At 65.9% G+C, this 46,095-nt stretch carries 45 protein-coding genes and 1 tRNA gene (1 of these 46 only partly in view); 18 read left to right on the top strand and 28 right to left on the bottom strand.

Annotation, left to right across the window (positions count from 1 at the left end):
• Nucleotides 1-107: 107 nt before the first annotated feature.
• From QM470_RS13135 to cysS, 6 genes are all read right to left on the bottom strand, one after another.
• A tRNA-Ser gene (locus QM470_RS13135) sits at nt 108-200 on the bottom strand.
• Between the two features lie 54 nt (nt 201-254).
• Entirely contained in the window at nt 255-1,520 is a 1,266-nt protein-coding gene (locus tag QM470_RS13130) for an aspartate kinase (protein ID WP_066538935.1), read from the bottom strand.
• 102 nt (nt 1,521-1,622) lie between these two features.
• Nucleotides 1,623-2,570: a tRNA lysidine(34) synthetase TilS gene (tilS, locus tag QM470_RS13125; protein WP_283339567.1), complete on the bottom strand. Its 948-nt coding sequence runs from the start codon at nt 2,568-2,570 to the stop codon at nt 1,623-1,625.
• A 173-nt stretch (nt 2,571-2,743) separates the two neighbouring features.
• Nucleotides 2,744-3,715, bottom strand: a complete 972-nt coding sequence (locus tag QM470_RS13120) for an acetyl-CoA carboxylase carboxyltransferase subunit alpha (RefSeq protein ID WP_066538942.1) — start codon at nt 3,713-3,715, stop codon at nt 2,744-2,746.
• A 46-nt stretch (nt 3,716-3,761) separates the two neighbouring features.
• A complete protein-coding gene (locus tag QM470_RS13115) occupies nt 3,762-4,421 on the bottom strand; it encodes a DNA-3-methyladenine glycosylase family protein (RefSeq protein ID WP_066538943.1) in 660 nt (219 codons plus the stop codon).
• Nucleotides 4,422-4,439: 18 nt separating this feature from the next.
• The gene (gene cysS, locus QM470_RS13110; protein ID WP_283339566.1) at nt 4,440-5,819 is read right to left on the bottom strand and encodes a cysteine--tRNA ligase; all 1,380 of its coding nucleotides are present in this window, start codon (nt 5,817-5,819) and stop codon (nt 4,440-4,442) included.
• A 201-nt stretch (nt 5,820-6,020) separates the two neighbouring features.
• On the opposite strand from cysS, the gene QM470_RS13105 reads away from it, so the two are divergent.
• The 5 genes from QM470_RS13105 (at nt 6,021) to QM470_RS13085 (ending at nt 9,633) form a co-directional block, all read left to right on the top strand.
• A complete protein-coding gene (locus QM470_RS13105) occupies nt 6,021-6,545 on the top strand; it encodes a tetratricopeptide repeat protein (RefSeq protein ID WP_306304386.1) in 525 nt (174 codons plus the stop codon).
• A gap of 140 nt (nt 6,546-6,685) precedes the next feature.
• The gene (locus tag QM470_RS13100; protein WP_283339565.1) at nt 6,686-7,270 is read left to right on the top strand and encodes a peptidylprolyl isomerase; all 585 of its coding nucleotides are present in this window, start codon (nt 6,686-6,688) and stop codon (nt 7,268-7,270) included.
• 51 nt (nt 7,271-7,321) lie between these two features.
• The gene (locus QM470_RS13095) at nt 7,322-7,849 is read left to right on the top strand and encodes a peptidylprolyl isomerase (protein WP_280011866.1); all 528 of its coding nucleotides are present in this window, start codon (nt 7,322-7,324) and stop codon (nt 7,847-7,849) included.
• Between the two features lie 138 nt (nt 7,850-7,987).
• The gene (locus QM470_RS13090) at nt 7,988-8,788 is read left to right on the top strand and encodes a UDP-2,3-diacylglucosamine diphosphatase (protein ID WP_502846841.1); all 801 of its coding nucleotides are present in this window, start codon (nt 7,988-7,990) and stop codon (nt 8,786-8,788) included.
• An 8-nt stretch (nt 8,789-8,796) separates the two neighbouring features.
• On the top strand, nt 8,797-9,633 hold the full coding sequence (locus tag QM470_RS13085) for a M90 family metallopeptidase (RefSeq protein WP_283339564.1): 837 nt from the start codon (nt 8,797-8,799) through the stop codon (nt 9,631-9,633).
• A 43-nt stretch (nt 9,634-9,676) separates the two neighbouring features.
• On the opposite strand, the gene QM470_RS13080 is transcribed toward QM470_RS13085, so the two are convergent.
• The 3 genes from QM470_RS13080 to QM470_RS13070 form a co-directional block, all read right to left on the bottom strand.
• Entirely contained in the window at nt 9,677-10,624 is a 948-nt protein-coding gene (locus tag QM470_RS13080; RefSeq protein WP_283339563.1) for a LysR family transcriptional regulator, read from the bottom strand.
• A gap of 23 nt (nt 10,625-10,647) precedes the next feature.
• Nucleotides 10,648-11,622, bottom strand: a complete 975-nt coding sequence (locus QM470_RS13075; RefSeq protein ID WP_283339562.1) for a quinone oxidoreductase family protein — start codon at nt 11,620-11,622, stop codon at nt 10,648-10,650.
• Between the two features lie 317 nt (nt 11,623-11,939).
• The gene (locus tag QM470_RS13070; RefSeq protein ID WP_283339561.1) at nt 11,940-12,932 is read right to left on the bottom strand and encodes a helix-turn-helix domain-containing protein; all 993 of its coding nucleotides are present in this window, start codon (nt 12,930-12,932) and stop codon (nt 11,940-11,942) included.
• 91 nt (nt 12,933-13,023) lie between these two features.
• Here QM470_RS13070 and QM470_RS13065 point away from each other — a divergent pair, with 91 nt between their 5' ends.
• A complete protein-coding gene (locus tag QM470_RS13065; protein WP_283339560.1) occupies nt 13,024-13,887 on the top strand; it encodes an MBL fold metallo-hydrolase in 864 nt (287 codons plus the stop codon).
• Nucleotides 13,888-13,922: 35 nt separating this feature from the next.
• On the opposite strand, the gene QM470_RS13060 is transcribed toward QM470_RS13065, so the two are convergent.
• The 8 genes from QM470_RS13060 to QM470_RS13025 all read right to left on the bottom strand — a co-directional run bounded on the left by QM470_RS13060 (nt 13,923) and on the right by QM470_RS13025 (nt 18,796).
• Nucleotides 13,923-14,597, bottom strand: a complete 675-nt coding sequence (locus tag QM470_RS13060) for an alpha/beta hydrolase (protein ID WP_283339559.1) — start codon at nt 14,595-14,597, stop codon at nt 13,923-13,925.
• A gap of 29 nt (nt 14,598-14,626) precedes the next feature.
• Entirely contained in the window at nt 14,627-15,505 is an 879-nt protein-coding gene (locus QM470_RS13055) for a DODA-type extradiol aromatic ring-opening family dioxygenase (protein WP_283339558.1), read from the bottom strand.
• 191 nt (nt 15,506-15,696) lie between these two features.
• Complete coding sequence (locus tag QM470_RS13050; protein ID WP_283339557.1) at nt 15,697-16,122, bottom strand: hypothetical protein; 426 nt, start codon at nt 16,120-16,122, stop codon at nt 15,697-15,699.
• Between the two features lie 158 nt (nt 16,123-16,280).
• A complete protein-coding gene (gene arfB, locus QM470_RS13045; RefSeq protein WP_218334295.1) occupies nt 16,281-16,685 on the bottom strand; it encodes an alternative ribosome rescue aminoacyl-tRNA hydrolase ArfB in 405 nt (134 codons plus the stop codon).
• Nucleotides 16,686-16,698: 13 nt separating this feature from the next.
• On the bottom strand, nt 16,699-17,655 hold the full coding sequence (locus QM470_RS13040; protein WP_227657863.1) for an alpha/beta fold hydrolase: 957 nt from the start codon (nt 17,653-17,655) through the stop codon (nt 16,699-16,701).
• 36 nt (nt 17,656-17,691) lie between these two features.
• Nucleotides 17,692-18,150 carry a type II 3-dehydroquinate dehydratase gene (gene aroQ, locus QM470_RS13035; protein ID WP_283339556.1) on the bottom strand — a complete coding sequence of 153 codons (459 nt, stop codon included), beginning with the start codon at nt 18,148-18,150 and terminating at the stop codon, nt 17,692-17,694.
• 63 nt (nt 18,151-18,213) lie between these two features.
• The gene (locus QM470_RS13030) at nt 18,214-18,378 is read right to left on the bottom strand and encodes a hypothetical protein (protein WP_283339555.1); all 165 of its coding nucleotides are present in this window, start codon (nt 18,376-18,378) and stop codon (nt 18,214-18,216) included.
• A gap of 76 nt (nt 18,379-18,454) precedes the next feature.
• The gene (locus QM470_RS13025) at nt 18,455-18,796 is read right to left on the bottom strand and encodes a hypothetical protein (protein WP_066538967.1); all 342 of its coding nucleotides are present in this window, start codon (nt 18,794-18,796) and stop codon (nt 18,455-18,457) included.
• A gap of 239 nt (nt 18,797-19,035) precedes the next feature.
• On the opposite strand from QM470_RS13025, the gene QM470_RS13020 reads away from it, so the two are divergent.
• Nucleotides 19,036-20,850 carry a glutamine--tRNA ligase/YqeY domain fusion protein gene (locus QM470_RS13020; protein ID WP_283339554.1) on the top strand — a complete coding sequence of 605 codons (1,815 nt, stop codon included), beginning with the start codon at nt 19,036-19,038 and terminating at the stop codon, nt 20,848-20,850.
• Nucleotides 20,851-21,042: 192 nt separating this feature from the next.
• Here the strand turns inward: QM470_RS13020 and QM470_RS13015 are convergent, their stop codons facing one another.
• Both QM470_RS13015 and QM470_RS13010 read right to left on the bottom strand, forming a co-directional pair.
• Complete coding sequence (locus QM470_RS13015) at nt 21,043-21,414, bottom strand: oxidoreductase (protein WP_192334389.1); 372 nt, start codon at nt 21,412-21,414, stop codon at nt 21,043-21,045.
• Between the two features lie 236 nt (nt 21,415-21,650).
• Entirely contained in the window at nt 21,651-22,820 is a 1,170-nt protein-coding gene (locus QM470_RS13010) for an acyltransferase family protein (RefSeq protein WP_283339553.1), read from the bottom strand.
• A 260-nt stretch (nt 22,821-23,080) separates the two neighbouring features.
• Between QM470_RS13010 and QM470_RS13005 the strand changes: the two genes are divergently transcribed.
• Nucleotides 23,081-23,962, top strand: a complete 882-nt coding sequence (locus QM470_RS13005; protein WP_502846840.1) for a peptidoglycan DD-metalloendopeptidase family protein — start codon at nt 23,081-23,083, stop codon at nt 23,960-23,962.
• 250 nt (nt 23,963-24,212) lie between these two features.
• On the opposite strand, the gene QM470_RS13000 is transcribed toward QM470_RS13005, so the two are convergent.
• Nucleotides 24,213-24,764, bottom strand: coding sequence for a DUF2242 domain-containing protein (locus QM470_RS13000; protein WP_283339552.1), 552 nt, complete (start codon nt 24,762-24,764; stop codon nt 24,213-24,215).
• Between the two features lie 434 nt (nt 24,765-25,198).
• Between QM470_RS13000 and QM470_RS12995 the strand changes: the two genes are divergently transcribed.
• Nucleotides 25,199-26,077 carry an META and DUF4377 domain-containing protein gene (locus QM470_RS12995; RefSeq protein WP_283339551.1) on the top strand — a complete coding sequence of 293 codons (879 nt, stop codon included), beginning with the start codon at nt 25,199-25,201 and terminating at the stop codon, nt 26,075-26,077.
• Between the two features lie 387 nt (nt 26,078-26,464).
• Here the strand turns inward: QM470_RS12995 and QM470_RS12990 are convergent, their stop codons facing one another.
• Both QM470_RS12990 and rarD read right to left on the bottom strand, forming a co-directional pair.
• Nucleotides 26,465-26,803, bottom strand: a complete 339-nt coding sequence (locus QM470_RS12990; protein ID WP_066538981.1) for a MoaF-related domain-containing protein — start codon at nt 26,801-26,803, stop codon at nt 26,465-26,467.
• Between the two features lie 498 nt (nt 26,804-27,301).
• Nucleotides 27,302-28,192, bottom strand: coding sequence for an EamA family transporter RarD (gene rarD, locus QM470_RS12985; RefSeq protein ID WP_283339550.1), 891 nt, complete (start codon nt 28,190-28,192; stop codon nt 27,302-27,304).
• A gap of 82 nt (nt 28,193-28,274) precedes the next feature.
• On the opposite strand from rarD, the gene QM470_RS12980 reads away from it, so the two are divergent.
• The 6 genes from QM470_RS12980 to QM470_RS12955 all read left to right on the top strand — a co-directional run bounded on the left by QM470_RS12980 (nt 28,275) and on the right by QM470_RS12955 (nt 34,203).
• On the top strand, nt 28,275-29,588 hold the full coding sequence (locus tag QM470_RS12980) for an MFS transporter (RefSeq protein WP_280011840.1): 1,314 nt from the start codon (nt 28,275-28,277) through the stop codon (nt 29,586-29,588).
• Between the two features lie 383 nt (nt 29,589-29,971).
• The gene (locus QM470_RS12975) at nt 29,972-31,513 is read left to right on the top strand and encodes a flavin monoamine oxidase family protein (RefSeq protein WP_283339548.1); all 1,542 of its coding nucleotides are present in this window, start codon (nt 29,972-29,974) and stop codon (nt 31,511-31,513) included.
• Between the two features lie 29 nt (nt 31,514-31,542).
• Nucleotides 31,543-32,013, top strand: a complete 471-nt coding sequence (locus QM470_RS12970) for a c-type cytochrome (protein ID WP_280011838.1) — start codon at nt 31,543-31,545, stop codon at nt 32,011-32,013.
• A 98-nt stretch (nt 32,014-32,111) separates the two neighbouring features.
• Complete coding sequence (locus QM470_RS12965; RefSeq protein ID WP_280025516.1) at nt 32,112-32,648, top strand: RidA family protein; 537 nt, start codon at nt 32,112-32,114, stop codon at nt 32,646-32,648.
• A 117-nt stretch (nt 32,649-32,765) separates the two neighbouring features.
• Nucleotides 32,766-33,230, top strand: coding sequence for an azurin (gene azu, locus QM470_RS12960; RefSeq protein WP_283339547.1), 465 nt, complete (start codon nt 32,766-32,768; stop codon nt 33,228-33,230).
• Nucleotides 33,231-33,471: 241 nt separating this feature from the next.
• The gene (locus QM470_RS12955; protein WP_283339580.1) at nt 33,472-34,203 is read left to right on the top strand and encodes a pseudouridine synthase; all 732 of its coding nucleotides are present in this window, start codon (nt 33,472-33,474) and stop codon (nt 34,201-34,203) included.
• Nucleotides 34,204-34,257: 54 nt separating this feature from the next.
• Here QM470_RS12955 and QM470_RS12950 read toward each other — a convergent pair whose 3' ends face one another.
• From QM470_RS12950 to QM470_RS12940, 3 genes are all read right to left on the bottom strand, one after another.
• Complete coding sequence (locus QM470_RS12950) at nt 34,258-35,958, bottom strand: acyl-CoA dehydrogenase family protein (RefSeq protein WP_283339546.1); 1,701 nt, start codon at nt 35,956-35,958, stop codon at nt 34,258-34,260.
• A gap of 67 nt (nt 35,959-36,025) precedes the next feature.
• Nucleotides 36,026-36,682 carry a TetR/AcrR family transcriptional regulator gene (locus tag QM470_RS12945; protein ID WP_283339545.1) on the bottom strand — a complete coding sequence of 219 codons (657 nt, stop codon included), beginning with the start codon at nt 36,680-36,682 and terminating at the stop codon, nt 36,026-36,028.
• Nucleotides 36,683-36,969: 287 nt separating this feature from the next.
• On the bottom strand, nt 36,970-37,971 hold the full coding sequence (locus QM470_RS12940) for a DHH family phosphoesterase (protein WP_066538993.1): 1,002 nt from the start codon (nt 37,969-37,971) through the stop codon (nt 36,970-36,972).
• Nucleotides 37,972-38,666: 695 nt separating this feature from the next.
• Between QM470_RS12940 and QM470_RS12935 the strand changes: the two genes are divergently transcribed.
• Nucleotides 38,667-39,860 carry a M20 aminoacylase family protein gene (locus QM470_RS12935; RefSeq protein ID WP_283339544.1) on the top strand — a complete coding sequence of 398 codons (1,194 nt, stop codon included), beginning with the start codon at nt 38,667-38,669 and terminating at the stop codon, nt 39,858-39,860.
• 49 nt (nt 39,861-39,909) lie between these two features.
• Nucleotides 39,910-40,851 (top strand): Bug family tripartite tricarboxylate transporter substrate binding protein, encoded by a 942-nt coding sequence (locus tag QM470_RS12930; RefSeq protein ID WP_218334283.1) that lies wholly within the window; start codon nt 39,910-39,912, stop codon nt 40,849-40,851.
• A 101-nt stretch (nt 40,852-40,952) separates the two neighbouring features.
• Here QM470_RS12930 and QM470_RS12925 read toward each other — a convergent pair whose 3' ends face one another.
• Both QM470_RS12925 and ylqF read right to left on the bottom strand, forming a co-directional pair.
• A complete protein-coding gene (locus QM470_RS12925) occupies nt 40,953-43,274 on the bottom strand; it encodes a putative bifunctional diguanylate cyclase/phosphodiesterase (protein ID WP_283339543.1) in 2,322 nt (773 codons plus the stop codon).
• 107 nt (nt 43,275-43,381) lie between these two features.
• The gene (gene ylqF / locus QM470_RS12920; protein WP_283339542.1) at nt 43,382-44,320 is read right to left on the bottom strand and encodes a ribosome biogenesis GTPase YlqF; all 939 of its coding nucleotides are present in this window, start codon (nt 44,318-44,320) and stop codon (nt 43,382-43,384) included.
• A gap of 83 nt (nt 44,321-44,403) precedes the next feature.
• Between ylqF and QM470_RS12915 the strand changes: the two genes are divergently transcribed.
• The gene (locus tag QM470_RS12915; protein ID WP_066539002.1) at nt 44,404-44,634 is read left to right on the top strand and encodes a hypothetical protein; all 231 of its coding nucleotides are present in this window, start codon (nt 44,404-44,406) and stop codon (nt 44,632-44,634) included.
• A 131-nt stretch (nt 44,635-44,765) separates the two neighbouring features.
• Here QM470_RS12915 and QM470_RS12910 read toward each other — a convergent pair whose 3' ends face one another.
• Nucleotides 44,766-46,095: the 3' portion of a methyl-accepting chemotaxis protein gene (locus QM470_RS12910; protein ID WP_279999084.1), read on the bottom strand. It continues 323 nt past the right edge of the window; the window shows 1,330 of its 1,653 coding nt (coding positions 324-1,653); its start codon lies beyond the right edge, outside the window; the stop codon is at nt 44,766-44,768.

The following is a 46,095-nucleotide window of genomic DNA, read 5'->3' as shown; positions in this document are numbered from 1 at the left end:
CAGTGTAGCACAACTTTTGTTGTGCAGATCAAAGTTTTTAACTTTTTGCAAACATCCAGAAGATGCTTGCAAAAAGAAAAAAGCCAGAAGGCTTTTTTCTTTGATCTTGGCGGAAACGGAGGGATTCGAACCCTCGATGAGGCTCTACACCCCATACTCCCTTAGCAGGGGAGCACCTTCGGCCACTCGGTCACGTTTCCGCAATAACGCTATTGTAAGCAGCTTTTTGGGCCGCTTTGACGAAGTTGCGAAAATTATTCGCTTTTGTCCAGACCGAAGGCCGTGTGCAGGGCGCGCACGGCCAGCTCCAGGTACTTCTCGTCGATGACGACCGAGGTCTTGATCTCGGAGGTGGAGATCATCTGGATGTTCACGTTCTCCTTGCTCAGCGCACGGAACATGGTGGATGCCACACCCACATGGCTGCGCATGCCGATACCGACAATGCTGACCTTGGCGATGTTGGGGTTGCCCACCACTTCGGCAGCGCCCAGGGCAGGCACCACTTTTTCACGCAGCAGGTCCATGGCACGCTGGTAGTCGCCCTGGCTGACGGTGAAGGAGAAGTCGGTCTTACCTTCCTTGGAGATGTTCTGGATGATCACATCCACTTCGATGTTGGCATCTGCCACAGGACCCAGGATGGCAGCCGCCACGCCGGGGGTGTCGGGCACGCCGAGCACGGAGATCTTGGCTTCGCCGCGGTTGAAAGCGATGCCGGATACGACGGCCTTTTCCATTTTTTCGTCTTCCTCAAAAGTAATCAGCGTGCCGGACTTGGCCTCTTCTTCCAGATCGATGTCCCAGGGCGTGAAGCTCGAGAGCACGCGCATGGGCACCTTGTACTTGCCGGCAAACTCCACCGAACGGATCTGCAGCACCTTGGAGCCCAGGCTGGCCATTTCCAACATCTCTTCAAAGCTCACCGTGGTCAGGCGCTTGGCAGCAGCCACCACACGGGGGTCGGTGGTGTAGACACCATCCACATCGGTATAGATCAGGCATTCGGCAGCCTTCATGGCAGCCGCCACGGCCACAGCCGAGGTATCCGAGCCGCCACGACCCAAGGTGGTGATGTTGCCGTCGGGATCGATCCCCTGGAAGCCGGTGACGATCACGACACGGCCGGCTTCCAGATCGGCGCGCACGCGGGCGTCGTCGATGGATTCGATGCGGGCCTTGGTGAAGCTGCTGTCGGTGCGCACGGGCACTTGCCAGCCGGCGTAGCTGACCGACTCCATGCCTTCCGCCTGCAGCGCAATGGCCAGCAGTGCCGAGGAGGCCTGCTCACCAGTTGCCGCCAGCATGTCCAGCTCACGGTAGTACGAAGTCTTGGGGCTGTTGGGCGCCAGCTCGCTGGCCAGACCCAGCAAACGGTTGGTTTCGCCACTCATGGCGCTGGGAACCACCACCATTTGGTGGCCGGCCCGAGCCCACTTGGCCACGCGCTTGGCGACGTTGCGGATGCGCTCGGGAGAGCCCATCGAGGTGCCGCCGTATTTATGAACGATCAGTGCCATTGGATAACAGGGGTGACGAAACTGCAGGGTACGGCGCTGAATGAACGGTGTGCTGTTTTGGCGCGCCGCCGGATTTCGTACTTCAGATAAGTGGACCAAAACTCAGGGATTGTACCAACCGAGCCGCGCGCCTTCTCTCACCACAAACCCGCATCCCACCTTGATATGGATGCGGTGGCCTCGCGTAGTGCAATGGCGGATCTGCCGCAGCAGCTCCTGGAGCTGCGCCGCCGACGGCGTGGCGCCGTGAAACTGCAGCAGCCACTGGCGCAGCACGTGGGCCTGGCGCTCGGGCGGCAACGCCTGCACCGCCTTGATCTGTGGTGGAACCCCCACAGTCTGCAGATCGGCCTGCGCCTGGGCCGCCAGCACCTGCTGGGCCTGGGCCGCGTGCTGGCTGCTGCGTGCAAAAGTGTCGCGAAACTGGGGAAACACCTGCTCCAGCACCGGCAGCAGCTGCTGGCGGATGCGGTTGCGGGTGTAGCGCAGATCGGTGTTGCTGGGATCTTCCACCCAGCCCTCGCCCCGGTCGGCCAGCCACTGGCGGACATCAGCCCCGGCCACCTGCAGCAGCGGCCGGTGCCAGTCCAGCCCGGCCCGCTGCCAGTGCCGGGGCATGGCCGCCAGGCCCGGCAGGCCGGCGCCACGGGACAAGGCCAGCAGCAGCGTCTCCACCTGGTCATCCGCATGCTGGGCCAGGGCGATGCTGGCCATGGGCCGATCGAAGGCGTGCAGCGCATGCTCGGTCAGCGCGGCATAGCGGTGGCGGCGGGCCGCATCTTCGGGACTGTCCCCCGGCGCAGGGCGCGCATCCACCTGCACCACCGCCAGCGGCACCTGCAGGCGTTCACAGGTGGCGCGGCAATGTGCGGCAAAACCATCGGCCGCGGCCTGCAAGCCATGGTGCACATGGATGGCATAGACCTGCCCGGGCCAGCGCTGCGCACAGGCCTGCAGCAGCGCAGAGGAATCCGCCCCGCCACTGTAGGCCACGGCCAGAGGCAGCGCGGGAGCAAAAGCCGCCATGGCAAAGTCGACCGACTGCGTCATGCGCCGCCTCCCTCGCCAGGCACCCGTACCACCGGGTTATGGCAGCCCTGGCCCACCCGTTCATCGGGCCAGGGGCTCGGCGCCGCTTTTTCTGCGCAAGAAAAATGGCCCCGCAGGGCCATGGTCAAGGCGGTGTGCACAGCGTGCCCGTCCGTCATTGCCGTGCCAGCGGTTTAGCTGGCCTTGGTGTCGGTGAAGCGACCATAGCTTTGCAGGCGCTCGTAGCGGCGGTCCTGCAGCTCCTTGGGCTTCAGGTCCGACAGCTGGCGCCAGGCATCGGCCAGGGCACGCTTGAGGAACGATGCCATCTGCTTGGGGTCACGGTGACCGCCACCCACCGGTTCGTTCACGATCTTGTCCACCAGGCCCAGGGCCTTCAGGCGGTGGGCGGTGATGCCCATGGCTTCGGCGGCTTCCGACGCCTTTTCGCCGGTCTTCCACAGAATGGAAGCGCAGCCTTCGGGGCTGATCACGGAGTACACCGAGTACTGCAGCATCAGCACCTGGTCGGCCACGGCAATGGCCAGCGCGCCACCCGAGCCACCTTCACCGATGATGGTGGTGATGATGGGGGTCTGCAGCTGGGCCATCTCGAAGATGTTGCGGCCGATGGCTTCGGACTGGCCGCGCTCTTCCGCATCGATGCCGGGGAAGGCTCCGGGCGTGTCCACAAAGGTGAACACCGGCAGGTGGAACTTCTCGGCCGTCTTCATCAGACGCAGGGCCTTGCGGTAGCCCTCGGGGCGGGTCATGCCGAAGTTGCGCAGCGCGCGCTCCTTGGTGTCACGGCCCTTCTGGTGGCCGATGACCATGCAAGGCTGACCATTGAAGCGTGCCAGACCGCCGATGATGGACTTGTCATCCGAAAAATGGCGGTCGCCGTGCATTTCGACAAAGTCGGTGAAGCACTCGCGCACATAGTCCAGCGTGTAAGGGCGCTCCGGATGGCGCGCGATCTTGGTGATCTGCCAGGGCGACAGATCGCTGTAGATGTCCTTGGTGAGCTGCTGGCTCTTCTTGCTCAGCTGGTCGATTTCTTCCGAAATATCGACAGCGCTTTCGGTCTGCACATAACGCAGCTCTTCGATCTTGGCTTCGAGTTCCGCGATGGGCTGTTCGAAGTCCAGAAAAGTCTTTTTCGCCAAAATTATTCTCCTTGTCCCGGCCACGCCAAGGGGCCTATGGAACGTATCAATAGGTCACAGGCTGCGGGTCGAGCGAGCGCCAAATATACCAAGTTGCCACGCTGCACCAGGGTTTCCAGGCCTCAGCGACTTCACGGACATCGCTGCGGCTGACGGCTTCGCCCGAGAAATAGTTCTCGCTGATGCCCTTGAGCAGGCCGGCGTCGTCCAGCGGCAGCACATTCGGACGCAGCAGGTAGAACATCAGGAACATCTCGGCCGTCCAACGGCCGATGCCACGGATGGCGGTCAGCTCGGCAATGATGGATTCGTCATCCATCTCGCCCCAGGCGTCCACATGCAGACGGTCTTCGGTGAAGTGCACGGCCAGGTCCACCAGATAGTCCACCTTGCGGGCAGACAGACCGGCGACACGCATGTCGTCCACCTTCAGGCGCAGCAACTGGGCGGGCGTGAGCCCTTCGGGCAGCAGCGCCAGCAGTTTTTTCCATTGGGCAGAGGCCGACTTGGCCGCCACCTGCTGGCCCACGATGGAGCGCGCCAGCGTCACGAACGCGTCGCCGTGCGCCATCAGCGCTTCACCGGGGTATTGGGGGATCAGGCGGCGCAGCACCCGGTCTTTCTTGACCAGGTGTTTGCACGCCTCTGCCCAGTAGGCCGCAGCATGCTGCGGCGGCACGGGCAGTTCTTTCGGAGAGGGAGCCATGGGAGTTGTCCTGCGCCCTTACTGGGCGGCCTCCCAGGTGGTGCCCGCTGCGGAGTCCTTGAGCACGATGCCCTGCTCCAGCAGCGCCTTGCGGATGCGGTCGGCCTCGGCCCAGTTCTTGTCGGCCTTGGCGGCAGCGCGCGCGGCGATCTGCGCCTCAACGGCGGCCGCGTCCACCCCTTCGGTGCCGGCCTGCAAGAATTTCTGCGGGTCGTCCTGCAGCAGGCCCAGCACACCGCCCAGCGCCTTCAGCAGACCAGCCACTTCCGACGACTTGCTGCGATTGACCTCGGCGGCCAGCTCGAACAGCACGGCCACCGCTTCGGGCGTGCCGAAGTCCTCGTCCATGGCGGCCTGGAAGCGCGCAGCATGGGCATTGCTCCAGTCGATCTGCACCGGCGCCGCCGCCACCAGACTCAGCGCCGTATACAAGCGCTTGAGGGCGCTGCGGGCATCGTCCAGGTGCACATCGCTGTAGTTCAGCGGACTGCGGTAGTGGCTGCGCACGACGAAGAAACGCACGGTTTCGGCGTCGTATTCCTTGAGCACATCGCGGATGGTGAAGAAATTGCCCAGCGACTTGGACATCTTCTCGTTGTCCACATTGATGAAGCCGTTGTGCATCCAGGTCGAGGCCAGCGGCTTGCCGGTGGCGCCTTCGCTCTGGGCAATCTCGTTCTCATGGTGGGGAAACTGCAGGTCCGCACCGCCACCATGGATGTCAAAACTTTCGCCCAGCAGCGCGCAGCCCATGGCCGAGCATTCGATATGCCAGCCGGGGCGGCCTTCGCCAAACGGGCTGGGCCATTTCACATCGGCCGGCTCTTCGGGCTTGGAGGACTTCCACAGCACAAAGTCCAGCGGATCGTGCTTGCCATCCTGCACGGCCACGCGCTCGCCCGCATTCAGCTCGTCCAGCGACTTGCCGGACAGCTTGCCGTAGCCAGGGAACTTGCGCACGGCGTAGTTCACATCGCCATTGCCGGCCTGGTAGGCCAGGCCTTTTTGCTGCAGCGTACCGATCATGCCCAGCATCTGCGGCACATAGTCGGTGGCGCGGGGTTCGTGGTCGGGGCGGGCAATGCCCAGCGCATCGGCGTCCTGGTGCAGGGCCGCAATCATGCGGTCCGTCAGGTTGCGGATGGTTTCGCCGTTTTCCACCGCACGCTTGATGATCTTGTCATCGATGTCGGTGATGTTGCGCACATAGGTCACGCGGTAACCGCTGGCACGCAGCCAGCGCTGGACCACGTCAAAGGCCACCATGGAGCGCGCATGGCCCAGGTGGCAGAGGTCGTATACGGTCATGCCGCACACATACATGCGGACATGGCCAGGCTCGATCGGCGAAAACGCTTGCAGTGCACGCGACAGCGTGTTGTAGATACGCAAACTCATCGGGAGGTGTGTCTCAATCACAGAGGGAGGGGAGAAAGCGGCAGGACGGTCCGGCCGCACATTCCCAGCAGCGCAAAAGGGGTGCCCTGGCGGCCTTTGCTGCGCACAGCGGCCCGACACCCCTCAGCTACAATGCGTCGCAGTATAAAGCCCCCCGTGCGGGGGTGCCCCCATCTCCTCGAAAGCACCTACTCCATGTTCATGCGCCGCTCTCCCTCCTCTGCCCTGCGCGCCTTGGCCGTGGCCGCCTTGCTGGCGGCAGGCGGCGCGGCCCAGGCTGACGACTACAGCGATGTCGCCAAGCTGGTGCGCGCCGGCAAGACCGCCGACGCCATTGCCAAGGCCGACCAGTACCTGGCCAGCAACCAGCGCGATCCGCAGATGCGCTTTCTGAAGGGCACGGCCCAGGTCGCGGCCGGCCAGACCGAAGAGGCGATCGCCACCTTCACGCTGCTGACCGAGGAATATCCCGAGCTGCCTGAGCCCTATAACAACCTGGCCGTGATCTATGCCGGCCAGAACCGCCTGGACCAGGCCCGCAACGCGCTGGAGATGGCCGTGCGCAACAACCCGAACTATGCGGTGGCGCACGAGAACCTGGGTGATATCTACACCCGCCTGGCGCAGCAGTCCTACACCCGTTCGCTGCAACTGAGCGGCAACAACGCCCCTCTCAAGCTCAAACTGTCCACACTGGGCGGTGTGCTGCAGCCCGCAGCCAAGTGATACCCCTTGGCGGGCGGACAACCGCCCCCAACTGACTGAACACCGCCAGCACCGGTGGCTGGCCGGCGCCCCGTGCGCTGCGCGCCCCTGCTGGCAGACTCCCTGCTTTTTTCGTTTGTTTGCCTTTTCGGAGCATTCCCATGTTTTCCCGTAGAAAAGTCGCTCTCACGCTTGCTGCATCTGTACTGACAGCAGGCATTTTTGCTGCGCCCACCTGGGCGCAGAACGGCCCTCCCCGTGTCAAGCTGGCCACCAGCCTGGGCGATATCGTGCTGGAGCTGAACCCCGGCGCCGCCCCCAAGACGGTGGAGAACTTCCTGCTGTACGTGAACGACAAGCACTACGACGGCACCATCTTTCACCGCGTGATCGACGGCTTCATGATCCAGGGCGGCGGCTTTACCGCCGACATGCAGCAAAAGACCACGCGGGCGCCCATCCCGCTGGAAGCCAAGAACGGCCTGAAGAACGACAAGTACACCATCGCCATGGCCCGTACCGGCAACCCCAACTCGGCCACGGCGCAGTTCTTCATCAACGTCGCCAACAACGACTCGCTCAACGCCCCCAAGCCCGACGGCTACGGCTATGCCGTGTTCGGCAAGGTGGTCGAAGGCACCGAGACCGTGGAGAAAATCCGCACGGTGATTACGGGCACCCGCGGCATGCACCAGAATGTGCCCACCACGCCGGTCACCATCTCCTCGGCCACCGTGCTGCGCTGACCCGCACCGGCATCCCCCCTCACCCCCTTTAGATTCAAGATTGGACACGCCATGAGCAACCCACAAGTCGAACTGCACATCACCATCAACGTGGCCGACACCGCCACCCCCGGCGTGATCACGCTGGAACTGGACGCAGTGAATGCCCCCAAGTCCACGGAAAACTTCCTGAACTACGTGAACCAAGGCTTCTACAACGGCACGATCTTCCATCGCGTGATCAAGAACTTCATGATCCAGGGCGGCGGCTTTGCGGCTGACATGAAGCAAAAGGAAACTGCGGCCCCCATCGAGAACGAAGCCAAGAACGGCCTGAAGAACGACAAGTACACCATCGCCATGGCCCGTACCAGCGATCCGCACAGCGCCACGGCCCAGTTCTTCATCAACACCGTGGACAACAGCTTCCTGAACCATACCGCCCCCACCGGCCAAGGCTGGGGCTATGCCGTGTTTGGCAAGGTGGTCAAGGGCGAAGACGTGATCGACGCCATCAAGAAGGTGCGCACCACCCGCAAGGGCTTCCACGATGACGTGCCTTTTGACGCCGTGGTGATCGACAAGGCCGTGGCCATCTGATCCCCCTGGGCCGCTGCGCGGCGTCCCTCCATGGGAGGAAAGCCCGTGTTGCGGGACAGCCCTTGCGGGCTGCCGCGCACATGGGCTCCGCCAGCTGCACAGGCTGGCGCGCAGCGGCCGGAATCACTGATTCTTCGAGTGAATTCAGATCCCCGTACGACCGTGCCCCCGGTGGCGCAGCTGCAGGCTGCGCCCACCTGGCGCACGGTCGATGTCATTTCGGACCTGCACCTGCAGCCCTCGGAGCCGCAGACCGTGCAGGCCTGGCGCGACTATCTGGCGCACACCCCCGCCGATGCCGTGTTCCTGCTGGGCGACCTGTTTGAAGTCTGGGTGGGCGACGACGCGCTGGATGAGCCGGGCAGCTTTGAGGCCGAATGCGCCGCAGTGCTGCAACAAGCCGCTGCACTGCGGCCGCTGTTCTTCATGGTCGGCAACCGCGACTTTCTGGCCGGCGATCTGCTGATGCAGCGCACCGGCATGACCGCCCTGGCCGACCCCACCGTGCTGGTCTGGGGCGAGCGCCACATCCTGTTCAGCCATGGCGATGCGCTGTGCCTGGACGATGTGGAGTACCAGCAGTTCCGCACCCTCTCACGCTCTGCCGCCTGGCAGCAGCAGGTGCTGGCCCAGCCGCTGGCCGTGCGCCGTGCCATCGGCAAATCCGCCCGCACGGAAAGCGAACAGCGCAAGCAGGCCGGCGCCCCCTACGCCGACGCCGATGCGCAGATGACCGCCACCTGGATGGATGCCGCCCAGGCCCACTGGCTGGTACACGGCCACACCCACCAGCCTGCCGACCATGCGCTGGACGGCCACCGCTGGCGCATTGTCACCAGCGACTGGCACATTGATGCCGACACCCAGCGCAGCGAAGTGCTGCGCCTGACCTCCGCCGGCTGGCAGCGCCTGTCTCCGCAGGCGGCCTGCGCCGGCTGAGGCATTGCATGGACTGGCAGCGCGTTCTCCCCGCCTGGGCCCGCCGCGCGGCCGTGCGCGCGGGTGCGCTGCCTCCCGCACCGGTACCGGTCGCGCTGTGGCAGTCCACCATCGCCACCTACCCCTTTCTGGGACGCCTCACGCTCGCCGAAGACGCCCACCTGCAACAGCTGGTGGCGCATTTCCTGCAGCACAAGGAGTTTTCCGGCGCCCATGGCCTGGTCATCACCGACGCCATGGCCGTGGCCATTGCCGCCCAGGCCTGCGTGCTGCTGCTGTATTTCGGCGAACCCGCTGACGCCCTGCGCTGGTACGACGACTTTGTCGGCATCGTCGTGCACGCGGACGATGTGGTGGCCCGCCGCAAGGTGGTGGACGAAGCGGGGGTGGTACACCACTACCGGGAAGAGCTGATGGGCGAAGCCATGGAAGGCGGCCCCGTCATGCTCAGCTGGGCCGCCGTGCAGCCCGGCCACGCCGCCCACGGCGGCCACACCAATGTGGTGATCCATGAATTCGCCCACAAGCTGGACATGCACGACGGCCACGCCAACGGCTGCCCGCCCTTGCCCAGGGGGTTCATGGGCCACACCAGTGCCAGCGCCGCCCGCCAGGCCTGGAGCGCCGTCTGGGGCGACGCCTACGAGCGCTTTCGCGATCTGGTCATTCGCCATGAACGCTTTGGCCAGCCGGCTCCCTGGCTGGATGCCTACGGGGCCGAAGCCCCGGCCGAGTTCTTTGCCGTGGCCTGTGAAGGCTACTGGGTGGACCGCGAACGCATGGCCGAGGAGCTGCCCACCGTGGTCCATGCGCTGGACGCCTTCTTTGGGCGACTGGCCCGCTGACGCTGACGGCCTGTGCGCAGCCGCAGTTCTGCCTGCGACCGGGTTACGACGCCCCGGCATGGCGCCAGGGCACAGCCGCGAAGCGCTCGCTGATCCACTCCCTGAACGCCGCCAAGGCCGCCGTCTGGTACTGCCCTGACGGGCGGACCAGATAGATGCCGCCGGCCTCGCCCAGCGTCCATTCGGGCAGCACACGCACCAGCGCCCCAGACTGCACGGCAGGCAGCAGATGCCAGTCGCTGCCCGCGACAATGCCTACCCCCTGCAGCGCCGCATGCAGCAACGCCTCGTTGTCATTGCTGCGCATGGAGCCGGTGACGCGCAGCGACTGGCGGGTCGGGGCAGCACCTTGCCGGACGGCCTGCACCAGGGTCCATTCCGGAAAGGACAGCAAGCCGGTATAGCCCAGGCAGTTGTGCCGGACCAGATCCGCCGGACTGGCAGGCGCCGGGCATCGCGCCAGGTAGGCGGCCGATGCGCACAGGATCCGGTACTGGTCGCACAGCCGCGTTGCCACCAGGCCGCTGTCGGGCAGATTGCCAATGCGGATGGCGGCGTCGAAACGCTCGCCCACCACATCCACGATGCGCTCGCTGTATTCCACCTCCAGCACCACCTCCGGGTAGGCCAGGGCAAAACCGGCCACCATGGGGCTGATCCAGCGCCGCCCCATGGTGGCAGGCAGGGCCAGGCGCAGCCGTCCGCGCACCTCGGTGGCTCCTTGCGCCGCTTCCCGTTCGGCATCCCGTATCCAACTGGCCGCCTGGCGCACCTTTTCCACCAATTGCAGACCTTCGCGGGTGAGACTCAGCCTGCGCGTGGTGCGCTCGACCAGGCGCACACCCAGCCTGCGTTCCAGCGCCTGGATCCGCTTAGACAGGACCGACGGATGGCGCTCCAGCACCCGGGCAGCAGCCGCAAACGAGTGCTGCTCCGACAGCGCCAGCAGGGTGGCGAGCTCGTCCGTGTGCTGGCTGTCGGGCATTTCCATGGCGTGCGTTGAGTGTGAATAGGTCAGGGGTTGAGAATGATCGCGCCTTGGGAGCGCCCATGTTCCAGGTCCGCATGCGCCACGGCCGCATCGGCCAGTGCGTAGCTTTTCCAGATCTGCGGCGTGAGTATGCCGCTGGCCACGGCGTCCAGCACATCCCGGGCCCGGCCCTGGTATTCCTCGGCGGACGCCGTGTGCGCCGCCAGGGAAGGCCGCGTCAGGAACAGCGAGCCCTTGGCATTGAGCACACCCACCTCGACGGCAGGCGGCAGCCCCGATGTGGCCCCGAACGACACCATCAGCCCGCGGGGGCGCAGGCAGTCCAGCGAGGCGGCAAACGTGTCCCGCCCAATGGGGTCGTACACCACATCCACCTTGCGCCCCTGCGTGGCCTGCGCCACCTGGGCCGCCAGGGTCTGCGCATCAAAGACAAAGACGGCATGGCAGCCGCTGGCCTCGGCCCGCGCCACGCTGGCCGCCTTGGACACCACACCCAGCACCTGCGCCCCCAGATGGCGGGCCCAGGCGCACAGCAACTGCCCCAGCGCCCCGGCGGCGCCATAGACCAGCACCGTGGAGCCCGGGCGAACCTGGCCGGTGGTCTTCAGCAGGTACTGGGCCGTGATGCCCTTGAACAGCACCGCTGCCGCGGCGTCGTTGCTGAGGGTGTCCGGCAGACGCACCAGCCGGTCCGCCGGAAACAGCCGTACACTGGCATAGGCCCCCAAAGGGCCGGTGGCGTAGGCCACCCTGTCCCCGACCTGCACGCTGGACACCCCAGCCCCCACCGCCGTCACCCGCCCCGCACCTTCCAACCCCAGTCCGGACGGTAGTGGGATGGGCACGGCCCCTTTGCGCTGGCTGACATCCAGCGGATTGACGCCGATGGACGTCTGCTCCAGACAGACTTCTCCCGGGCCGGGCGCTGCAAGCTCCATGCTCTCCAGCTGCATCACGTCAGGGGCTCCGGTGCTGTGCACACGAATGGCAATGGCCATGGCTGTTTCCTTCAATGGAATGAAAAAAGCCATGGTATTCATGCACATACAGCGCCACAATCCATGCAGATGCAGATCACCACTGCACCACATGCATTAATCAAAAGAGCCGCGGCGCCCCGGCTCGGGCACACGGCAGCGGCGCCTGCGGAGGCGACTGCAGTGGCCGTGGCAGATGCCGCCCACCCCCTCCTCTTTGGAGGAGGCTGTATGCCGCAATCTCATTCATAGAGTTGCAGCACATTGCCCACCACCCTGCTGCAGGCTGCTCCTGGGCGCCCGGGGTGTTCCTCTGCCTCCAGCACGCAGCCCTTCACTCAGGCATGGGCGATGCGATAGGCCATGGGCGTCATGCCGGTCACCTGGCGGAAAGCACGGATCAGACTGGCCTCGCTGGCAAAGCCCAGGTCCTCGGCAATCCGCTTCAGCGGTTGCCGGGTTTCACACAGGGCATCGGCCACCTGGCGCAGCTTGATGTGTCGCATCCACTGCGCGGCAGCCAGCCCGGTCTGCGCGTGCACCCGGCGTGCCAGGGTGCGCGGTGACACATGCAGCGTCTGGGCCAATGCCGCCAGACGCAGCTCGGCGGCAGCGGTGCGCTGCACCAGCATCCAGGCGCGTCGCAGGCTGTCGTCGGCCAGCCCCGTCAGCTCCAGGCCCGCGAACCGGGGATGCACCGCCGCCGGCCGGGGCAGCATCAACAGGTTCTGCAGGTCGCGCAGCTCGGCCGGCGCCAGCTGTGCAGCCAGGGCCTGCTGCATCAGCGGCACATAGCCGTGGGCACCGGCCGCCGTCAGCACCGCCCGCCCTTGCACCACGGCCTCGTCAAAGCGCCAGTCCACCCGGGGAAAGTGGGTGTGCAGCGCCTCGCGCAGCCACCAGGTGGCGGTGGCCGCCTCGCCGTGCAAACGCCCGCTGGCCGCCACCGGCACCACGCCGGCGCAATAGCTCCACAGCCGGGTCGCAGCAGGCAACTGCTGCAGGGCGCGCACCAGCGGGGCCAGTTGCTGCAAGGGGCGCTGCAGGTCGCTGGCGGACGACAGCCACAACCCGGGCACCAGCACCACATCGGCGGCCGCCGCGGCCAGCGTCACCGCAGGCTGCAACCCCGGCCCCTGCCAGGTCGGCACCGGCTGCAGGTCCACCCCGGCCCACACCAGCTCGTACAGCGTGCGCTGCGCGCGCAGGTTGGCGGCGCGCACCATGTCGGCCACGGCAAACAGGCCGCCCGGCATGCAGCCGGGGTACAGCAGCAAGGCCAGGCGCGTGGGCCTGGGTGGTGAAACGGACGGAGGCACAGTGCTTGGCATGAATTGCAAATAGATTGACCAATCTTGCCATTTTCAGCCACCTGGTGTCTGGGAACAATGCGGCCATATTCCCACCGCCAAGGCGTCTTCCATGCTCATCACCCACTTGCGCAATGCCACCATCGTTCTGGAGTTCGAAAGCCAGGGCCGCCCCGTCGGCCTGCTGGTCGACCCCATGCTGGCGGCCCGCGCCACCCTGCCCGCGCTGCGTTACCTGCGGCTCACCGGCAAGGCCCGGCAGCGCAATCCCATTGCCGAGCTGCCAGACAACACCGAAGCCGTGCTGGAACGTGTGACCCACGCCCTCATCACCCACTGCCAGCGCGGCCACTTCGACCACCTGGACCGCACCGGCAAGCGCTTTTTGCGCGAACGCCAGATTCCCGTGTTCTGCATGCCGCACGATGCCGCCTACCTGCGCCAGCGCGGTCTGCGGACGGTGGCACTGGAAGGCCCCGGGCGCCAGCCCTGGCCGCTGGGCGGGCAGATCACCCCGGTGCCCTGCGTGCACGGCCGGGGCTGGGTGGGTCGGTTGATGGAGCACGGCCACGGCTACCTGCTGGAGCTGCCGGGCAACCCGTCCGTCTACCTGGCGGGCGACACCGTGCTGACCCCCACCGTGCGTGACTGCCTGCAGCGGCTGCAGCCCGGTGTGGCCGTACTGCCCGCCGGCGGCGCCCGCTTTGACCTGGGTGGCGAGATTCTGATGGATGCCCACGACATGGTGCGGGCCGCAGCCTGCTGGCCCGGCCAGTTGGTGGTCAACCACCTGGAAGCGCTGGACCACTGCCCCACCACCCGTGCCCAGGTGCACGCGCTGGCGGCCGAACACGGACTGGGCGGTCGCCTGTGGGTGCCGGAAGATGGGGAGCCGCGCGTGTACACGGATACATGTGCCATCCCGGCACAGGACGTTGCAGGGCGGCCTGCCCTTGCGTCCGCGCAAGCGGCCTGATCCCCCTTCAGTGCAGACCTGCTGCGGTGCGGCGCTTATGCGGCGGCCGTCAGGCCCTGCAGCCACTGCACGCAGTCGCGCAGCTCGTCGGGGTGGATGGTGTGGGCGCAGGGGTACTCGTGGTAGCTCAGCTGCACCGGCAACGGTTCCAGCCGGGCACGGGTCAGGTGGGCACTGGTCAGCGGAATCACGTTGTCCTGCGTGCCGTGGCTCAGCCACACCTGGCGGCCTGCCAGTTGCGCAGGCGGCACCTGCAGCGGCAGCACCTCGGGCAGCAGGCGGCTGTGCCACACGCAGATGGCGTGCAGCAGCGCGGGCTGGGTCAGCAGCAGGCTCAGGCTCATGATGCCGCCCTGGCTGAAGCCGCCCACCACCACGCGTTCGGGCGCAACGCCCAGTTGTTCGGCGGCCTGCTGCACGGTCTGGGCCACCAGGGCACGGCTGTGCTGCTCCTGGTCGGCCGCAATGGTGCGGCTGCCGTCGGGGTTGACGCTGAACTGGAACCAGGCGAATGCATCCGGTCCCATGGCGTACGGCGCCTGCAGGCTGAGCACGTGGAACTGGGGTGGCACATAGGGCGCCAGGCTGAACAGGTCCTGGGCATTGCTGCCCACGCCGTGCATCAGCACCAGCAGCCAGGCCTGTTCCGGTGCGGCCTGGGCGGGGCGGATATAGCCGTTCAGCGGCAGTTGCAGTGCGGGGGTGTCCATGGGTGGTCCTTGCTGAAAATGTCCGGGCTTCACTGTAATGGCGCAGCGGCCGCGCGCTCACCTGCAGGCACATCCTGCAACGCAAAACTGTCCATGGCCAGCATGCCGTACTGCACTTCGCGGCTCAGGTAGCTGGCCGTGGTGCCCGGCCCGCCGGCGCCCAGCGCGAAGAACAGCGGCAGGAAATGGTCATCCGTCGGGTGAGCGCGCCGCGCCTGCGGGGCCTGTTCCAGCCAGTCCAGCAGCGCGGCAGTATCGCGCGCCGTGATGCGCTCCTCGATCCAGCGGCTGAAAGGCTGCACATAGTCCAACCGGCCGCCGCTTTGCCCGGTGACAAAGTCGCGCAGATTGTGCGTCATGCTGCCCGACCCCACCAGCAGCACCCCGGCATCGCGCAGCGGGCGCAGGGCCTGGCCCAGGGCGTAGACCGCCGCCGCATCCGCATCGGCGGGCAGCGACAGCTGCACCACGGGCACATCGGCCTGCGGGAACAGGTGCATCAACGGCACCCAGGCACCATGGTCCATCGGGCGCTCGGGATTCAGCACCGGCTGCTGGCCGGCGGCCTGCAACAGTTGCGCCACCTGCTGTGCCAGCACGGGTGCGCCCGGGGCCGGGTACTGCAGGCTGTAGAGCACGCGGGGAAAACCGCCAAAGTCGTGCCAGGTCTCGGGCTGCAGCGCAGCCATCACCTCCAGCCCCCGGCTCATCCAGTGCGGCGACATCACCACCACCCCGCGCAGCTGTGGGTACTCCGCGCGCAGCGCGCTGCCCCAGCGCTGCAGGGCCGGACCGGTATCTCCTGGCTCGACGGCAAACATGGGCGAGCCGTGGGAGACAAACAAGGCGGGCAGGCGCTGTACAGGCATGTCAGCGGTGGGGGACAGATTCGGCAAAGAGGTGGTCATGGCAAGGCTTTCCTACAGGGGCCGCCACCACGCACTGCGCAGCCAACGGCCTACCCAGTGAATGTAGGGGCGCAACCACTGTTGCACTAGCCGCCATTACTGCCACATATTGTTCTGAAATTGAATTCAATAGACCGCGGTGTGTCCGGCGCCAGGGTTAGGACCTGTCCGTTGCAAGCCGGGCGGCGGATTCAGGGCAGCTGTGCCACAAACACCGGCAGACAGGGCACCGCATCGTCCGCCATGTCCTTGTCGGAAGCCTGGCCCCACTGCGGGTTGCACCAGTCACCATGGACGATGCGCTCCGCCATTGCCATGGGGGTCGCTTCGTGCCGGAGGGCAATGCGAAACGGCAGGCGGCCATGCGCGGCGGACACCAGGCTGAACCGCAGCTGCCGGGTCTGCGCGTCATGCCAGCAGTAGAACCACATGGGCGCATGCCCCTCCGCCGCCAGTCGCCGCCGCCGCGCTTCCAGCACCTGGATAACAAAGTGGGCGACGTCTTCAGGCCGCAGGTCCGAAGCGGCGTCGTCGTCCGGGGAAAAGCTCCACATATTGGCCAAGGCCTCGTGGTGGATGTCGTCCAGGTCGACGACGATGGCGTCATCCTCGGCCATGGCAAGCCATCTCTTCAAGATCGGTGCGTCAGTCATTGCGCAGTGAAAGCCCATGTGCCCGTGTGCCCGTGTGGGGCGGTGTATGCATGCAGTGGGCAGATAGGCACATATGTTCCCGCTGTGCACGCTTCTGGCGCGCTGCTGCAGCACGCACCGTGTCAGAACTGCAGTTTCTGCCGCCCGGCCTTGGTTTCCCCGGCGCGTTTCTTGCCATCCACGCGGCGCTGCTGGCTGGCGCGGGTCGGCCGGGTGGCCTTGCGGGTCTTGGGGGTGTGGGCGGCTTCGGCCAGCAGCTCACGCAGGCGCTGCAATGCGTCTTGCAGATTGCGTTCCTGCGTGCGGTGGGCCTGGGCCTTGATGACCACCACCCCGTCCAGCGTGAAGCGCTGGTCATGGCCGCAGCGCGCCAGCAGGCGCTCCTTGAGGAGATCGGGCAGCGAGGATGCGGCCACATCGAAGCGCAGGTGCACGGCGCTGGAGACCTTGTTCACATTCTGACCACCCGCCCCCTGGGCGCGGATGGCGGTCCAGGTCACTTCGTCCTCGTGCAGCTGCCAGCGCATGGTTCCAGGCCTCTCAGGCCTCCACCGGCTGCGGGCCCGCCAGAATGGGCAGCAGCAGGGCGTGCACCGCCTCGGGGGCTTCGTACTGCACCCAGTGGCCGGCATCGGGCACGCGGTGCATGCCCTGGAAATTGCGGGCGCTGGTGGCCAGCAGGGTTTCCACCTCGTCCAGCAGCTTGGGGTAGAGCGCGTCGCGCTCGGCATAGATGGCGGTGACCGGGCAGGTCACCTTCAGCAGCGACTTGACCAGAATGTCAGTGCTGGAGATGCGGCGGCGCGGCAAGCGGTCGCGCTGCACATTGGCCACATGCAGGGCCACGGTGTCGCGGGTGATCTTTTTCAGATCGCACAGCATCAGCTCCCCCAGGTTGTAGACATGGGTCTGCAACTGGGCGTAGGGCGACTTCAGATGGCGCCAGCCCTTGAGCTGGAACGGGTGCTTGGCGCTCAGGCCGATGCCGGGGGCGCCCACGATCACCAGTTGCTGCACCACATGCGGATGGGCGGCGGCCAGCATGCCGGCCGTCATGCCGCCGAACGAAAAGCCCACCAACTGCACCGGCTGCAGCGGAAAGCGTTCCTGCAGCATCTGCGCCAGGGTATCGAGCATGCCGTCGGCGTCATGCGCACCGGCCACGGCGTCCGAATCGCCAAAGCCCGGCAAGTCCACCGCCCACACATCGTGACCGGCTTCGGTCAGCGGGATGATGCTGCGCACCCAGTGCGTCCAGCTGCCGCTGCCGCCATGGAACAGCACCACCGGCGGCTGGCCATTGGGTTCGGCCGGGCTCCAGTGGTGCAGCACCGTGTGCCCATTGGCATGGGGGTGCTCCACCCGCTCCCCCTTGGCCAGCACCTTGCGGGCTTCGATGGACTGCAGCTGGCCGGCGGCCATGGCGGTCATGGCTTCCGGAAAATCGGCCCAGCCCAGCTCGGGCAGGTTGTCATCGCGTTCAAATGTCTCAAGCACAGCGCACTCTCAGAGGGGGGATTCGGATCGGGAGGTTCAGCCTGCTGCGGACCACTGGGCCACGGCATCGATGGCCAGCGCATAGCCCTGCACGCCCAGGCCGCACACCACCGCGCGTGCCACCGGCGACAGATAGGAATGGTGGCGGAAGGCCTCGCGCGCAAACACGTTGGTGATGTGCAGTTCCAGCAGCGCCACGCCCGTGCCCTTGACGGCGTCCATCAACGCCACGCTGGTGTGGGTGAAGGCCCCGGCGTTGAACACCAGGCCCGCCAGCAGGCCTTGCGCATGCAGGCGGCCGGCTTCGTGGATCCAGTCGATCAGCTGGCCTTCGTGGTTGCTTTGGTGAAAGCGCAGTGCCAGGCCGTGGCGGGCACAGGCTGCCTCGCACAAGGCCTGGACATCGGCCAAGGTGTCAGCACCATAGATGGCAGGTTCCCGTGTGCCCAGCAGGTTCAGATTGGGGCCATTGAGAACAAAGACGGTTTTTTGCATGCAAACACTCCAGCGACTGCCGCCGATTATGCGGCGCCACTCCAGGGCGATCGGTGCTGGTGATCACAGTTTTTCGACAATTGCGGGCACTTCGACGGCGAAGCAGCCGCGACCGCCACCAACTCTAGGCATAAACCCTAGTCTGTCTGCATCTGCAGCCAAACTGGCGCTGTGCGCAAGCCATGCGGCGCAGCCAAAAACAAACCCCATGCCGGCGATCGCAGACATGGGGCCAGGCACAAAAACGGCCCGGTCCCGCCACCCGGTGTATCAGTAGGCGACGGGAACGGAAATTTTCTGAAGCTCAGCGGCGGTAATCGTGGCCATGGCCACGGTAACCCCGGTCATAACCGCGGTCATGGTGGCGGTGGTGGTGCCAGCCACGGGGGGGAGGCGGCGGCGGCGCCCACAGCATGACGGGCGGCGGTGCATACACCACCCGCGGCGGCGGTGCGTAATAGCGCGGCGGCGGTGCCACATACACCGGTTGCGGCGCCATGTAGACGGGCGGCGGGCCATAGACGACGGGGGGACCGGCATTGATGCCCACAGACCAGCTGATATTGCCACCGGCCTGGGCCGTGCCCACCGAGCCAGCCAATGCGGCGGCAGCGACGATCAGGGCGGGGATGGGGTTTTTCCACATATGTTGTATCTCCTCGTTCTGCGGGGGAGGAAGGGTGGCTGCGGCACAGGCCACACACCCTGCTTGCAGATTTAACGTGGCAGGCCTGTTTTTGGATGTCAGCATTCCTGCTACTTTTGTGACTTAACGTTTCTTGACGTTGAAGACCCCGGTCACACCACCCCGCGCCCTTGTGCAGACCCGGGCATGGCGCGCAGGCAACGCTGCAGTGGCGGCCAGCCGCCTACAATGACGCCCCTATGAGCACCCCCGTCAATACCACCAGCAATGCGCCGGAAGTGGTCAAACCCACCAACTTCCTGCGCCAAATCATCGAAGCCGACCTGGAAAAAGGCACCTACGCCCAGCGCCACTGGGGTGGCACGCCGGGCGATGCGCAGCACCACCAGCAAGGCCAGGTGGACGAGGCCAAGATCCGCACCCGCTTCCCGCCCGAGCCCAACGGCTATCTGCACGTGGGCCACGCCAAGTCCATCTGCCTGAACTTTGGTCTGGCACGCGACTTTGGCGGCGTGTGCCACCTGCGCTTTGACGACACCAACCCGGAAAAAGAAGACCAGGAATATGTGGACAGCATCAAGGATGCCGTCCAGTGGCTGGGCTTTGACTGGAAGGACCCCCAGGGCAACAACAACCTGTACTTCGCCAGCAACTATTTCGACTTCATGTACCGCTGCGCCGTGCACCTGATCGAACAGGGCCTGGCCTATGTGGACGAGCAATCGGCCGAAGACATGAAGGCCAACCGCGGCGACTTCACCCGCCCCGGCGTGAACAGCCCGTTCCGCGACCGCAGCGTGGCCGACAACCTGGCCCGCTTTGCCGACATGAAGGCCGGCAAGCTGGCCGATGGCGCCGCCGTGCTGCGCGCCAAGATCGACATGGCCGCCCCCAACATCAATCTGCGCGACCCCGCGATCTACCGCGTGCGCCATGCCGAGCACCACAACACCGGCAACCAGTGGTGCATCTACCCGATGTACACGTTTGCCCATCCTATCGAGGATGCGTACGAGCACATCACCCACTCCATCTGCACCCTGGAGTTCGAAGACCAGCGCCCGTTCTACGACTGGCTGCTGGACCACCTGCGCGCCGGTGGCCTGATCGATGCACCCCAGCCACGCCAGTACGAGTTCGCGCGCCTGAACCTGACCTATGTGGTCACCAGCAAGCGCAAGCTCAAGCACCTGGTGGACAGCGGCACGCTGACCGGCTGGGACGACCCCCGCATGCCCACCATCGTCGGCCTGCGCCGCCGGGGCTACACCCCTGCATCCATCCGCAACTTCTGCGAACGCATTGGCGTGACCAAGGATTACAGCTGGATCGACTACGCCACGCTGGACGGCTGCCTGCGCGAAGACCTCGAGAACCAGGCCCACCGCGCCATGGTGGTGCTGGACCCGGTCAAGCTGGAGCTCACCAACTGGGCCGAGGTGTTTGGCAATGCCGACCATCTGGAACAATGCCAACTGCCGGCCCTGCCCCACCACGGTGATGAGCCCGCCACGGCACCGGACCGCCACTTCACCCTGGGCCGCGAGGTCTGGATCGAGCGCGAAGACTTTGCCGAAGTCCCCCCCAAGGGCTACAAGCGCCTGTTCCCCGGCAACAAGGTGCGCCTGAAGGGCGGCTACGTGATCGAATGCACCGGTGCCGAAAAGGACGCCGACGGCAACGTGACCAAGGTGCTGGCCACCGTGGTGCCCGACACCAAGAGTGGCACCCCCGGCGCCGACAGCGTCAAGGTCAAGGCGGCCATCACCTGGGTGGGCGTGCAGGACGGCCTGCAAGCGGAAGTGCGCCTGTATGACCGCCTGTTCACCGACGCCCAGCCTGATGCCGGCGGCAAGGACTATCTGGCCCTGCTGAACCCCGACAGCCTCAAGGTCGTGACCGCCTATGTGGAACCTTCGCTCAAGGCGGCCCAGCCCGACGACAAGTTCCAGTTCGAGCGCTTTGGCTACTTTGTGGCCGACCGCAAGGACCACAGCGCGGCCCACCCGGTGTTCAACAAGATCACCGGCCTGAAGGACTCCTGGGGCAAGTAAGCGCGCCCGCGCCTGCCTGAAAGGCTGCCATCCGGCAGCCTTTTTTCTGGGGTGAACCCGGCGGCGCACGCCGCACATGCGACCCGGCGGCAGACCGCCCAGCAAAAAGGACTGCCGAGGCAGTCCTTTATGACGGTGACGGGTGGTGGCGTATGCATCCGCTGCGCCGGCCACCGGCACGGCACGCCGATTTCAGGCGTATTCCATATTCCCGTGCTTGCTGGCCACCAGGCGGCCGGCAGACAGCGACATCATCAGCATCGCAATCGATTCGTGCACGATCAGGGTATGGGTGTTGTCCGTGTCCACCATGTTGCTGCGCAGGATCTCACGCACGCTGGGCGCACCGGAGACATCGATGATGATGTCCACCGTGTGGTCCACCAGCTCCATGAAATTGGTGGTGACATGCACGCCATGCTGGCGCGCCAGGGCGATACCGGGCTGGTTCAGGTCCAGGTCGGCCACGCCGCGCACCTGCACAAACGGTGCATTCAACAACTGCTGCAACAAAGGGGTACCGGTCTCGCCGGCGCCAATCACCACGATCTGGAACATCTGCATGGGGCAACCCATCCTTTCAAAAGCACTGCCCCATCATAAAAAGCCTGCTGCCCGCCGCAGTACCAGTGCCACGGGCGAATGCAAAGCCTCTGCGCCAGATCAACAAGCCCGCGTGCGGCACACCCGCCCGGCAGCACCGGCCTTGCGGGCGCCACGCTCTGTGGTCGGCATGCTCTGCCCAGCGTATCGATTGGAAAGTTGGCAGGTCCGCACCGACCGCCGGGTGTGCACCGGCTTCAGATCAGGTTCAGCGCCACGGCTGCGCCCACCCCCATGGTGCCGGCCTGCCAGCGCAGCAGTTCCAGCCAGCTGGCACTCTGGGTTTCCACATAGCGGTAGAGCAGACGGCCTGCAGCCACCGACAAGCCCACCGCCAGCACCAGCCCGATGCTGTTGATGAACGCGCCTTCGGGCCACAGCATGTGCCACACGGCATTCACCAGCAGGCAGATGCTGAAGTGGATCAGGAACACGGAGTACGACATCTGGCCCAGCTGCTGCAGCGGGGACCAGCGCCATTGCAGCAGGCGGTCAGACCAGGACACCGCTCCGGCCAGCGCCAGCACCAGGGCCGTGGTCAGCGCCAGGGCAATGCGGGTGCGCCACTCGATCCACAGCGCCACAGCGCCCAGCACCAGCATGGCCGCTGCCCAGACCCAGCGGCCCATGGGGCGCGGGCTGTGTGCAGCCCACCAGGCCATCATGCCCAGGCCGTAGGCACCAAAGAAATAGATGGCCCAGTTGTCCAGGCCGCTGTCCAGATTCCAGTCCCACAGCGATGCCGCCACCAGCACCACGATGCCGGCCTGCACCAGGGTCAGCGGCCAGCGGCTGGCAACTGGCGCCGCTGCGGCACCGCCCTTCGCGGCAGATTTGGCGGCCAACGGCGCCTGTGCCAGGCGGTGGCAGGCCCAGATCCACAACGCGGCAGCGGCGTAGAGCTGGAAGTCAATGGCCACATACCAGACGCCTGCGGACAGGGACTCCCAGCCCCCCACGCCATGCAGCAGGAACAGGTGGGCCAGCAGCTGGGCCCAGGTGGGGGCGGCCGACATGGAATCGTGCTCGAACCCCATGTTGCGCACCAGCTCGGTGAGCAGAATGGTCACGGCCAGCGCCGCGGCAAAAGGCAGCACCAGGCGCACAAAGCGCTTGCCCAGCAACGGAAGCAGCTGGGCATGGCGCGTCAGCCCCTGCGGTGCCAGACCGGCTGCGGCCAGGTAGCCGCCCAGCACCAGGAAGACCTGCACCGCCATGCGCGCATAGTCGAACAGCCAGTCCATCAACAGGGTCGCCACCGGCTTGACCACGTCCGACATCGGCCCATAGAAGGCCAGATGGTGGCAAACGATCAGCAGGCAGGCGAACCCTTTGGCCTGGTCAAGCCAGGCATTTCTGGAGGACATGGATAGGGAGTGCGCAAAAGCGGCAGAAAAAGCAGCAGGCCGTTCAAATGCCGGCCTGCTTGTGTTAGCTCAACGTTCCAGACCATATTCCCGTTGACAGACGGTGGCTGCAGCTTGCGCCATCCACGCTCGCCAGCGCATGCCATCCGCAGCCCCGACCGCCTGCCCAACCCCATGGCTGCGCCAGGAATTGCTGCAGCCGTGCCGGGCGCGCTTCACAATCCCCGCATCCCTCCCCACATTACGTCCTGCCCCACCGCATGTCTGCTGCACCGCTCCATTTCACCCACCTTCCCTCCCGCCGCCGTGCCATGCAAGCCCTGGCGGGCATGGGTGCGCTGGCCGCACTCCCTTTTCCCGGCTGGGCTGCCACTGACAATGGCCTGTGGCCCCAGGACAGCCGCGTCCCCGGCGGCGTGGCACGCCTGTCACTGGGCCCGGCCCCCCAACGCCCCCAGGTCCGCTCCGGCGATGTGCCGGTGCTCGTGCTGGGCGACATGATCGAGTGGACGGCGGTGGTGGGCATTCCCCTGTCCGCCAAACCCGGCGCCCATGCGGTGCAGGTGCAGGACAGTGCACGTGAGCGCACACTGCGCTACCAGGTGCAGGACAAGAAATACACCGAGCAGCGCTTGAAGGTCTCCCCCAAGACCGTGGACCTGGCGCCCGACGATCTGGCCCGCCACGAGCGCGAACGCGCCCACCAGAAGACCATCATGGAGCGTTTCAGCACCCCGTCACCCGATCTGGGGCCGCTGCGCATGCTGCAGCCCGTGCCCGGCCGGCGCAGCAGCAGCTTTGGCCTGCGCCGCATCTTCAACGGCCAGGCGCGCAATCCCCACAGCGGCATGGACATTGCGGCCGCCACGGGCACACCGATTGTGGCGCCGCTGCCTGGCACCGTGGTAGATGTGGGTGACTACTTCTTCAATGGCGGCACGGTGTGGCTGGACCATGGTGCCGGCCTGCTGAGCATGTACTGCCACCTGAGCCGCACCGACTGCAAGGTCGGCGATGTGCTGCGCACCGGGGACCGCTTCTGCCAGGTGGGCGCCACCGGCCGCGTGACGGGCCCGCACCTGCACTGGGGCGTGATGCTGAACCGCACCATGGTGGATCCGGCCTTGTTCCTGGCTGCCTGACAGCGCCCTGCTTTTCCACCGGCACCACGGACACGGAGGGTGCCGTGGCCCATCGCCGCCGGCCTGCGCGCACGAAGGCGGGTCTCCCACCGAAAGCGGCCGCAGCCAGTCAGGGGAGCCTGTGCCTGTAGTCGCAGTCACAGGCTGGTGGGCATCTGCGGGATGCGCCGACCCGAAAAGATTTTTTCAACCTGTCCCGCCGCATTGCCTGCGACAGGGTGGCGCACAACGACGGCGTGCGCGCCAGGTGTCAAGGTTTTTTCGAACTGGCCGATTCGACAGAGGAAGGCGTTCCATCTGCCACGTCCACCAGCAGATAGCGCCGCATCAACTCGAAAAAGCTTTCGTAGAAACGCTCCGACTGGATGGTTTCACTGCCGACCTTGATCATGGAGTCATGCCCCGCCGAGAACGGCAGCGACAGCGAGCCCAGTGCGCTGACCCCCACACTGGCCGAATTGCTGGCCTTGCGCAGGGCATAGGTGTCCTGCAAGGCAGTGACAAAACCCACACTCAGCTTGCCATCGGCCGACTCGGCAGCGCACACGACACGGATGTGCATCTGCAGATGGCGTTCGGCCTCGGGCTGGAAATTCTTGTTTCCTTCCACCAGGTCCTTGCGGCTGGTGTCGATGATGTAGCCCTGGCTCAGCAAGGCGCGCCGCGCGGCTTCACAGGTCTGTTCGGCCCGCGCATCGAACATGCGCGAGAAGGTGGCAGCCGACGTGAAGCTTTCCTGCGGCGGCAGGGTCTGCAGCGTGGACTTGCCACCGCACCCTGCCAGCATGGCGGCTGCCGCCATGGCGATTGCCCATCCCGCTCTGGTTGCGAGCCCTTGTATTTGCCCAGTTGCTCTCATCCGCACCCCATGCACTCCATATCGCGCCGCATGCGGTATGCATGCAAGCCTGCGGTGAGTTGGCTGCACGGGACTTCCAGAAGGATCCACGCTGCAGTCCGGCCACGAGAGGCCATCACACGCTCCAGGCAGGACATTTTATCTCGCCCACGATGGCGCCCGGACAGGAGGGCCGATGGCACGCAAGGTTCCCTCCATGTGCACCACCCACCGCAATACATTTGTTTGCCATTTACGTGGAATACACGCACAAACCAGATACACGACTGGGCGAAGATCAAGCTATTGTCTGACATAGCAAGGGCGGCTGCTGCGACGCTGCAGCACCAATCCGCCTACGAGACTGAACTTCCGTCCATTCACCCTGTCCCATCACTGTGAAACATTTGACACCCTCTTCCCATGCGCTGCGCGCCACATGGCAACCTGTCGCCGTCGCAAGCCTGTGCCTGGGTCTGCTGGCCGGTTGCGCCCAGCCCTCGGCTTCATCTTCCTCGGCTTCTCCAGTGACCCAGACCCGTCCTGCTCCATCGCAAACGCCCTCCGCCGCCCGCATTCTGAGCGGCCACCACTGGCTGCTGCAGCGCGCCAGCACGGCCCAGGGCGCAGAGCAGGCAGGCTGGAAACCCAGCGGCCCGGGCGTGGAAGGCAAGGATGTGCAGCTGGACTTCACCAGCGAAGGCATGTTGAGCGTGCACAACCTGTGCAACCAGCTGGCCGGCCGCTATACGCTGGACGGCAACCGCATCCTGGTGGAACAGCTGGTGTCCACCATGCGCGCCTGCAACAACCGTCCGCTGATGGAACTGGAGCAACGCGTGGCACAGCGCCTGGCCCAGCTCGACAGCTGGCAGCTGCGTACGGCCGAAGGTCCTGCCGCCCCCACGCTGACCTTGACCTTCAAGGACGGCGGCCGCTGGGAACTGCAGGGCAAGCCTACGCCCGCCACGCTGTACGGCAGCGAAGGCGTGCGCGAATTCCTGGAAGTGGCACCGCAACGTGAAGCCTGCAGCGGCGTGGCCCCCATGCAGTGCCTCAAGGCGCGCTCGGTCCAGTACGACAGCCGCGGCCTGAAGACCGAAGTCGGCCCCTGGCAGCTGTTCTATACCGAGATCGAAGGCTACCGCCATGAACCCGGCGTGCGCAACGTGCTGCGCGTGCAACGCTACGAGCGCAAGCAGGTTCCGGCCGATGCCTCGCGCTATGTCTATGTGCTGGACATGGTGGTGGAGTCGGAAATCGTCAAGCCACGCTGACCGGCGCCCCGCACGCGCCACCATCCAGCGGCCTGCGTCGCCATCGCAGCCCTCTCCAAAGCCATGCAGTGCCCCTGCATGGCTTTTTTCTTTGGGCGCAGTGTTTTGCCGGGGTTCATCAAGGGTTTGCACCAGGGTCACAGGCCCGGTGACGGGACATCACTGCTGCACGTGGGCAGCGGAGTTGCAGACCGCTCGCAAACAAAACCCAGACACAACACAGGCAAGACGCAGACAAAAAAACGGCTGCACGGTAGGCAGCCATAACCCCGATTTCAATTTCCCTCTCTCCTGTCTGCTCCCCTGGCGGCGAAGAACGCAGCGTGCATTCGCCTGGCCTGCGGGAATTCAGCTCCCGGCCCCGCCCACCAGCGGGGCAACCCGCTATCAGTTGAAACGGAACTTGCCGTCCACAAACATGGAAGCGCGGTGGCCACGCTCGCTCTGGTCATCGGCATAGGACCAGAATGCCTTGACCGTACCGTTTTCGGTATCGATGAGCTGGCTCACGGTGAAGCCGGTCTTTTCGATCCAGTTCAGGAAGTGCAGCGTATCGGACAGTTGCAGATAGCTCAGGCGTTCATGCCCTTGCGTGATGTTGCCGTTCTTGTCGCGCACCCTCCAGTGCAGATCCCCCCGCACGGTGTAACGGACTTCGGCAGTGCTTTCAGGGAAGTCGATGACGGCTTCACGACCCAGGAGTGCGCCGATGTATTGCATTGTCATGATGGTCTGCCTCTGTCGTTGTATCGGTTGAGCGCGGTATGTCGAAAACGCCTTTGCTATGGAATTGATTGTTCAATAGCCCACCCCATGGACATGTAGGAATAGTCAGCATGATCTGGAAGTCAGACTGCCAGCGCCAGATCGCCCTCACTTTCCTACATTCCCGCCGAACGGTTTCCGGTACCGATCCATGGTGTTTCACCGCCAGCGACTGCGGATGCCTATGCTGGTGGGACAGCCGCCAGGCACCAAGTGCACCGGTCCAGAAAAATCACGGAGGCAGAACGCACCCGCCCACAGCGCTCGCCCCTCCAAGGTGCTGCCCGGACTTATGCCCACTGCGTGTGGGCGCCCTTGTGGATAACTGGCCTGTAAACCGGCCCAGGCCACGCCCAGCATGGCTTTGGCGCCACTGCCCGTTTTTTCATCACATCCGGCACGCAATGCCGCCGACCCGGCAGGCCGCTCCTTCGAGCCGGCGCGCAAGGACAGCCGTGTCTACACCGCTTTCCGGCGGCGCTCCTGCCGCAGCTGCACCACCGCTTCCACCACCAGCACCGCCACCGCCGCAAAGATGGCGATATACAGCGGCTGCTGTCCGGGAGCCAGCTGCTCACCCAGCAACAGCGCCACCAGGGCCAGCAGCACCGGCTCCACATAGGACAGCAAACCGAACAAGCCCATGGGCAGCCAGCGGCTGGCCAGCATGTACAGCGCCAGTCCGGCGGCACTGACCACCCCCAGCAGCGGCAGCATGGCCTGCAGATGCGATGCAGACTGCCACACCAGCAGGCCCGATGGCGCACGGGCCATGAACCACAGCGCGGCCGGCACCAGCAGCGCCATGTCCAGCCAATGCCCGCCCAGGTGGTCTGTACCCAGCTTGCGGCGCAGCGCAAAATAGATTGGGTAGCCCAGGCAGACGATCGCCGTTTCCAGCGTCAGCCCTCCCGCACGCCACAGCTCCCACGCCACGCCCAGACTGGCCAGCACCGCAGCCAGCAGCTGCGGACGGGTCAGGCGTTCATGAAACAGCAAGCGCCCTGCCAGCACCAGGGTCAGCGGCAGCAGAAAATAGCCCAGCGACACCGGCAGGGCCTTGCCGTGCAATGGTGCCCACATGAAAAGCCACAGCTGCACTCCCAGCAGCGCCGCGCTGGCCAGCAACCCCAGCACCAACGATGGCTGGGCGCGCACCCGCGCGGCCATCGCCTGCAACTGACCCTGCTCCTGCAGCAGCCACAGCAATGCCGTGGTGAACGGCAAGGTGACCACCACGCGCCAGCCAAAGATCTGCTCGCCATCCAGCGGAGCCAGCCAGGGCGCCATGGCATACAGCAGCCCGAACATCACCGAAGCCAGCACCGATGCCAGCACACCCTTGACCATGCCTATCCCCCTTGCAAGCCGCGCATTGTCGGCCATGGCAGGAACGTGGCATGACGCGCAGGTGGCGGCATGGAGTCGGCAGATGCGCCAGAATGCAGCGCTTCTGCCTTCCTCGACGGGTCTCCCCTTGTCTTCTACCGCTCCCACACCGGTGCACGGCAGCGCGCTGCGCCAGCCGGGCTTTGTTCCTTTTCTCGCCGCCCGCATGCTGGGCTTCTTTGCCCAGCAGATGCAGGCCATCGTCGTGGCCTGGCAGGTCTATGACATCACCCGCGACCCGCTGTCGCTGGCCCTGGTGGGCCTGGCGCAGTTCCTGCCCATGCTGCTGCTGCTGGTGCCGGCCGGGGATCTGAGCGACCGCATGAGCCGAAAGCGCATCCTGGCCGTCAGCTGGAGCGTGGCAGCCTTGTGCGCCGGTCTGCTGCTGTGGCTGACCACGCTGGGCGAGCACGGGGTGGGCGGCATCTACGCCGTGCTGGTGCTATTTGGCTGCAGCCGCGCCTTCACCAGCCCGGCCATGCAAAGCCTGCTGCCCCAGATCGTGCCGCGCGAACACCTGGCCCAGGCCCTGGCGACCAACAGCATGCTGATGCGCACCTCGGCCATTGCCGCCCCCATGCTGGGCGGCCTGCTGTATGGCCTGGGTGGCGGCGAGCTGACCTATGCCGTGTGCGCCATCGCCCTGGTGCTGGGCGTGCTGCTGCTGGCCGTGGTGCCCGTGCGCTATGCCGCACCACGCCAGCCGCTGGAAGGCACGATGTGGCAGCGCGCCGCAGAAGGCATCCGCTTCATCCGCAGCCGCCCCATCGTGCTGGGCACCATCTCGCTGGACCTGTTTGCAGTGCTGCTGGGCGGCGTGGTGGCGCTGCTGCCGGTATATGCCAAGGAAGTGCTGCACACCGGTCCCGAAGGGCTGGGCATGCTGCGCTCATCGATGGCCGTGGGCGAGGTGGCCATGGGCCTGTGGCTGAGCACCCGCCCCATCCAGCGCCATGTGGGCAAGGTGATGTTTGCCGCAGTGGCCGTGTTCGGCATGGCCAACCTGATCTTCTCGCTGTCGCACTGGTTCTGGCTGTCGCTGGCCTGCCTGGCGGTGGCCGGGGCGGCAGACATGGTCAGCGTCTACATCCGCTCGGCCCTGGTGCAGTTCTCCACGCCCGACGCCATGCGCGGCCGGGTGAATGCGGTGAACATGCTGTTCATCAGCTCCAGCAACGAGCTGGGCGAGTTCCGTGCCGGCGCCATGGCATCGGCCATTGGTGCCGTGCCGGCGGCCATTGCCGGCAGCCTGTGCACGCTGGGGGTGGTGGGCACCTGGATGCGGGTGTTCGAGCCCTTGCGCAGTGTGGACCGGCTGGAAGACGCGGCCCGCTCCAGCAGCCACCCCTCTCCATGAATCACCGCTGCCTGCAGCGCTCGCTGCAGGTCCTGGGATCGTAGCCGCATCCCACCACCAGCCCGCTTCCAAGCGGGCTTTTTTGCGCCCCGCGCAGGCAGCGCAACGCGGCACGGCCCGACCCCAAACACATCAATTAACGAGTTCATACACTCGCTCACAAAGCTGCACCAAAGTAGCTTTTTGCATCACGGCATTGGTGCGCACCACAACCATAGCGGTGCAAATTTAATAGCTGCATGCGCTTTCTGGATCTATCCAAGCTGGCATACGAGTTGCACTAGCCAAGGCGGTCTGCGTACTTCCCGCGCGGCCGTCAACAGAAAGCAAGCTGACCTATGCCAGAACAAAAAACTCCACTTACCAGACGGAAACTGCTCTCGATGATTGGCCAGGTGGCCGGTGGCTCGGTGATGTACCAGGCCATGACTTCCCTGGGCCATGCGGCCGAATCCAGCTACACCGGCCCCATCCAGCTGGGCAAGGCCAAGCCCGGGGCCTCCGTGGTCGTGCTGGGTGCCGGTCTGGCCGGCATGGTGGCCGCCGTGGAACTGCGCAACGCCGGCTACAAGGTCACCGTGCTGGAGTACCAGAACCGCGCGGGTGGCCGCGCCTGGACGCTGCGCGGTGGCGACAGCTTCACCGAGCTGGACGGCACCACGCAGACCGTGGGGTTTGCCAAGGGCAACTACCTGAATCCCGGCCCCTGGCGTGTTCCCCACAACCACCATGCCATGATGGACCTGTACCGCCGCTACGGCATCCAGCTGGACGTGTTCAACCAGGTCAACCACAACGCCTATGTGCACAGCAGCAAGGCGTTTGGCGGCAAGCCCCAGCGCTTCCGCCATGTCTCCACCGACTTCCGCGGCCATGTGTCGGAGCTGCTGGCCAAGGCCACCAACCAGGGCGCCCTGGATGCCGCGATCCGCAAGGAAGACGCCGAAAAGCTGCTGGCCGCGCTGAAGAGCTACGGCGCGCTGGACAAGGAATACCGCTACGCCGCCAGCCTGCACACCAGCGAATACCGCGGCTATGACATCGACCCGGGCGGCGGCCTGATGGACCGCGCCAAGGCCTCCCAGCCCATCGCCCTGCACGACGTGCTGCAGTCGAACCTGTGGTCGCAGATCGGCGCCGGCAACCTCACCGAATTCCACAGCACCATTTTCCAGCCCCATGGCGGCATGGACATGCTGCCCAAGGCGCTGGCCAAGGACCTGGGCCAGGCCATCCAGTACAACGCCCGCGTTACCCAGATTGCGCAGAACGACAAGTCCGTCACCGTCAGCTACACCCGCAACGGTGCGCCGCAGCAGGTCCAGGCCGACTGGTGCGTGTGCACGATTCCGGCTTCCATCCTCGCCCAGATGGACATCCAGGTCGGGGACAAGATGCGCGCCGGCATCGAGGCCCTGCCCTACGGCAGCTCCATGAAGATCGGCCTGGAATTCAAGCGCCGCTTCTGGGAGGAGGATGAACGCATCTACGGCGGCATCACCAACACCGACCTGCCCATCCAGCAGATCTCCTACCCCTCCAACGACTACATGAGCGCCGGCCCCGCCGTGCTGCTGGGCGCCTACGCCTTCGAGAACACCAATGCCTACCGCTTCTCGTCGCTGACACCCAAGGAACGCATCCGCCTGGCCGTGGAATACGGCAGCCAGATCCACCCCCAGTACAAGCAGGAATTCCGCAACGGCGTCTCCGTGGCCTGGCACCGCATGGGCTGGATACAGGGCTGCTTTGGCGCCTGGAACGACACCTTGCGCGAACAGCACTACGACAACATGGCGCAGATCGACAACCGCCTGGTGCTGGCGGGCGAACACATCTCCTTCATCCCTGCCTGGCAGGAAGGTGCCGTGCTGTCGTCGCTGAACGCCGTGCAGCGCCTGCACGCCAAGGCTGCCGCCCTGTGAGCGGCCCCCACGACAAGGAATTGAACACCATGAGCAACACGCATTCTTCCCGTGGTCTCAGCGCCGCCGCCCTGCTGCTGGCCAGCCTGTGCAGTCTGCCTGCACTGGCGGCCCCTGCCACCGGCACGGCCACCGAAGTGATGGCCATCCCCGCAGCCGAGGTGGCGGCGCTGCAGGCCGGGTTCTCCGACAGCCGCCAGATCAACACCCAGCGCGGTGGCGACAAGATCTACCAGGCCATCTGCCAGGGCTGCCACATGCCCCAGGGCCAGGGCAGCAAGGGCGCAGGCTTTTACCCAGCCCTGGCCGGCAACACCAAGCTGGCGGCCGGCGCCTACCCCGTCGGCGTGGTGATGAACGGCCTGCACGGCATGCCCAGCTTTGCCGCCCGCCTGAACGACGAGCAGGTGGCAGAGGTGGTGAACTACGTGCGCACGCATTTCGGCAACCAGTTCACCGATGCGGTCAAGGCCGATGACGTGAAGCTCTTCCGCAAGTAAACCGCTCCCCCGGCAGGGCCGCACTGCGCTGCAGCCCTGCTTCTTTCCCCACTCCCGGGCCGCTCTTCGGCACCGACCCTATCGATTGAGGTATTTGCATGTCTTTGCGCACCACCCTGTTCATCTCCACCCTGGGCGCCGCAGCCCTGCTGGCCGGCTGTGCCACCAATGCCAGCCAGAGTCCTGAGCTGATCCGCTACAAGATCCCCAACTCCAGCTTCCCCATCTCCAACGCGGTGGAAGTGCCGCCCGGCGCCAGCACGATCTACCTGTCGGGCAAGGTGCCAGCCATGCAGGACAAGAGCAAGGCCGCCAACGACCCGGCAGCCTACGGCGGTGACACCGAAGGCCAGACCGTCAACGTGCTCAAGAGCATTGACGCCCAGCTCAAGTCCATGGGCTTGACCATGTCCGATGTGATCAAGATGCAGGTCTTCCTGGTCAAGGATCCGGCCAAGGGCAACAAGATGGACTTTGCCGGCTTCATGAAGGGCTACACCCAGTTCTTCGGCACCGCCGAACAACCCCATCTGCCATCGCGCTCGGCATTCGAGATTGCGGCCCTGGCCAACCCCGCCTACCTGGTGGAAATCGAAGTGGTGGCCGTGCGCGGCGCCAAGTCGGTCACCAGGTAAGCCGCCCCTGCAGCCATTCTTTGCGGTGGCTGCTCCCGATCCGGGTGGAGCCCCCCTCCGCCCGCCCTCTGTTCCGGCCACGGCGGTACGCCGCCAGGCCCCATATCCGCTTACACCATGAAGACCCTTCTTCGCACCCTGTGCGCCATTGCATCCTGCACCACGGCCTTTGTCGCTGCGCCCGCGCTGGCAGCCGACTGCAGCGCCACAGTGGAAAGCAACGACGCCATGCAGTTCAACGTCAAGACGCTGTCCGTGCCCGCCGCCTGCAAGACCTTCTCGGTCACGCTCAAGCACGTGGGCAAGCTGCCCAAGACGGCCATGGGCCACAACCTCGTGCTGACCGTGCCGGGCGATGTGGCAGCCGTCGCCACCGACGGGATTGGCGCCGGCGTGGCCAATGACTACGTGAAGCCACAGGACACGCGCGTCATCGCCCACAGCAAGCTGATCGGCGGCGGTGAAAGCACCCAGGTGGACATTCCGGTAGCCAAGCTCAAAGCCGGCACCGACTACACCTACTTCTGCTCCTTCCCCGGCCACAACAGCATCATGAAGGGCACGCTCAAGCTGGGCATCTGAGCGGCCTGCGGCCCCTCTCCGGTGGCCGCCGCTGGCACAGCAGCCCCTGCCGCCATGCGGTGGCAGTCCAGCGCCTACACTGCGGGGCTGTGCAGGCCTGGGGCCTGCCCGTTCGCGTTCTGCCGCCATGCCTGTGCCCGATGTCCTGCCCCTGTTGCCCACCGACCTGCCGCTGAATGACCAGCCACCGCATGCGGCGGCCGGTCCCGAATTGCTGCACCTCCTCCACCAGGATGACGACATGGTGGTGGTCTACAAACCCGCAGGCTGGCTGGTGCACCGCACCGCGCTGGCGCGCCATGAGACACGCTTTGTGCTGCAGCACCTGCGCGACCAGATTGGCCGCCATGTCTGGCCCGTGCACCGGCTGGACCAGGGCACCTGTGGCGTGCTGGTGTTTGGCCTACACAAGGAAGCCACGCAGAAGCTGACGGCGGCGTTTGCCGAACACCGCGCCCACAAGCACTATCTGGCACTGGCACGCGGCTGGGTCCCGGGCCACATCGATGTGGACCATGCGCTGCACCCCGACGATGCCCCACCCGACGCTCCCGCCCAGCCGGCGCAGACGCTGCTGCGCGGCCTGGCGCGGCTGGACTGGCCCGAGTCCTATGACCCGCGCCACGCCAGCACCCGTTTTTCGCTGGTGGAAGCCTTTCCCCGCACCGGTCGCCGCCACCAGATCCGCCGCCACCTGAAACACACGGCCCACCCCATTCTGGGCGATGCCACGCACGGCAAGGGCCCGCTGAACCGCTGGTGGGCCGAGCGCATCGGTCTGCAGCGCCTGTGGCTGCACGGTCACGCACTGGAGCTGCCCCACCCCGCGACCGGCGAGCGCATGCGCTTTTGCGCCGACTGGCGCCAGCTGGGCCATGTGCCCGAGGTGCAGCAGTGGCAGCGCCTGATGGCCTTGCCGGGCTGGCAGAGCGGACCGAACCCGCTGCCTCCCAGCTGCGGCATGGCGCTATAGACCGCCCCCCTCCAAAAGCAACGCGCTCCGAGACGATGTCGTTGGTGGCGCGGCCTACTGCACAGCGGCGCGCTGCACAATGCGCCGGGCCGCCGGCTGGCTGCCCGCGTTCTGCCAGGTCCCGTAGTGCACCCCCCAGCCACTGCCGATGGCGCCGCTGCGCGTCGCCAGAAAGGCATCACCGACCTCGGCCGGGCTGTGGCGCAGCAGCTCGGCGCCCTGCAGCACACGGGCAATGGCCTCGGTCATGGGGCGGGCCAGGTACTCGTCTTCCAGACCGTCGCGCACCAGCCGGTGGGTCTGGGCCACCAGCGCATCAAACCGTGCATGCTGGCCGGCCAGGGGCGCCAGCTCGGCGAACAGCGCATCCACACAGCCGGCATCGCGCTGCAGGGCACGGCGCACGTCCATGCACATCATGTTGGCCGTGCCTTCCCAGACGCTGTTCAGCGGCGCCTCGCGGTACAGGCGGGCCATGGGGTTTTCTTCGATGAAACCGTTGCCGCCGTGGCATTGCAACGCTTCATAGGCGATCGATGGCGCACGTGAGCAGTTGAAGAATTTGGCGGCCGGCGTGGCCACCCGGGCCAGCAGGCGCTCGTGTTCGCTGGTCTGCATCCCGTCGGTGGCGCGGGCCACGCGCAGGGCCATCAGCGTGGCGGCCTCCACCTCCACCGCCATATCGGCCAGCACCTGCACCATCATCGGCCGCTCGGCAATGCGGCTGCCGAAGGCGTTGCGTGTGCCGGTGTGGCGCAGCGCCAACGTCAGGCTCTGGCGCATCAGGCCGGCCGAGCCCACGGCAAAGTCCAGCCGCGTCAGGTGGGCGTGCGAGAGGATTTCGCGGATGCCATGTCCCTCTTCCCCCACGCGGATGGCCAGCGTGCCCTGGTATTCGACCTCGCTGGAGGCGTTGGAGCGGTTGCCCGCCTTGTCCTTGAGGCGCTGCACCGCAAAACGGTTGTGGCTGCCGTCCGGCAGGGTGCGCGGCAGAAAGAAGCAGGTGACACCGCCATCCACCTTGGCCAGGGTGAAGAAGCCATCCGACTGCGGCACCGAGCAAAACCATTTGTGCCCCGTCAGCTGGTACCAGTGCGCGGCGGCGCCATGGTAGTCGTGCGTGCCGGCAAAGGTGGCCGTGGTCTGCGTCTCCCGCAGGTCCGATCCGCCCTGCTTTTCGGTCATGGCATAGCCAATCACCACGCTGGGCTTGTCGGCCACTTCGCGACGGCTGAATTCATAGCTGGTGCCGCGCGCCTTTTCGGCCCAGATGGCCAGGGCCGGTTCGGCCTCAAAGCCCGGCAGACAAGCATAGGCCATGCCCGTGGGGCAGGCGGTGCCCTGCTCCACCTGGTTCCACAGATAGGACAGCACGGCACGCGCCAGGTGGCCGTTGGATTCATTGGTGCGCCAGCTGAGGTTGGGCACCTCGTGCTGCCAGGCCAGTGCCATCAGCTGGTGCCAGGCGGGATGGAATTCCACCCAGTCCACCCGGTTGCCAAACCGGTCGTGGGTCTGCAGCTCGGGCAGGTGGCGGTTGGCCAGACGGGCCAGCTCCTGCACGGCCTCATCCCCCGCGACCGCACCCAGCGCGGCGCAGCGTGCAGCGGCCCAGGGTGCATCGCGCGCAATGGCGGCGCTGAGCACGGCGTCCCCGGTGAAGGCGTTGAAGCCGCTGGCCGGCTGGGCCTGGTTGCGCACCTCGTGCGTGGGGGCAAAGCCGCTGGAGGGAGACAGATGGGTTCGGGTCAGCATGGGCACTCCTGGGTTTGAGGGGGAAGACAACACAACATCCCGGCCGCCGCATCCACACGGCCGACGGCTAGGCGCGGGGGATCGCTGGGCTGCCCACACTGGCACAGGCCAGGTGGGCCATCTGTTCGGCCAGCGCCTCCACATCGCGCTGGCAGGCCTGGGGGTCGGGGTGGGAATGCAGGGGCTGCTTCAGCGGCGAAAGCGGGCCGATCAACCCTTCCATGAAACCGCCAACAATGAAGCAGGCCGCCGTGTCCGCCAGCATGTCGGCACGCATCTGGCCACTGGCCTGGCCCTGGGCGATCAGCCCGCTGATGACGGCGCTGATGGCGGCGCGGTACTGCAGGCGCACTTCGTCGATGGCCTTGTCACAGGGCTCGGCAATCAGCGCATAGGCCAGGCGCGGGTTACGCATGGCACGGCGCACAAACACCGCCACGGCGGCATGCAACCGGCTGTGGGCATCGCCGCCGGTGGCCGCAATGCCTTCGAGCACGTCCGCCTCGCGCTGCGAGACGGCAGACAGCACCTCGGCAAACAGCTCGGCCTTGGAGGCGAAATAGCGGTACACCGTCCCGGTGGCCAGACCCGCCGTGGCGGCCACGCTGGCCACTTGGGCCTCGGCCCAGCCGCCTTCACTGACCAGGGCGCGGGCGGCCGCCAGGATGCGGCTGCGGTTGTCGTGCAAGCGGGCTTCGACGGCAGGGGTGTGGCGGTAGACCATAAAGAAATGAATATGGATTCACGAATAAAGTGAATCTATGTTCATTTGTTGAGAAAGCGGCCTGTAGTTTACCCGGTGCCCACCTGAATGCAGTGCGAAAGGCTCTGCGTGCACGCCACGGACCTCTCCCGGGCAAGGCCCCATCCACAGATGGCGAACGGCAGTACCGCCCACTGGCAACCCGCACACCGGGCACGGGATGCGGCAGCCCCATCAAAAAACGCCGCAAAAGCGGCGTTGGAGCGGTGCACCTTGGCAGGCAAGGTACGGTGCGGCAGACAGTGCGCTCAATCCGCCTTGGGCGGACGGATCCACTTGCCGTCCTCGTCAAACTCCATCAGCGGTGCCTTGACAAAGGGGTAGTCGGCTTCGGCATCGCTTTGGAAGGTCCCGGACAGCAGTTCCACCAGCCGCTCGTTGCCCATCTTGAAGCCGCAGGCCTGTGCATGGCCACCGCCACCCATGGCTTCTGCCAGGGGAATGCAGTTGAACTCGGAGCGCGAACGCAGGCCCACTTTGACGCCCTTGGTGCTGGCATGCCACATGAAGGCAAAGCTGCCGCTTTGGCGGGACAGCAGATCTCCCACCTGGCTGTGGAACATGCCGTTGCAGTTGACCATCAGGCCCTGCTGGCCGTTGAAGACCAGGGGCTGGGCACTGTCGGCAATGTCGGCACAGAGCTTCTGGTACTTCTCGTCCATGGCGCCGCCGCGGGCCATGAAGACGACTTCCTCTTCGGGGGTGAAGGCGGCAATCTCGGCCCAGCGTGCAATGGAGCGCGGCTCCATTTCCAGCGCAGCCAGGAAGGCCGGGCTTTCCGGAAACTCCCACTTCCAGATATCGCGGTCTTCCACATAGCGGATCAGGCCGGGCACCGGCTTGTCGGGGTGAAAGAACTCCCAGGCCAGGCGCGCACCGGACTTGTTCATGTCGAAGTGCACCACACCGCAGCGGCACTGGTAGCCCGTCAGCTTCTCGGCCGCGCTCTTGTGGTGGTCCAGCACCACCAGCTTGGACACGCGCGCTTCGATGGCAGCCAGCAGCTCGGGCTCGAAGGCAAAGTCCAGCACGTAGACCGCGCGACCATCCAGATCGCCCAGGTCATCGGCGGTCTGGATCTCGCCATGGTCCAGGCCCCGGTACTCGGCGCTGTCGCCGTAGTACAGCCAGGCGGCCAGCGAGGCGCCAAAGCCGTCCGGGCAGCGGCGGCCGTGGTAGAGGATCAGGGGGCGCGGGTCGTCGTGCGACGGCCCCACCAGCAGTTGCAGGGGGAGGATGGTTCGGCTCATTGCCACCGATTGTCGCTGCTCTGCCCACGCCCGTGCGTTGCGCCGTTACACCACCCCTGGCAGCACTGGGACAGCCAGGCTGCAGCCCCCATGCCCGCACACGCTGGGCAGCGATGCAGTACCCGCCGGACTGAACTCCCGCAGGCCGTCGTTCCGCGCATGCCGTCGGCCGGCCGTGGGCATGCCGTCCACGTCCACAGCCCCGCACGCCATGGCAGGCTGGCGGTGCCAACGTCAGCCAGTGCCTGCCCACCGCGGATCGCCACCGCACCGCGGCAGGCACGGGACTACCGGAGCAGCGCGCGCGCGGCAGCCGAGCCAGCACCTCCCCAAGAGGAATGCACGCCGTGGCGTGACTGCGGCAGGACTGCGCCATGGCGCCACCGGTTACCCCGCCACAAAATATTCCAATTCAGAATTAAAAACATCCCTCTACTGCGCCCCAGCACCCGGCTCCGGATATGCAACTTGCGACTGAACTTATTCATTCCATCGCCAAAACACTATCAATTCAGGAGCTACAGATCCAATCAAATAGCTATTTACACTCATCTTTCATATGCATTCACAGCGGCACTACCTGCGACCCCGGAATGCGGTTTCCCCTATGCCCATATATTCCTTTTGACGATAATGTGGACAACACCTCTTCCCCCCGTGCCGGGCGCCTGCCGCGCGCCGGTACCGATAGCAAGATGACAACCGCATCCGACATCACCCCCTACCTGGGCCAACTGGTCAGCTTCCGACGTGACCTGCACGCCAACCCGGAACTGAAATACGAAGAACACCGCACGGCCGACAAAGTGGCTGCCTACCTGAGCGCCCTGGGTCTGACCGTGCACCGCGGCCTGGGCCAGACCGGCGTGGTGACCAGCATCTACGGCAAGGGCCGCAGCAAAGAGAACCCCGGCCGCCAGGTGGGCATCCGTGCCGACATGGATGCCCTGCCCGTGGCCGAAACCACCGGTGCACCCTATGCCAGCTGCATCCCCGGCAAGATGCACGCCTGCGGCCACGACGGCCACACCACCATGCTGCTGGGCGCCGCCACGCTGCTGGCACAGAACCCCGACTTTGACGGTACCGTGCACCTGATCTTCCAGCCCGGCGAAGAAGGTGGCGCGGGCGCCAAGGCCATGATGGACGATGGCCTGTTCACCCTCTTCCCCTGCGATGCCGTGTTTGCATTGCACAACTGGCCGTCGCTCCCCCAGGGTCAGATGGCCGTGCGTGTGGGCCCCATCATGGCGTCCACCATGCGTTTCGAGATCCGCGTCAAGGGCAAGGGCGGCCACGCCGCCATGCCGCACAAGACGCTGGACCCGATCCCTGTCGCCTGCACCATCGTCGGCCAGCTGCAGACCCTGGTGTCGCGCGGCGTGGACCCCATCGACAGCGCAGTGCTGACCATCGGCAAGATCGACGGCGGCACGGTCGAGAACATCATCCCGGATGAATGCTGCATCTACGGCACGGTGCGTACGCTGAGCAAAGAGACGCAGGACTACATGACCGAGGGCCTCAAGCGCATCTCCCAACATGTGGCCGAAGCCCATCTGTGTGAAGCCACCTACATCCACAAGCCCGGCTACCCCAACACCACCAACAGCGAGCGCGAAGCCCGCTTTATGGGTGAGGTGATGCAGGAGATGGTGGGCAACGCCAACGCCTTCCCCGACATCGCTCCCGCCATGACGGCCGAGGATTTCGGCTTCATGCTGGAAGAAATCCCTGGTGCCTATGGTTGGATCGGCAACGGCAAGGGTGGCCTGCCCGGCGTGGGGCTGCACAATCCAGGCTATGACTTCAACGACGACAACATCGAACTCGGCGCCCGTTTCTGGGACCGACTCGCTCGCCGCTGGTTCACCCAGCCCCGCGACTGAACGGGCCGGCCCCTCGCGGCGCAAGCTGCTGGCAGCCGCCCTGGGCGGCATGGCCGTCGGCAGCGGGCTGCCGGCCTGGGCTGCGCAGTCCGGCTGGCCCCGCCACCCGGTGCGCGTGATCGTGCCCTACCCGGCCGGCGGTGTGAACGACGTGATCGCCCGCCAGTTCGGCGAGCGCATGGCGGCCACGCTGGGCCAGTCCTTCGTTGTTGAAAACCGCGGCGGCGCGGGCGGCACCATCGGCATCGCCGAAATGGCCCGCAGCGCCGGCGACGGCTACACCTTTGCCTTCGGCGCCATCAGCCCGCTGACGCTGAACCCGCACATCATGAAAGTGGGCTATGACCCGCTGCGCGACATCGCGCCCGTGGCCTCGGTCATGTACGCCCCGGTCTATGTGCTGGCCACCACGGCCTTCAAGGGCAATGACTTTGCGGCCGTGCTGGACGCCGCCAAACACCACCCCAAGGGCGTGAGCGTGGCCACATCCGGCTACGGCACGCTGGCCCACATCATGGTGGAGCAGCTGCGCCGCAAATCCGGCGCCAACCTGGTGCATGTGCCCTACAAGGGCGGCTCCCAGCTGATCACCGATGCCGCCGGTGCCCAGTTCGACCTGCTGCTGGCCAACCCCTACGCCCCCATCAACGCCCTGATTGCCGAAGGCAAGCTGCGCGTGCTGGCCGTGACGGGTCCGCGCCGCATGCCGGCGCTGGCGCAGATCCCCACCTTGGGCGAGCTGGGTTTCACCGCCGCCAACCTGACTTCCACCTTTGGCTTCTATGCCCCGGCCAGCACCCCCGCAGACATTCAGCAGCGCTTCCACGCCGAAGTGAACCGCCTGCTGCAATCTGCCGAAATGCAGGAGCGCCTGCGTAAGCTGGACAACATGGCCTACCCCATGAGCCAGCAGGCCTTTGCCACCCTGGTGCGGCAGGACTATGTGGCCAATGCCAAGGTGATCAGCGAAGCCGGCATCCAGGCCCAGTAAGCCACCCGAGGGCGGCGGAGCCACTGCCAACGGCCTGCCACCCTCTGCCTGCGTGCCTGCGTGCCTGCGGCAGGCCAGGCCTTGCCGCAGGACCGGGGCGATCAGGCCTCCGTGCCGGTATCGGTGACCGGCGGCTGCAGCTGCTGCACATAGCGCGCTACCCAGGCCTGCCAGGGGATGGGCTGGTCGTACAGAAAGCCCTGGCACAGGATCTTCGGCTCCCAGGCATGCAGCAGTGCGGCCTGGGCCGGGGTCTCCACCCCTTCAGCCACCACCCGCAGGCCAAAGCGGTGGGCCACCCACAAAATGGCCTCCACCAGCGCTTCGGTCTGCTGACTCTTGTTCATGTCCCGCACAAAGCTCTGGTCGATCTTGAGCTCCTGGATCGGCAGGCGCTTCAGATAGGCCATGGACGAATATCCGGTGCCAAAATCATCCAGCGCAAACTGGATGCCCATTTCGCGCAACTGCAGCATCCGGTGCGCAGCCTCATCAAAATCCCCCAGCACCAGACCTTCCGTCACCTCCAGCGTCAGCCGGGAAGGATCGGCCTCCGTGAACGCCAGCAGCGCCTGCAGCTTGGCCACGAAATCGGTCTGCAGAAACTGCCGGGCACTGACATTCACCGACAGCTGCAGCCGCCGCTCGACCAGCTCCGGCCGCACCAGCAGGCGGCAGGTCTGCTCCAGCATCCAGTCCCCCAGCAACACGATCAGGTCGGACTCTTCGGCCACGGGGATGAAGGCCCCCGGGCTGAGCAGGCCCCGCTCCGGGTTCTCCCAGCGCACCAGCGCCTCGACCCCCATCGCCACCCCTTCCGCGTTGTACTGGCCTTGCAGGAACAGGCGCAGCTCGCCCTCGCCGACGGCACGGCGCAGGCCTTTTTCGATGCGGTAACGGCGGCTGGCGTTCTCGGCCATCACCTCCTGGAAGATCACCGCATGCCCCGGCCCGCGGCTCTTGGCCTCATGCAGCGCGGTGTTGGCACGGCGCAGGGCTTCAATCTCGGAATCGTTGGCCAGCTCCGGAAAGACGCACATGCCGATGCAGCAGGTCACACGCACGCCATCGTGCACGCCGTCCAGCCACAGCGGGTCGGCCGACAGCGCCTCCAGCAGCCGCTGCGCGAAAGCCTTGGTCAGCAGTTCCGCATTGCTGACATCGACGGCCAGATTCTCCAGCACGATGGCAAACTCATCGCCCGAATTGCGCACCAGCAGCCCGCTCGAGGGCACGAGCCCGCTGAGACAGACGGCCACGGCGCGCAGCAACTGGTCCCCTTGCACCGATCCATGCACATCGTTGAAGTTGGTGAAACGGTCCACGTCCAGCACCAGCAGACCGTGGCGCGGGCAGGGGCTGATCTCGCAGCGAAGGCCCTTGCTCTGCTCCTTGAGCTCCATCAGCCGCTTGAGAAAGGCAAAGCGGTTGGGCAGACCGGTGATGCGGTCGTAGTGCGACAGCTGGTGGATGGTGGCCTCGGCCTTGATGCGGTCGGTGATGTCCTGTTTGAGTTCCACATAATGGGTCGGCACACCGAACTCATCGTGCAATGGCGCCACGCGCACATCCTCCACCACCAGCCGGCCATCCTTGCGGCGGTTGCGCAAATCCCCCTGCCATGTCTGCCCCTTGGCTAGCAGCTCCTGCACCTCCTGGCGCTGTGCGTCATCCATGCCCGTGATGGACACTTCACGCGTGGGGCGTCCCAGCACCTCCGGCAACGCATAGCCGGAACGCTGCAGGAACGCCTGGTTGGCGTACACCACATGCGTTTGCATATCGGTGATCACAATGCTGGCCGGGCATTGCTCCACCGCCAGGGACAGCTTGCGCAGCTCGTGCTCGCTGGCACGCAGCTGTTCCTGCGCCGCTTCCGCAATGGCCGCCCGGCTCATGAAATGCTGACGCGCCAGCAAGGTGGCAACCACTGTCAGCACCAGCATGCCGCAGGTGTAGATCACGGAGGTCCAGGTCATGACCAGCCCCCCCATCACGCCCCACAACTGCGCCAGCTTGAACGCCATGGTCGCGCCCAGCGAAGCCGCCAGCAGCCACAGCGCTGGCTGCTGTCCCAGCACCCAGCCACAGAACAGCAAGATGATGGGAAGACCCAGCTGGTTGTGGCTGCGTGCCCCTCCTGTGGCCAGGGCCGCCAGCACGATCACCCCCCACAGACCCCAGACCAGCACATAGGTGGCACCAATCCAGCGCCCCTTGCGCTCCAGCGCCCAGGCGGCCATGCCGATGGAGCAGGCGATGGCATTGGCCAGCAAGCGCCACGGCCAGTCAGGCGCACCTTCCAGCCAGTAGGCCGCCGCCAGCACGACCGATTGCAGCGCCACAAAGATGCCCCCCAATCGCACCAGACTGCGACTGAAGGTCTCATCCTGCGGAGAAAGCGAACGCTGCAGCGCTTGCATGAAAGCCCGTCATGAAGGTGATGGTTGGCGCATGATAGCGTCAGCACTCACTCATGGTGACAAGCTTCGGGGGCATTGTCCATGCCGGCAATGCCCCCGCCGCCGTGTCAGCGCCGTGCCGCCTTGCGCTGCTTTTTCTTGGCTTCGGCCAGGGCCTGGCGCTGCTGCTCGGCGGCTTCGCCTGCGGCCACCCATTGCGCGAACTCGGCCGGGGTTTCCAGCGTGATGCGACCCAGAATGTGGGTGCGGAAATCGGTGATCACCAGCTCGGCCGCTTTCTGCGTATTCACGCGCCCGCCGCTCATCACGGCGCCGCGCTTGCGGGCTATGGCTTCCAGCAGTTCGTCGTCGTGGGCGGCCGCAATCTTCTCAGCGCCCCAGCCCAGCTTGTAGCGGTCTTCCAGGTTCTGCGCATAGTGCTTTTGCAGGTACAGCAGCAGCTCCAGCGCCACCAGCTCTTCGTCGTAGGCATTGCGCCCCACCGAACCGGCAGCCGCCAGATTGAAGCCGCTTTGCTCGACGATGATGCGCGGCCACAGCATGCCGGGTGTGTCCCACAGATAGAAGTCATCGTCCAGCACAATGCGCTGCTCGTCCTTGGTCACACCAGCTTCGTCGGCGGCCTTGGCCTGGCGCTTGTTGCTCATGGAATTGATCAGCGTGGACTTGCCCACATTGGGCACGCCGCAGATCAGCACGCGCAGCGGCTTGGCCAGACCACCCCGGTTGGGCGCCAGTTCGCGGCAGGCCTGCGCCAGGCGGCGGGCGGGCGCGGCCTCCTCCGCATCCATGGGGATGGCGCGGGTCTCGGGCTGGGCGTTGTACCACTCCAGCCAGGCCTGGGTTTGCACCGGATCGGCCACATCCTGCTTGTTGAGCAGCTTGACGCGGGGCTTGTGGCCCGTCAGCTCCTGCAGCAGCGGGTTGAAGCTGGAGCCTGGCAGACGCGCATCCAGCACTTCGATCACCACATCGATTTCTTTGATGCGCTCGGCAATCAGCTTGCGCGTCAGGTTCATGTGACCGGGAAACCACTGGATGGCCATGGAGTGTCTTTCTACGGGAATGTCAGGTGTCTTCGGGGGCGCAAGGATAATCGCAACCCTGTTCTCCCGTCATCTACTGCGCCATGGCCTTCTTCTCTCCCTCCCGCAAACCCACTGCCAATGACACCCTGGTCAAAGGGGTGATCCTGGCCCTGATCGGACTGGTGCTGCTGATCGCACCCCATTTCATGGGCGCCACACCGCTGCGCGATATGTTTGCCCAGGCCCGGGTGGTGGGCTGGTTCGCCCTGGCACTGGGCCTGGCCTTCATCGGCAAGGAAGGTCTGCACCGCCTGCGCCAGCGGCGCGGCTGACGGAGTCGGCCTTCGGGCCATAGACCCTGCCGGAGTGCGTCCGGCGCCGCCTCTGTAGCGCCTGCCCCTGGCTTCCCCCCGGATACCGCCCCAGACACCGCACCTGGGCGGTGCCCCCGCCCACTGCGTGCTCAGGACGCCAGCAACACCGGCTGCTGCGCAGCAGCCACGGCAGCCCGGGGCAAGGCACGCGGCTCCAGGCGGAACACCCCCACTTCGCGCACCAGCTGTCCCACTTCCTGCTGCATGGTATCGGTGGCCTGGCTGCAGGCCTGCACCATGGCCGCGTTCTGGCGCGTCATGCCGTCCAGTTCCAGCACCGCGCTGTGGATGTGGGCAATGCCATCGCGCTGGGCGGTGGAGGCCTGGGCCATCTCGGCAATCAGCTGCCCGACCTGGGCCACATCGCCCACAATGCCTTGCATGCGGCCGCCAGCCTGGCGTGCCAGCAGCACCCCGCCATCCACCTGGCGCAGCGAATCGCCGATCAGCGCCTTGATCTGCTTGGCCGCTTCGGCGCTGCGCTGGGCCAGCGCACGCACCTCGGTGGCCACCACCGCAAACCCCCGGCCCTGGCTGCCTGCACGTGCCGCTTCCACCGCGGCATTGAGCGCCAGGATATTGGTCTGGAAAGCGATGCCATCGATCACGCCGGTGATGGCCGCAATCTCACGGCTGCGCTCGGCAATGCCCTGCATGCTGTCCACCACATCGCGCACCGCATCTCCCCCCTGGCGGGCCGAGGCCGCAGCGGCGGCGGCCAGGCGGTCGGCCTGCAAGGCGGTTTCAGCGGTCTGCATCAGGGTCAGCGTGACTTCCTCGATGCGCTCCACACTGCGGTGCAGGTGGTCGGCCGTCTGGGCCGTGCGCTCGGCCAGCTCCCCATTGCCGGCGGCAATCTGGCCCGAAGCCTCGGTCACCGCCTCCACTCCGTCGTGCACCTGTGCCACCACCGTCTGCAACTGGCGGGCCATGCGGCCCAGATCCTGCAGCAGCACCCCGACTTCGTCGGTGCGCTGGCTGTCCACGCGCACACGCAAGTCCCCCTGTGCAATGGTGCGGGCCACAGCCACTGCTTCGTGCAGCGGACGGGTCAGCGAGCGCACCAGTGCCCCCGAGACCAGCACACCCAGCACCAGCAGGCTGCCGTAGATGGCCACGGCCCACCACAGCGCTGCCTGGCGCTGGCGGGCGCCGGCTTCCAGCACCTCGCTTCGGTGGGTTTCCTGCAGGGCGATCAGGCGCTCGAACACCGCGACCTGCGCCTTGGCGGCCGGCAACAAGGCCTGGTCCACCAGCTTCTGCACTTCCCAGGCCTGCCCCAGATCGCGCGCCTTGAACGCCGCTTCATAGTGCTTCAGCAACTGGGCCTGCCCGGCCTGGGCTTCGTCCATCAGGGCGCGGTCGTCGCCATCGCTGATCCGCTGGGCCATGGCTTCGCGCGCCTGCTCGGCGGCCTTC

Origin of the sequence: Comamonas sp. 17RB, assembly GCF_030056555.1 — a bacterium.
Taxonomy (GTDB): domain Bacteria; phylum Pseudomonadota; class Gammaproteobacteria; order Burkholderiales; family Burkholderiaceae_C; genus Comamonas; species Comamonas terrigena.
This window is presented reverse-complemented; position numbering and strand designations above follow the sequence as displayed.

Coding starts and splice junctions, on each gene's coding strand:
- QM470_RS13130 (WP_066538935.1), bottom strand. CDS start 1,520: ATGGCACTGATCGTTCATAAATACGGCGGCACCTCGATGGGCTCTCCC.
- tilS (WP_283339567.1), bottom strand. CDS start 2,570: ATGACGCAGTCGGTCGACTTTGCCATGGCGGCTTTTGCTCCCGCGCTG.
- QM470_RS13115 (WP_066538943.1), bottom strand. CDS start 4,421: ATGGCTCCCTCTCCGAAAGAACTGCCCGTGCCGCCGCAGCATGCTGCG.
- cysS (WP_283339566.1), bottom strand. CDS start 5,819: ATGAGTTTGCGTATCTACAACACGCTGTCGCGTGCACTGCAAGCGTTT.
- QM470_RS13105 (WP_306304386.1), top strand. CDS start 6,021: ATGCGCCGCTCTCCCTCCTCTGCCCTGCGCGCCTTGGCCGTGGCCGCC.
- QM470_RS13100 (WP_283339565.1), top strand. CDS start 6,686: ATGTTTTCCCGTAGAAAAGTCGCTCTCACGCTTGCTGCATCTGTACTG.
- QM470_RS13095 (WP_280011866.1), top strand. CDS start 7,322: ATGAGCAACCCACAAGTCGAACTGCACATCACCATCAACGTGGCCGAC.
- QM470_RS13085 (WP_283339564.1), top strand. CDS start 8,797: ATGGACTGGCAGCGCGTTCTCCCCGCCTGGGCCCGCCGCGCGGCCGTG.
- QM470_RS13080 (WP_283339563.1), bottom strand. CDS start 10,624: ATGGAAATGCCCGACAGCCAGCACACGGACGAGCTCGCCACCCTGCTG.
- QM470_RS13075 (WP_283339562.1), bottom strand. CDS start 11,622: ATGGCCATTGCCATTCGTGTGCACAGCACCGGAGCCCCTGACGTGATG.
- QM470_RS13070 (WP_283339561.1), bottom strand. CDS start 12,932: ATGCCAAGCACTGTGCCTCCGTCCGTTTCACCACCCAGGCCCACGCGC.
- QM470_RS13065 (WP_283339560.1), top strand. CDS start 13,024: ATGCTCATCACCCACTTGCGCAATGCCACCATCGTTCTGGAGTTCGAA.
- QM470_RS13060 (WP_283339559.1), bottom strand. CDS start 14,597: ATGGACACCCCCGCACTGCAACTGCCGCTGAACGGCTATATCCGCCCC.
- QM470_RS13055 (WP_283339558.1), bottom strand. CDS start 15,505: ATGACCACCTCTTTGCCGAATCTGTCCCCCACCGCTGACATGCCTGTA.
- QM470_RS13050 (WP_283339557.1), bottom strand. CDS start 16,122: ATGGCCGAGGATGACGCCATCGTCGTCGACCTGGACGACATCCACCAC.
- arfB (WP_218334295.1), bottom strand. CDS start 16,685: ATGCGCTGGCAGCTGCACGAGGACGAAGTGACCTGGACCGCCATCCGC.
- aroQ (WP_283339556.1), bottom strand. CDS start 18,150: ATGCAAAAAACCGTCTTTGTTCTCAATGGCCCCAATCTGAACCTGCTG.
- QM470_RS13030 (WP_283339555.1), bottom strand. CDS start 18,378: ATGTCTGCGATCGCCGGCATGGGGTTTGTTTTTGGCTGCGCCGCATGG.
- QM470_RS13025 (WP_066538967.1), bottom strand. CDS start 18,796: ATGTGGAAAAACCCCATCCCCGCCCTGATCGTCGCTGCCGCCGCATTG.
- QM470_RS13020 (WP_283339554.1), top strand. CDS start 19,036: ATGAGCACCCCCGTCAATACCACCAGCAATGCGCCGGAAGTGGTCAAA.
- QM470_RS13015 (WP_192334389.1), bottom strand. CDS start 21,414: ATGCAGATGTTCCAGATCGTGGTGATTGGCGCCGGCGAGACCGGTACC.
- QM470_RS13010 (WP_283339553.1), bottom strand. CDS start 22,820: ATGTCCTCCAGAAATGCCTGGCTTGACCAGGCCAAAGGGTTCGCCTGC.
- QM470_RS13005 (WP_502846840.1), top strand. CDS start 23,081: ATGTCTGCTGCACCGCTCCATTTCACCCACCTTCCCTCCCGCCGCCGT.
- QM470_RS13000 (WP_283339552.1), bottom strand. CDS start 24,764: ATGGCGGCAGCCGCCATGCTGGCAGGGTGCGGTGGCAAGTCCACGCTG.
- QM470_RS12990 (WP_066538981.1), bottom strand. CDS start 26,803: ATGACAATGCAATACATCGGCGCACTCCTGGGTCGTGAAGCCGTCATC.
- rarD (WP_283339550.1), bottom strand. CDS start 28,192: ATGGTCAAGGGTGTGCTGGCATCGGTGCTGGCTTCGGTGATGTTCGGG.
- QM470_RS12980 (WP_280011840.1), top strand. CDS start 28,275: ATGCGCCAGAATGCAGCGCTTCTGCCTTCCTCGACGGGTCTCCCCTTG.
- QM470_RS12975 (WP_283339548.1), top strand. CDS start 29,972: ATGATTGGCCAGGTGGCCGGTGGCTCGGTGATGTACCAGGCCATGACT.
- QM470_RS12970 (WP_280011838.1), top strand. CDS start 31,543: ATGAGCAACACGCATTCTTCCCGTGGTCTCAGCGCCGCCGCCCTGCTG.
- QM470_RS12965 (WP_280025516.1), top strand. CDS start 32,112: ATGTCTTTGCGCACCACCCTGTTCATCTCCACCCTGGGCGCCGCAGCC.
- azu (WP_283339547.1), top strand. CDS start 32,766: ATGAAGACCCTTCTTCGCACCCTGTGCGCCATTGCATCCTGCACCACG.
- QM470_RS12955 (WP_283339580.1), top strand. CDS start 33,472: ATGGTGGTGGTCTACAAACCCGCAGGCTGGCTGGTGCACCGCACCGCG.
- QM470_RS12950 (WP_283339546.1), bottom strand. CDS start 35,958: ATGCTGACCCGAACCCATCTGTCTCCCTCCAGCGGCTTTGCCCCCACG.
- QM470_RS12945 (WP_283339545.1), bottom strand. CDS start 36,682: ATGGTCTACCGCCACACCCCTGCCGTCGAAGCCCGCTTGCACGACAAC.
- QM470_RS12940 (WP_066538993.1), bottom strand. CDS start 37,971: ATGAGCCGAACCATCCTCCCCCTGCAACTGCTGGTGGGGCCGTCGCAC.
- QM470_RS12935 (WP_283339544.1), top strand. CDS start 38,667: ATGACAACCGCATCCGACATCACCCCCTACCTGGGCCAACTGGTCAGC.
- QM470_RS12930 (WP_218334283.1), top strand. CDS start 39,910: ATGGCCGTCGGCAGCGGGCTGCCGGCCTGGGCTGCGCAGTCCGGCTGG.
- QM470_RS12925 (WP_283339543.1), bottom strand. CDS start 43,274: ATGCAAGCGCTGCAGCGTTCGCTTTCTCCGCAGGATGAGACCTTCAGT.
- ylqF (WP_283339542.1), bottom strand. CDS start 44,320: ATGGCCATCCAGTGGTTTCCCGGTCACATGAACCTGACGCGCAAGCTG.
- QM470_RS12915 (WP_066539002.1), top strand. CDS start 44,404: ATGGCCTTCTTCTCTCCCTCCCGCAAACCCACTGCCAATGACACCCTG.